The 44,396-nt window shown below is 71.9% G+C and carries 37 protein-coding genes; 17 read left to right on the top strand and 20 right to left on the bottom strand.

What is annotated here, in order from left to right; translation table 11 throughout:
* The 6 genes from ACWEK3_RS35510 to ACWEK3_RS35485 all read right to left on the bottom strand — a co-directional run.
* A partial coding sequence (locus tag ACWEK3_RS35510; RefSeq protein WP_453251577.1) for a GvpL/GvpF family gas vesicle protein occupies nucleotides 1-516 on the bottom strand: 516 nt, incomplete at its 3' end.
* Entirely contained in the window at nucleotides 513-944 is a 432-nt protein-coding gene (locus tag ACWEK3_RS35505) for a gas vesicle structural protein GvpA (protein WP_453251576.1), read from the bottom strand. The genes ACWEK3_RS35510 and ACWEK3_RS35505, both read right to left, overlap by 4 nt.
* A 77-nt stretch (nucleotides 945-1,021) precedes the next feature.
* On the bottom strand, nucleotides 1,022-1,348 hold the full coding sequence (locus ACWEK3_RS35500; RefSeq protein WP_450539769.1) for a gas vesicle protein GvpO: 327 nt from the start codon (nucleotides 1,346-1,348) through the stop codon (nucleotides 1,022-1,024).
* Between the two features lie 125 nt (nucleotides 1,349-1,473).
* Complete coding sequence (locus ACWEK3_RS35495) at nucleotides 1,474-3,321, bottom strand: transketolase (RefSeq protein WP_450539768.1); 1,848 nt, start codon at nucleotides 3,319-3,321, stop codon at nucleotides 1,474-1,476.
* Complete coding sequence (locus ACWEK3_RS35490) at nucleotides 3,318-4,751, bottom strand: NAD(P)/FAD-dependent oxidoreductase (protein WP_453251575.1); 1,434 nt, start codon at nucleotides 4,749-4,751, stop codon at nucleotides 3,318-3,320. Before ACWEK3_RS35490 ends, ACWEK3_RS35495 begins: the two co-directional genes overlap by 4 nt.
* 228 nt (nucleotides 4,752-4,979) lie before the next feature.
* The gene (locus ACWEK3_RS35485; protein ID WP_453251574.1) at nucleotides 4,980-5,507 is read right to left on the bottom strand and encodes a phage holin family protein; all 528 of its coding nucleotides are present in this window, start codon (nucleotides 5,505-5,507) and stop codon (nucleotides 4,980-4,982) included.
* Nucleotides 5,508-5,643: 136 nt separating this feature from the next.
* Between ACWEK3_RS35485 and ACWEK3_RS35480 the strand changes: the two genes are divergently transcribed.
* Both ACWEK3_RS35480 and ACWEK3_RS35475 read left to right on the top strand, forming a co-directional pair.
* Nucleotides 5,644-5,991, top strand: a complete 348-nt coding sequence (locus tag ACWEK3_RS35480; protein WP_450539764.1) for a VOC family protein — start codon at nucleotides 5,644-5,646, stop codon at nucleotides 5,989-5,991.
* A 103-nt stretch (nucleotides 5,992-6,094) separates the two neighbouring features.
* A complete protein-coding gene (locus ACWEK3_RS35475) occupies nucleotides 6,095-6,442 on the top strand; it encodes a DUF6204 family protein (protein WP_453251573.1) in 348 nt (115 codons plus the stop codon).
* On the opposite strand, the gene ACWEK3_RS35470 is transcribed toward ACWEK3_RS35475, so the two are convergent.
* The 11 genes from ACWEK3_RS35470 to ACWEK3_RS35420 form a co-directional block, all read right to left on the bottom strand.
* Nucleotides 6,420-6,965 carry a GNAT family N-acetyltransferase gene (locus tag ACWEK3_RS35470; protein ID WP_365419172.1) on the bottom strand — a complete coding sequence of 182 codons (546 nt, stop codon included), beginning with the start codon at nucleotides 6,963-6,965 and terminating at the stop codon, nucleotides 6,420-6,422. The two genes, ACWEK3_RS35475 and ACWEK3_RS35470, sit on opposite strands and share 23 nt — an antisense overlap.
* 41 nt (nucleotides 6,966-7,006) lie before the next feature.
* Nucleotides 7,007-7,930 carry a S66 peptidase family protein gene (locus tag ACWEK3_RS35465; RefSeq protein WP_453251572.1) on the bottom strand — a complete coding sequence of 308 codons (924 nt, stop codon included), beginning with the start codon at nucleotides 7,928-7,930 and terminating at the stop codon, nucleotides 7,007-7,009.
* On the bottom strand, nucleotides 7,927-9,891 hold the full coding sequence (locus ACWEK3_RS35460; RefSeq protein WP_450539761.1) for an LpqB family beta-propeller domain-containing protein: 1,965 nt from the start codon (nucleotides 9,889-9,891) through the stop codon (nucleotides 7,927-7,929). Before ACWEK3_RS35460 ends, ACWEK3_RS35465 begins: the two co-directional genes overlap by 4 nt.
* Before the next feature lie 4 nt (nucleotides 9,892-9,895).
* Complete coding sequence (locus ACWEK3_RS35455; RefSeq protein ID WP_453251571.1) at nucleotides 9,896-11,200, bottom strand: M20/M25/M40 family metallo-hydrolase; 1,305 nt, start codon at nucleotides 11,198-11,200, stop codon at nucleotides 9,896-9,898.
* Complete coding sequence (locus ACWEK3_RS35450; protein ID WP_390724690.1) at nucleotides 11,193-12,026, bottom strand: M55 family metallopeptidase; 834 nt, start codon at nucleotides 12,024-12,026, stop codon at nucleotides 11,193-11,195. The genes ACWEK3_RS35455 and ACWEK3_RS35450 overlap by 8 nt, the downstream gene beginning before the upstream one ends.
* A gap of 151 nt (nucleotides 12,027-12,177) precedes the next feature.
* Nucleotides 12,178-13,311 (bottom strand): glycosyltransferase, encoded by a 1,134-nt coding sequence (locus ACWEK3_RS35445; protein WP_453251570.1) that lies wholly within the window; start codon nucleotides 13,309-13,311, stop codon nucleotides 12,178-12,180.
* A complete protein-coding gene (locus tag ACWEK3_RS35440) occupies nucleotides 13,308-16,184 on the bottom strand; it encodes a bifunctional glycosyltransferase/CDP-glycerol:glycerophosphate glycerophosphotransferase (protein ID WP_453251569.1) in 2,877 nt (958 codons plus the stop codon). Before ACWEK3_RS35440 ends, ACWEK3_RS35445 begins: the two co-directional genes overlap by 4 nt.
* Before the next feature lie 155 nt (nucleotides 16,185-16,339).
* Nucleotides 16,340-17,065, bottom strand: a complete 726-nt coding sequence (locus ACWEK3_RS35435; RefSeq protein WP_450539755.1) for a class I SAM-dependent methyltransferase — start codon at nucleotides 17,063-17,065, stop codon at nucleotides 16,340-16,342.
* Between the two features lie 145 nt (nucleotides 17,066-17,210).
* The gene (locus tag ACWEK3_RS35430) at nucleotides 17,211-19,709 is read right to left on the bottom strand and encodes an ATP-binding SpoIIE family protein phosphatase (protein WP_453251568.1); all 2,499 of its coding nucleotides are present in this window, start codon (nucleotides 19,707-19,709) and stop codon (nucleotides 17,211-17,213) included.
* 148 nt (nucleotides 19,710-19,857) lie between these two features.
* Nucleotides 19,858-22,248 (bottom strand): MFS transporter, encoded by a 2,391-nt coding sequence (locus ACWEK3_RS35425; protein WP_453251567.1) that lies wholly within the window; start codon nucleotides 22,246-22,248, stop codon nucleotides 19,858-19,860.
* Between the two features lie 158 nt (nucleotides 22,249-22,406).
* Nucleotides 22,407-22,850: an SRPBCC family protein gene (locus ACWEK3_RS35420; RefSeq protein ID WP_450539750.1), complete on the bottom strand. Its 444-nt coding sequence runs from the start codon at nucleotides 22,848-22,850 to the stop codon at nucleotides 22,407-22,409.
* A 191-nt stretch (nucleotides 22,851-23,041) separates the two neighbouring features.
* On the opposite strand from ACWEK3_RS35420, the gene ACWEK3_RS35415 reads away from it, so the two are divergent.
* The 3 genes from ACWEK3_RS35415 to ACWEK3_RS35405 all read left to right on the top strand — a co-directional run bounded on the left by ACWEK3_RS35415 (nucleotide 23,042) and on the right by ACWEK3_RS35405 (nucleotide 26,327).
* Nucleotides 23,042-24,097: an Rv2578c family radical SAM protein gene (locus tag ACWEK3_RS35415; RefSeq protein WP_453251566.1), complete on the top strand. Its 1,056-nt coding sequence runs from the start codon at nucleotides 23,042-23,044 to the stop codon at nucleotides 24,095-24,097.
* A gap of 134 nt (nucleotides 24,098-24,231) precedes the next feature.
* Nucleotides 24,232-25,827, top strand: a complete 1,596-nt coding sequence (locus ACWEK3_RS35410; protein WP_453251565.1) for an alpha/beta hydrolase — start codon at nucleotides 24,232-24,234, stop codon at nucleotides 25,825-25,827.
* A gap of 101 nt (nucleotides 25,828-25,928) precedes the next feature.
* Complete coding sequence (locus tag ACWEK3_RS35405) at nucleotides 25,929-26,327, top strand: RidA family protein (RefSeq protein ID WP_361421371.1); 399 nt, start codon at nucleotides 25,929-25,931, stop codon at nucleotides 26,325-26,327.
* Between the two features lie 57 nt (nucleotides 26,328-26,384).
* Here ACWEK3_RS35405 and ACWEK3_RS35400 read toward each other — a convergent pair whose 3' ends face one another.
* Nucleotides 26,385-26,960 carry an adenylosuccinate lyase gene (locus ACWEK3_RS35400; RefSeq protein WP_450539745.1) on the bottom strand — a complete coding sequence of 192 codons (576 nt, stop codon included), beginning with the start codon at nucleotides 26,958-26,960 and terminating at the stop codon, nucleotides 26,385-26,387.
* A gap of 373 nt (nucleotides 26,961-27,333) precedes the next feature.
* Between ACWEK3_RS35400 and ACWEK3_RS35395 the strand changes: the two genes are divergently transcribed.
* The 9 genes from ACWEK3_RS35395 to pssA all read left to right on the top strand — a co-directional run bounded on the left by ACWEK3_RS35395 (nucleotide 27,334) and on the right by pssA (nucleotide 38,446).
* Complete coding sequence (locus tag ACWEK3_RS35395) at nucleotides 27,334-29,139, top strand: 3-hydroxyacyl-CoA dehydrogenase family protein (protein ID WP_450539743.1); 1,806 nt, start codon at nucleotides 27,334-27,336, stop codon at nucleotides 29,137-29,139.
* Between the two features lie 136 nt (nucleotides 29,140-29,275).
* The gene (locus ACWEK3_RS35390; RefSeq protein WP_376407345.1) at nucleotides 29,276-30,094 is read left to right on the top strand and encodes a TetR family transcriptional regulator; all 819 of its coding nucleotides are present in this window, start codon (nucleotides 29,276-29,278) and stop codon (nucleotides 30,092-30,094) included.
* 482 nt (nucleotides 30,095-30,576) lie between these two features.
* Nucleotides 30,577-31,914, top strand: a complete 1,338-nt coding sequence (gene ccrA, locus ACWEK3_RS35385; RefSeq protein ID WP_453251579.1) for a crotonyl-CoA carboxylase/reductase — start codon at nucleotides 30,577-30,579, stop codon at nucleotides 31,912-31,914.
* Between the two features lie 9 nt (nucleotides 31,915-31,923).
* Complete coding sequence (locus ACWEK3_RS35380) at nucleotides 31,924-33,972, top strand: protein meaA (RefSeq protein WP_453251564.1); 2,049 nt, start codon at nucleotides 31,924-31,926, stop codon at nucleotides 33,970-33,972.
* Nucleotides 33,969-34,994, top strand: coding sequence for an HpcH/HpaI aldolase/citrate lyase family protein (locus ACWEK3_RS35375; RefSeq protein WP_453251563.1), 1,026 nt, complete (start codon nucleotides 33,969-33,971; stop codon nucleotides 34,992-34,994). The genes ACWEK3_RS35380 and ACWEK3_RS35375 overlap by 4 nt, the downstream gene beginning before the upstream one ends.
* A gap of 5 nt (nucleotides 34,995-34,999) precedes the next feature.
* Nucleotides 35,000-35,569 carry a MaoC family dehydratase gene (locus ACWEK3_RS35370; protein ID WP_450539740.1) on the top strand — a complete coding sequence of 190 codons (570 nt, stop codon included), beginning with the start codon at nucleotides 35,000-35,002 and terminating at the stop codon, nucleotides 35,567-35,569.
* A 3-nt stretch (nucleotides 35,570-35,572) separates the two neighbouring features.
* Nucleotides 35,573-36,778, top strand: a complete 1,206-nt coding sequence (locus ACWEK3_RS35365; protein WP_453251562.1) for an acyl-CoA dehydrogenase family protein — start codon at nucleotides 35,573-35,575, stop codon at nucleotides 36,776-36,778.
* A gap of 170 nt (nucleotides 36,779-36,948) precedes the next feature.
* A complete protein-coding gene (locus ACWEK3_RS35360; RefSeq protein ID WP_281156604.1) occupies nucleotides 36,949-37,605 on the top strand; it encodes a phosphatidylserine decarboxylase in 657 nt (218 codons plus the stop codon).
* A 22-nt stretch (nucleotides 37,606-37,627) separates the two neighbouring features.
* Nucleotides 37,628-38,446, top strand: coding sequence for a CDP-diacylglycerol--serine O-phosphatidyltransferase (gene pssA, locus ACWEK3_RS35355; protein ID WP_450539777.1), 819 nt, complete (start codon nucleotides 37,628-37,630; stop codon nucleotides 38,444-38,446).
* A 700-nt stretch (nucleotides 38,447-39,146) separates the two neighbouring features.
* Here the strand turns inward: pssA and ACWEK3_RS35350 are convergent.
* Nucleotides 39,147-40,289: a glycerate kinase gene (locus tag ACWEK3_RS35350; RefSeq protein ID WP_453251578.1), complete on the bottom strand. Its 1,143-nt coding sequence runs from the start codon at nucleotides 40,287-40,289 to the stop codon at nucleotides 39,147-39,149.
* A 203-nt stretch (nucleotides 40,290-40,492) separates the two neighbouring features.
* Between ACWEK3_RS35350 and ACWEK3_RS35345 the strand changes: the two genes are divergently transcribed.
* The 3 genes from ACWEK3_RS35345 (at nucleotide 40,493) to ACWEK3_RS35335 (ending at nucleotide 42,922) form a co-directional block, all read left to right on the top strand.
* The gene (locus tag ACWEK3_RS35345; protein ID WP_453251561.1) at nucleotides 40,493-41,575 is read left to right on the top strand and encodes an ADP-ribosylglycohydrolase family protein; all 1,083 of its coding nucleotides are present in this window, start codon (nucleotides 40,493-40,495) and stop codon (nucleotides 41,573-41,575) included.
* 221 nt (nucleotides 41,576-41,796) lie between these two features.
* On the top strand, nucleotides 41,797-42,339 hold the full coding sequence (locus tag ACWEK3_RS35340; RefSeq protein WP_450539734.1) for a DUF3558 family protein: 543 nt from the start codon (nucleotides 41,797-41,799) through the stop codon (nucleotides 42,337-42,339).
* 91 nt (nucleotides 42,340-42,430) lie between these two features.
* On the top strand, nucleotides 42,431-42,922 hold the full coding sequence (locus tag ACWEK3_RS35335; protein WP_390724674.1) for an NUDIX domain-containing protein: 492 nt from the start codon (nucleotides 42,431-42,433) through the stop codon (nucleotides 42,920-42,922).
* A gap of 439 nt (nucleotides 42,923-43,361) precedes the next feature.
* Here ACWEK3_RS35335 and ACWEK3_RS35330 read toward each other — a convergent pair whose 3' ends face one another.
* Nucleotides 43,362-44,039 carry a GAP family protein gene (locus tag ACWEK3_RS35330; protein WP_450539733.1) on the bottom strand — a complete coding sequence of 226 codons (678 nt, stop codon included), beginning with the start codon at nucleotides 44,037-44,039 and terminating at the stop codon, nucleotides 43,362-43,364.
* Nucleotides 44,040-44,396 lie beyond the last annotated feature (357 nt).

The following is a 44,396-nucleotide window of genomic DNA, read 5'->3' as shown; positions in this document are numbered from 1 at the left end:
CTCGCGGGCGTCGTCGGCCTCGCGGGCCTGCACGGCGGCCGCGACCAGCTCGCCGAGCCGGAGCTTGTCCTGGTAACCCCCGCCGCCGGAGCGCCGGTTGGCCTCGGCCAGGGAGCGGATCTCGGGGTTCTCGGCCATCACGCGGTGCAGGACCGCGTCCTCGACGTGGCTGGCCTTGACGTTGTACTCGACCCTGCCCTCCAGGGCGCGCAGCCGTTCACGGTAGTGGCCGGCGCGTTCGGTCAGGACGCCGGTGACGGTGTCGTCGTCGGGGGCGACGCTGCCGAACCGCATCGGCAGCACACAGCCGGCCGCACCGGCCTCGCTGAGCACGGCCTGATGGGCGAGCAGGTCCCTACGTTTGGGACGCAGCCCCTCGGGTGCGTCGCTGACGACCGCGGCCAGCCCACCCGCCTCCAGCACGCGCACCGGCCGGGCCGGCTCCCCCACACCGCCCATGCCCCGTGGCAGGGCCGGGTGGGAGGCGGTGGTGATGGCGTAGACGTACGTGCTCACTCCTGTTCCTCCTTCCGGCGGGCCGGCGGGGCCTTACGGGCCCGCGGCCGCTCCCCGCTCTCGTCCGCGTGCTCCTGGCGGGCCTGCTGGAAGGCGTCGGAGACGGTCTGCGCGGCGCCGGACAGCGCGCCCTTGGCTTTGCCGCGCGCGCCGGACTCGGTGACCTCGCCGACCAGGTCGGGCAGGCCGGGGGTGCGGTGCGGGCCGGCCTCCAGGTCGAGCCGGTTGCAGGCCTCGGCGAAGCGCAGGTAGGTGTCGACGCTGGCGACGACGACCCGCACGTCGATCTTCAGGATCTCGATGCCGACCAGGGAGACCCGCACGAACGCGTCGATCACCAGTCCCCGGTCGAGGACGAGTTCCAGTACGTCGTACAGGCCGCTGCTGCCGCCTCCGCCGCCGGACGTCTGTGCCGGGACAACGGTCATGCCAACCGCGCCTCCTGTCTGTGTCTGCTGCATGTTTATGGGGTCTTCTTCGGGCGTAGTCGCGGGCCAGGGCCGGTCTAGCGGCCGCCGGAGCGGTGGGCGTCGGCGCGGCCGCGTTCGTAGCGGTGCAGGCGCCGGTAGCCGGTGAGCCGGCCCCGCGGATCGAGTTCCACCTGGTAGCTCGCCATCAGGCTCATGGTGTCGGGCACCCGGGCCAACTCCAGGACCTCGACCTCCAGCGACCAGCCGTCCTCCGTCTGCTCGAAGGTCGTCACGGACTCGGCGGTCAGACCGGTCAGCTCGGCGAACTGGGCCCGCGCCTCGCGCAGCACCTCCATCGGCCCCGGCCGGGACACCGACTCTCCTGAACCCTGCGACTCCGCGGTGTTTTCTCTCTTCACCATGGCCACCTCTTCTTCTTCGGGTGGCCGCACGCTCCACGGCCAAACCTGTACGAACGCGGGCTTCCCGCACGTATAGTTGCGAAATCCCCGAGGAAAGCCAGTGCGTACCGTAGGCGCCCCGTCACTCACCGCACGACCGCTTCCTCCACCAGCAGCCGCGCGGCGGCCGCGATCGACTCGGCGTCGATGCCCGCGGCGTGCAGCTGCTCGGCGGGGGAGGCCGAGCCCGGCATCTCCCGGACGGCGAGCCGCACCAGGCGCGGCACCGGGCGTCCGTCGGTGAAGGCGTCGAGCACGGCGTCGCCGATGCCGCCCTCGGCGTGGTGGTCCTCCACGGTGAGCAGGCAGCCGGTGTCCTCGGCGGCCTCCCGGAGCGTGTCGCGGTCGACCGGTTTGACCGAGTACAGGTCGATCACCCGGACCGCGATGCCGTCCTGGCCGAGGACGTCGGCGGCGGCGAGCGCCTCGTGCAGGGTGACGCCCGCGGCGACGACGGTCAGCCGGTCCCGTGCGGAGGAGCGCAGCACCTTGCTGCCGCCGACGGGGAAGTCCTCCTCGGGCCCGTAGAGCACCGGGCTCGCCCCGCGCGAGGTACGCAGATAGCGGACGCCGTCCAGGTCGGCCATCCGTGCGACGAGCTCGGCGGCCTGGTTGGCGTCGCACGGGTAGAGCACGGTCGAGCCGTGGACGGCGCGCATCATCGCCAGGTCCTCCAGGCCCATCTGGCTGGGTCCGTCCTGGCCGATCGCCGTGCCCGCGTGGGAGCCGTTGAGATTGATGCCGGAGCCGCTGACGGAGGCCATCCGTACGAAGTCGTGCGCGCGGGTCAGGAAGGCCGCGAACGTCGAGGCGTACGGCACCCAGCCTCGCCGGGCCATCCCGACGGCGGCGGCGACCATCTGCTGCTCGGCGATGTAGCACTCGAAGTAGCGCTCGGGGTGCTCCTTGGCGAAGAACTCCGAGCGGGTGGAGTCGCCGACCTCGCCGTCGAGGGCCACGACGTCGCCGCGCGCGGTGCCGAGCGCGGCGAGCGCCTGGCCGTAGGCGTCGCGGGTGGCGACCTTCTCGCCCTTCTCCCAGCGGGGCAGTTCGAGGTTGCCGTCGCCCACGGCGTGCAGCGAACGGGCCGAGCGCGGCTCGTGCACGCGGACGCGGATGTCCCGGACGCCGCCCAGCTCCTCGACCGCCTCGTCGGGGTCCTTCAGCGGCTTGCCGTGCAGGCCCTCACGGTCCTCGGCGTCCTTGACGCCCCTGCCCTTGAAGGTGCGGGCGATGATCGCGGTGGGCTGCCCCCGCGTGGAGATCGCCTCGCCGAAGGCGCGGTCGACGGCGTCCACGTCGTGGCCCTCGATCTCGATCGTGTGCCAGTCGAAGGCGCGGAAGCGGCGGGCGTAGGCGTCCAGGTCGTGGCCGTGCCGGGTGGGGCCGCGCTGGCCGAGCCGGTTGACGTCGAGGATCACGGTCAGGTTGTCCAGGTGCTCGTACCCGGCGTGCTCGGCGGCCTCCCAGATCGAGCCCTCGGCCAGCTCGCTGTCCCCGCACAGCACCCACACGCGGTAGTCGGCGTGGTCCAGCCGCTTGCCGGTGAGCGCGATCCCGACGCCGATGGGCAGGCCCTGCCCGAGGGATCCGGTGGCGGTCTCCACCCACGGCAGCCGTCGCGGGGTGGGGTGCCCTTCCAGGCGGCTGCCCAGCTTGCGGAAGGTGAGCAGTTCCTCGTCGTCGATGGCGCCCGCCGCCTTGTAGGCGGAGTACAGCAGCGGGGAGGCGTGTCCCTTGGACAGGACGAAGCGGTCGTTGCCGGGGTGCTCGGGCCGGTCGAAGTCGTAGCGGAGATGGTTCGCCAGCAGGACCGCCATGATGTCGGCGGCGGACATGGAGGACGTGGGGTGCCCGGAGCCCGCCGCGGCGGCGGCGCGCACGCTGTCGACGCGCAGTTGCTGGCCGAGTTCGACGAGTTCGTCGGTGTTCATGAGTCTCCTTCCGCGGGTATGTCGTCTCGCTTGACCGGGCCGGGGGCGGGGTGCGCCCCGCCGGGCGCGGCGTCGGCCGGCTCTCCCGGTTCGGAGCCGGTCGTCGTCCTCGCCTGCCGCTCGGGCCCGCCCGGTACGCGGGCCAGCTCCGGGGAGGCCGTGTCCAGGGGCACGGACCAGGACCGTACGAGGCCCAACTGGACGAACTGGCGCGGCAGTACGGCGTCCAGCAGCCAGTCCGCGGCCACCCGGACGCGGTTGCCGGGCATCGCCGCGAGGTGGTAGGCGCGGGTGACCGCGCCGGCCACCGGCCCGGACAGCGGGACGCCGAGCGGGTCGGCGGCGGCCTGCGCGCCGCCCAGGTCCACGACGAAGCCCAGGTCGCGGTGACGGTAGGGGCGGGCCTCGCCGACGCCGAGCGAGGCGGCGACGTTGACCGCGGCGGTCCTGCCCTGCCGCCAGGCGTGCTGGGCGGTCATCGGGGTGTACCGGCCAGGGTTGTCCAGGTCGGGCACGGCGGCCGCGTCCCCGCACGCGAACACCTCCGGCCGCCCCGGCACCTGGAGGAAGGGGTCGACGACGAGCCGTCCCCGCTCCAGCGGGTGCCCGGTGCTCTCCACGAGCGGATCGGGCCGTACACCGACGCACCACACGAGCGTGCGGCTGCGGACGAACTCGCCGTCCGTCAGCAGCACCCCTTCGTGCGTGGCCTCCTTCACGGAGGTGCCCATGCGCACCTCGACGCCCCGCCTCCGCAGCACGCGGTCGGCGGTGGCCGAGAGCCGCTCGTCCAGCTCGGGCAGCACGCGGGGCGCGATGTCCAGCAGCAGCCAGCGCGACCGGATGCCCTGCCGGGGCGGGTACCTGCGCATCAGCGAGTCGGTGAACATCTTCCCGTGCGCGGCGACCTCGGTGCCGGTGTAGCCGGCGCCCACGACGACGAACGTGCAGCGGGCCGAGCAGGTCTCGGGGTCGTCCTCGCTGCTCGCCAGTTCGATCTGGCGGGTCATGTGGTCCCGCAGGTACAGGGCCTCGGGCAGGCCGCGGAACCCGTGCGCGTGCTCGGCGACGCCGGGGATCGGCAGCAGCTTGTTGACGCTGCCGACGGCGAGCACCAGCCGGTCGTAGGCCAGCGTGCCCTCGCCGCCCTCGGGGCCGGTGTAGTGCACGGTGCGCGCGTCCATGTCGATGGCGTCGGCCTCGCCGAGCACCAGCCGTACGTGGCGCAGCGTGCCGGCGAGGGAGACGGCGGTCCGGCGCGGCTCCAGGAGGCCCACGGCGACCTGGGGCAGCAGGGGCAGGTAAAGGAAGTAGTCGGTCGGGTTCAGCAGGGTGATGTCGGCCTTGCCCCGGGACATCCTGGACAGGGTCCGGGCCGTGCGGTAGCCGGCGAAGCCGGCGCCGACGATCACGATGCGGGGTCGACTCACGGTTCGCCTCCGGCGCGGTCGCGTACCTGGTGCGGAACCTTCCGCGTCCCCCTGGCCGGGGCACCCAAACGTCTCCCGGCACCGGGCCGGCCGCCCGCGGCTGCCGCGGTGCGGACACGGACGGGCGCCCGCGGGCCGGGGGCGAGCGGGTGCCCGGTGTCATGTCACGCTCCAACAGGTCGCAGTTCGGAACACGACGGAAAACGCGACAGGGAACGCGACGCGGTGTCAGGCCCGGTGGTCCGTTCCCGGGTCGGTCTCGCCGGGGCGTTCCGGCCGGGTCGCTCCGGACGGAGGCGCGGGCGGCATCGGCGGTACGGGCGGGTGCGCCGCACCCGCCGTCCTGCCGGCCGCGCCCGCCGCGCCGGCCGTGCCCGCCACCGCTCCGGTGCCGCCCGCGGGCGGGACGCCCGGGTCGTGTCCGACCGCGAGGTCCGCGGCGCGGTCCGGGGCGGGCCGCGGCGCCGACGGCCGGGCGGCCTCGCGCAGCGCGTAGGCCGCCGCGCCCAGGATCGCCGCGGTGATCAGTGCGGCGGCCCAGCCGGGCAGCCCGATCGCGAGGGCCAGCCCCACGGCGAGCGCGAGAGCCGCGCCCGCGTACAGGGCGACGGCGCCGGACGCGGCGTAGAGCGTGGCGGTGCGACGCCGCCTGCGGGTCTGGTCGCGCAGTTCGTCGCGCACCGTCTCACGCGCCACCTGCGCCAGTTCGTCGACCAGTTGCTTGTCCAAGTGCTCCAGGTGATCCAAGCCCTTCATGAACCGCGAGTACCCGCACAGGCGTACGCATAACGCCGTCCGGGGATGTCCGGGGATGTGGCGGAGGGGGTGGGGGTCGCCGGGCGATCCGGTGAAACGATCACCTCCCCGGACGCCCCCAACTACGCTCGTGCGCATGGAGATTCTGGGAACCACCCTGCGCGTCTGCGTCAACGATCTGGACACCGCCGTCCCGTTCTACGAAGGTCTCGCGGGCGCCAGAGCTCTCCGCTTCGAACAGGGCGGCGTCCAGGTGGCCGCGGTCGGCTGCTTCCTGCTGATGAGCGGCCCCGAGACGCAGCTGGAGGTGCTGCGCAAGGTGACGGCGACGATAGCCGTGGAGGACGTCGACGAGGCTCACCGGGTGCTGACCGGGCTCGGCGCGCACATCGTCGCCGGGCCGGTCCCGACACCGGTGGGCCGCAACCTGATCGCCCTGCACCCGGACGGGACGGTGTACGAGTACATGGACCGCCGGGGCTGAGCGGGCGCGGCGATATTCCGTGGCCGGCGCGTCGTGGGCGCCGTAGAGTCGGCCGGTCGACCCCTGTGGCCGATGGCCGAGCATGGAGAAGTACGGAGATCCGATGAGCGAGCAGCACACCTACCGGGTGATCGTCCGGGGCACCTGGGACGCACTGACCGACGAGGCACGGGAACGGCTGCGCGCGGAGGCGGACGAGCACGGCATGCTCAGCATGCGGTTCACCGAGGAGGGCTCGCTGTCGTACGAGCCGTCCCCGCTGAAGCACTTCTCGATGCGCTACGTCGTGGTGTGCGACGCGGAGGACGACGAGGAGATGGCGGCCGCGATCGCGGAGGACCGCGCGGAGACCGCCCTGCGCGGCCTCGGATACGGCTTTCGTGACCTGCGGTCGACCGTGACGGACCTGGACACCATGAAGGTCAACTTCAAGCGCGCATCCCGGCGGTGAGCGCCCACCGCTCGTGGTCGCGCCAGGCCCCGTCGATGAAGAGCATGTCCGGCGAGAAGCCCTCCAGGCGGAAGCCGCAGGCGCGGGCCAGCGCGATCGAGGCGGTGTTCAGCGGCTGGACGTTGATCTCCAGCCGGTGCAGCCGCATCGGGCCGAAGGCGTACCCGATGACGAGGTCGAGGCCCTCGCGCATCAGGCCGCGCCCGGCGGCGTGCGCGAAGGCTCCGTAGCCGAGCGCTCCGGACCGGAAGGCGCCGTGCACGATGTTGTTGATGTTGACGAACCCGGCGAGTGCGCCCGCGTCCTTCTCGCAGACCAGGAAGCCCGCCTTCGCCGGGTCCTCGATCAGCCGCCGGGCGTAGGCGGCGTACGCCTCGGCGGTGGCCGGCGGGAAGAGCCACGGGTGGTGCAGGTCCTCGCTCTCCCGGACCCGTGCGGTGAACTCGGCGCCGTCCTCCCGGGTGAAGGGGCGGATGCCCACGCGGGGCCCCTCGGCGAGGAAGCGGGCTGCGGTGTGCGGCATGCCGTCACCCTACGCGCGGCGCGCGCCCGGCCGCCGCACGGTCAGCGAAGGGCGGGCTCGTCGAGCGCCAACGTGCCCTCGTCCGCGTCGAGTTCGGCCGCGACACCGAAGGGAACCGTCAACGCCCCCTCGCAGTGCCCGAAGCCGAACTCCTCGGCGACGGGCACCCCGAGTCCGCCGAGCCGGTCGGCGAGCAGGGCCCGCACCCGGTCGGGGGTCTCGCAGTCCTTCCACGAGCCGAGCAGCACCCCGCGCACCCCGTCGAGCCAGCCGGCCCGCAGCAGTTGGGTGAGGTAGCGGTCCAGGCGGTAGGCCTCCTCGCCCACGTCCTCCAGGCACAGCAGACCGCCGGCCGCGCCGTGCCGCGCGTGCGGTGTGCCGAGGTCGGCGGCGAGCAGGGCCAGACAGCCGCCGAGGGTGACGCCCCGGGCCCGCCCGGGAACCAGGGCCGGGCCGCCGGAGGCGATCGTGCGGACCGTCTCGGGCGCGAACAGGGTCGCTCGCAGATGCCGCTGCGCCCGGTCGTTCTTGACGAAGTCGACACCGGCGGCCATCGGTCCGTGCAGCGTGACCAGGCCCAGGCGGGTGGCGAACGCCTCGTGCAGCGCGGTGATGTCGCTGAACCCGACGAACACCTTCGGGCCCGCCGCCCCCATGGCCTCCCAGTCGAGCAGGTCCACCATGCGCTGCGCCCCGTAGCCGCCGCGGGCGCACAGCACCGCGTCCACGGACGGATCGCACCAGGCGCCCTGAAGGTCGGCGGCGCGGTCGCGGTCCGTACCCGCCAGGTAGTCGAACGTGCCGTGCCGGGCCGTCACGTGCGGCGCCACCACCGGATCCAGGTCCCAGCCGCGCAGCACGTCCAGGCCCGCCTGCAACCGCTCCTCGGGCACGGGCCCGCTGGGCGCGACGACGGCCACGCGGGCACCAGGGGCGAGCCGGGTGGGGCGGACGAGTTCCTTCACGTGCCGAGCTCCAGGGTGGGGATGCCGGCCGGGTCCAGGCCGAAGACCTGAGCGTACAGCGACAGCTCCGCCTCCAGCGCCCGCACCATGGTGTCGGCCCGGCGGAAGCCGTGCCCCTCGCCCTCGAACGCGAGGTAGGCGTGCGGCACCCGCCGGCCGGTCAGCCGGGCGAGGAACCGCTCGCACTGGGTCGGCGGGCAGATCACGTCGTCCAGGCCCTGGAGCAGCAGGAAGGGCGCCGTGATCCGGTGGGCGTGCTCGGCGGGCGAGCGCTCCGCGTACCGGCCGGGCACCTCGGCGATCGGCCCGACCAGGGTCTCCAGGTACTGCGACTCGAAGTCGTGGGTCTCCCCGCTGCCCCAGCCGGTCAGGTCGAGAATCGGGTAGCTGATCGTGCCGCAGGCGTACACGTCGGTCGTGGTCAGGGAGGCCGCCGTGGTCCAGCCGCCCGCGCTGCCGCCCCGGATCGCCAGCCGGGCGCGGTCGGCGGTGCCCTCCTCGGCGAGGGCGAGCGCGACGGCCGCGCAGTCCTCGACGTCGACGACGCCCCACTGCTCGCGCAGCCGGTTGCGGTACTCGCGGCCGTGCCCGGTGGATCCGCCGTAGTTGACCTCGGCGACCCCGATGCCGCGCGAGGTGAAGTAGGCGATCTCCAGGTCGAGCACGAGGGGCGCCCGGCTGGTGGGCCCGCCGTGCGCCCACACGACGTACGGCGGCAGCTCGCCGGCGGGCGGCACGCAATCGGGGTGGTGCGGCGGGTAGATGTGGGCGTGGACCTCCCGGCCGTCCGGCCCGGTGAAGGTGCGGATCCGCGGCTCGGGGTAGTAGGCGGGGTCGACCGGGTCGTCGTGGGCGGCCCCGATCACCCGTGCCCGGCCTGTGCGGGTGTCCAGCTCGACGACCTCGTACGCGCTGCGGGGGCCGGCGGCCACCGCGACGACCCGGTCGCCGTGCGCCGCCGGCGCCGCGTCGAACTCGGTCCAGGGGCCCGCCGTGTCGACGACCTCGCCCGTCTCCGGGTCGAGCACGCCGAGGGCGGTGGCGCCGCGACCGTGCACGACCGCGATCAGACCACAGTCCAGCGGCGCGAACCAGCGCTGGCCCAGCTTCCACAGCGGGCCGCCGAACTCCTCCTCGCGCACGCACAGGGGCTCACCGTCGCGGTAGAGGTTCCACCAGCCGCTGCGGTCGCTCGCGTACAGCAGTGAGCCGTCGACGGCCCAGTCCGCCTGGGCGATGGACTCCTCGGGGCCGCCGGCCACCGTCCGGGGCGCGCCGAACGAGCCGTCGGCGCGCACCTGGGCCACCAGCAGCTCCGTGCCGTCCCACGGCATCCGCGGGTGGTCCCAGGCCAGCCAGGCCGCGCGCCGTCCGTCGGGGGAGAGCCGGGGGCCGGTCACGAACCGGTGCCGGTCGTCGGTGAGTTCGCGCACCGCGGCCCGGTCCCCGGCCGCCGAGCCGTCGAGCGGTACGGCGGCCAGGACGCGCCGTATGTCGGTGGGCGCCTCCCCGGTGAACTCCTCCAGCACGCACCACACTTCGCCGTGTTCCAGGCGCAACTGCGGTTCGGCCCAGCGCAGTCCGCCGCCCACCGCCGAGAGCGGGGTGAGCGGGCGGGGCTCGCCGCCGGGCTCGTACCGGTACAGGCGCTGGTCGGCGAAGTGCACGAACACCAGCAGCGGCGTGCCGTCCACGACGGCTCCCGCCCAGGGCCGGCCCCCGTACTCGATGACGCGGCTGCGCACGTTCCACGGCTCGGGCAGCACCGTGGACTGCGAGCCGTCGGCGTGCCGCCGTACCAGCGCCCGGCGTCCGCCCTCGGCGGGCCGCGGCTCGGTCCACCACACCTCGTCGCCGACGAATCCGGGGAACTCCGGCTTGCCGTCGTGCGCGGCCGCGAGGGCCGCGTCGATGGGCGAGGGCCAGGATCCGCAGGGCAGGGTGCGCACGTTTTCCCCCATCGTCTCAGGCGGTCCGCAGGAAGCGGTCCAGGACGCGGACGCCGAAGTGCAGCGCCTCGACGGGGACACGCTCGTCGACTCCGTGGAACAGGGCGTTGTAGTCGAAGCCCTCGGGCAGCTTCAGCGGCGAGAACCCGTACCCGGTGATGCCCAGCCGGGAGAACTGCTTGGCGTCGGTGCCGCCGGGCATGCAGAACGGCACGACGTGGCCCTCCGGCGCGAACTCCTCGACGGCGGCCCGCATCGCCGCGAAGGCCGGCGAGTCGACCGGCGACTGGAGCGCCACCTCGCGGTGCTGGAACTCCCAGTCCACGTCCGGTCCGGTCAGTTCGTCGAGGGTGGCGCGGAACTCCTCCTCGCTGCCGGGCAGATACCGCCCGTCGACGTGGGCGACCGCCTCCCCCGGGATCACGTTGATCTTGTAACCCGCCTCGAGCATGGTGGGGTTGGCGCTGTTGCGCAGCGTCGCCTCGACCAGCCGGGCCGCCGGGCCCAGCTTGTCCACCAGCGCGTCCACGTCCCGCAGGTCCGCCTCGATGCCGTACAGGACGGCGAGTTCGGTGAGGGCCGCGCGCACCGTCGGGGTGAGCCGTACGGGCCATTCGTGGGCGCCGATCCGGGCGATCGCCGCGGCGAGCCGGGTCACCGCGTTCTCCCGGTTGACCCGGGAGCCGTGGCCCGCCCGCCCGTGCGCGGAGAGCCGCAGCCAGGCGGTGCCGCGCTCACCGGCGGCGATCGGGTAGATCTGCCGTCCGGCGCCGTCGTGGTAGGTGTACGCCCCCGACTCGCTGATGCCCTCGGTGCAGCCCTCGAACAGCCCCGCGTGCTGCTCGGCGAGGAAGCCGGAGCCGTCCTCGGCGCTCGCCTCCTCGTCGGCGGTGAAGGCGATCACCACGTCCCGCCGCGGCCGCAGCCCCTGCCGGGCCCAGGAGCGGACCACGGCGAGGACCATCGCGTCCATGTTCTTCATGTCGACCGCGCCCCGGCCCCACACGACCCCGTCGCGGACCTCACCGGAGAACGGGTGCACGCTCCAGTCCTCGGCGCGCGCAGGCACCACGTCCAGATGACCGTGCACCAGCAGCGCGTCCGCCGCCGGGTCGGTGCCCTCGATCCTGGCCACGACGTTGGTCCGGCCCGGGGTGCGCTCCAGGAGCACCGGTTCCAGTCCCGCCCCGGCGAGTTGCTCGGCGGCGTACTCGGCCGCCGGGCGCTCCCGGCAGTCGCCGCCGCCCCGGTTGGTGGTGTCGATGCGGATCAGGTCGGACGTGAAGCCGACGACCTCGTCCAGCGCCTGCGCGTCAGCCATACTGCTCCTCGATCGCGGACGAGGCGATCGTGGTGACCGCCTTGAAGGTGCGGATCGCCTCGTACATGGTCGCGCTGGTGTAGGCGACCTTGCGCTCCCCGGCCCGGCCCACTCCCGGCACGACGGTGCAGGCCATGGCGAGGTGCTCGGCGTCGAACTCGACGGCGACGGTGAACGGGCCGCCCTCCACCGGTTCGTGACGGACCGCCAGTTCGGCCGCCTGCTTGGCCGCTGCGCGGATGTCGGCAGCGGTGCGGGCCGGGGTGCGGCACACGGCCGCGTACCGCGACACGTGGTCCTTCACGGCGACCTTGAGCGCCCCGGGCGCGTACCCGAGGGCGTCCTCGCAGGCCACGTCGTCCCCGGTGACCAGCACCACCGGCACCCCGTACTCGGCGACCACATGGGCGTTGAGCAGCCCCTCGCTGGCCCGTACGTCGTTCAGCCACACCCCGGTGATGGAGTTGGCGAGATAGGTGTGGGCGAGGACGCCCTCCATGCCGGCGCCGGCGTGGTAGCCGACGAAGGCGATGCCGTCGACGTCGTCGTGCTGCACGCCCTCCACCATGGACAGCGACTTGTGCCGTCCGGTGAGCATCTGCGCCCGCTCGTCCAGCCGCTCCAGCAGCAGGTTGCGCATGGTCCAGTGCGCCTCGTTGACGAGGACCTCGTCGGCGCCCCCGTCGAAGAAGCCGCGTACGGCCGCGTCGACGTCCGAGGTGAACATCGCCCGGCACCGCTCCCACTGCGGCGTCCCCGGCAACACGTCGGCAGGCCAGGTGACACCGGTGGCGCCCTCCATGTCGGCGCTGATGAGGATCTTCATGGAGCGTCACGTTACGCGCCGATCAGCGAACCGGCTACGGAGAGGCGGTGAAAGTCGGCGGGTGGGCGAACGGCGGGGACACACCCCTCTCACCTCCGGCGCCCCGGGCACCGGGGGGTGCCGGGGGCGCGGGCGGCGGGCGGTGCGGTCCTCAGCGTTCCAGGAAGTCGAAGAGGTCTTCCCAGCGCTGGGTGATGACGTCCGGGTCGAAGCGGTGGGCGCTGCGCAGGGCCTCGTCGCCCATCGTGTCGCGCAGTCGCTCGTCGGCCATCAGGCGCACAAGATGACGGGCGAGTTCGGAGGTGTTGCCGGGTCGGGCGAGCAGGCCGTTCTCCTCGTGGGCGACGATCTCGCGGACGCCGGGCGCGCAGTCGAAGGCCACGCACGGCACGCCGGTCGCCATGGCCTCCAGCAGGACCAGCGGGAAGCCCTCGCCGCGGGAGGACTGGACGAAGACGGAGGAGCCGCGCAGCGCGCCGGGCACGTCGTCGGTCTGCCCGGCGAAGTCGACGGAGTCCTCCAGGCCGAGTTCCGCGCGCTGCCGCTTGAGCTGCGCCTCGGCCTCTCCCCTGCCGTAGATGCGCAGGGTCCAGCCGGGCTGCTTCGGCGCGGCCTCGGCCCAGGCGTCCAGGAGCATGTCGACGCCCTTCTCGTGGGAGAGCCGGCCGACGTTCACGACGACCTTCTCGGTGCGCGGCGAGGGGGTGTCGGGCACGATGGACAGCGGGTTGGGCATGAAACCGACGTTGTTCATGCCCTCGACCCCCCAGTGGTCGGCGTCCTCCCGGGTGAGTGCCAGCAGCCGGTCGACGTCCTTGAAGTACCTCTTCACGCGCGCGAAGCGGGACGACTTGCGGGACGTCTCGAAGGACTCGTGGGTCATGCCGATGACGCGATGTCCGGCGGTGTCCGCGAGGGCCACCCACTCCATCGCCCACACCTGGGCGACGATGATCATCGCGCCGGGCCGGGCGTCCTGGAACAGCGACGAGAGTCGGCTCGCGGCGGTCCGCATGTGGGTCTCGTGGCGGCGCACGGCCGGGTCGAAGCGGCCGAGCAGGCGGCGTGGCCTGGGCCGGCCCGGCGGGCGGCGGGCGTACAGCGTCACGGTCCGGAACGGCGGCTGGTCGCCGAGGGCCATCGGATGGTTGGGCGGGGTGACGCCGACGACGGTGACCCGGTGCCCGCGCTCGGCCAGCGACTCGGCCATCTGGATCTGCCAGCGGCCCACACCGCCGAGTTCGTTGACCTCGTTGGCCACGAAGAAGATGTCGCGCTGGGTCATCGGGTCTCTCCTGCGGGGCCGAAGAATCGGTCCACGATCTGCGCCGCGGCGTCCCCGCGGTCGTACTCGCCGTACTTGTCCACGAACTCCTTCAGCCGGGCCTCGTACTTCGACTGCACGGTGCTCAGGTCGCCGATCACGGTGAACAGTTCGTCCTCGGTGCGCGGGACGGGTCCCGGCGCCTCGGCCAGCAGGTCGAAGTAGGTGCCGCGGGTGTCCTGGGCGTACTGCTCCCAGTCGTGGGCGTAGAACACGATGGGACGCCGGAGCAGCGCGTAGTCGAACATCACCGACGAATAGTCGGTGATCAGGGAGTCGGCGAGCAGGAGCAGCGGGGTGATGTCCGGTTCGGCGCTGACGTTGATCACGCGCCCCGCGACCGACGGCGGCAGGGTGAGCCGGTTCAGGTAGTGCGCGCGGACGAGGAGGGTGTGGTCGTCGCCGAAGCGCGCGGCGAATTCCTCGATGTCGAAGGGGAACTCGAAGTCCCGTACGCGGCCGTCGGGATGGGCGCGGAACGTCGGCGCGTACAGCAGCACGCGCCGGTCCGGGGCGAGGCCCAGCCGCTCGGCCAGCCGCTGTGCGTCGGCGGGCAGCGGTGCCCCCTCGCGGACCCGCACCAGGGCGTCGTTGCGCGGGTAGCCGGTGCGCAGCAGCTTCTCCTCGGGGATGCGGTAGGCGCGGGCGAGGGTGCGCACGTCGTGCTCGCCGCGGACCACGAAGTGGTCGAAGCGGTCCAGCGCCTGCTGGTAGGAGCGCTGCTCCGGTTCGGGCAGCATCCGGTAGGTGGGCTCGTCGAAGCCCATCCGCTTCAGGGCCGAGCCGTGCCAGGTCTGGATGTACGTCGTCTCCGGGCGTTTGGCGAGCCGCAGCGGGTAGCCCTGGTTGTCGATCCAGAACTCCGCCTGGGCGAGCGCCTTGAGGTAGCGCCAGGACCAGCGGCGCACCAGCTGCGCGTCCTTCGGGAAGCCCGTGGGGCGCTCGCCGGCGTACGACCAGATCGGGGTGATCGGCGCCTTGCGGCGGCGCAGTTCCTCGAAGATGGCGCGCGGGCTGTCGCTGTACTGCTTGCCGAGGTGGCTCTCGAAGACGACGGTGCCCTTGCGGACGGGCAGCCTGCGCAGCATGCGGTCGTAGACCTGGAGCTTGCGGGTGCCGGAGTTCAGGTCGCGGCGCACGGCCCGCAGCGTGCGGTAGGCGCGCTTGGCGGCCCGCGCGGGGCGCCCGTGCAGATTGCGCTCGACGGCGGCGCGGCCGGTGCGGGCGAGCCGGCCCTGCTGGATGAGCCGGAAGGCCAGGTGGCCCTTGGCGGACACCTGCGCCTCGAGCCGGTCGGCCATGAGCCGGGTCAGGCGGGGCCGGACGGGCAGGGACGCGGCGTTCTCCAGGTCGACGGCGCCGACGGTGAGCCGGCTGGTGGTGCGCTTGCCGCCGGCGGTCAGGTGCAGCCGGACGTCCCACACGTCGTCGATGATGCCGAGTGGTCTGAGCCGCCGGGCCAGCGGCACCTGGGCACGCCAGGCGATCGCGTCGCCCTCGTGGCGCGGGGCGGGCACCGGGAAGCGGAAGGTCTGGAGGCTGCGGCGGCGGGCCCGGAACTCCAGCTCGGCGCTGAGCTCGGCGCCGGGGTCGATGGCGTGCAGCGGGTTGACGATCTCGCCGGCGAGCACCACGTCGCCGCCGTGGACCGCGTACTCGGTGAGCCGGTTGCGCAGGGCCATCCGGTTCAGCGGCCGGGCGTGGTAGCCGAGGGTGGTGACGTCCAGGACGGCGCGCATCTCGGGGTCGTCGAGGTAGCGGTCGGTCCAGTAGACCCGGCCGCCCCGCTCGGCCAGCGGGGCGGAGATCTTGTGCCGGTTGATGAGGGTGTCGATGGCCGGCATCAGGTCGGTCCAGTCCTCGCGCAGCAGCAGCTGGGCGCAGATGGCGTGGACGCGGTCGAGCTCGGCGTAGGCCGCGTCGGGGAAGTCCTGGACGTAGCCGCGGGCCAGTTCGGCGAAGCGGTGGCGGTAGTCGTCGTCGAGGAAGGGCAGATCCCGCAGGTACAGCACCAGGTCGTGCTTGAGGAACTTGATGTCCTTGCGCAGCTTCAGCTCGTCCTGGCCCTGGCGGTCCAGGATGGCGTCGATACGGCGGTGGATCTCGACCCGGTCGGCGAAGTTGCTGATCTCACCGCGCCGGTTGCTGATCGACTTGACGGCGGTCTTCTGGACCACGTTCCAGTGGTAGACCGTGTTGGGGATGAGGGTGATCCGCTGCGCGGCCAGATAGGCCTGCGCGGAGAAGAGCAGGTCCTCGTAGTGGATGCCCCGGGGGAAGACGAGGTCGTTGTCGATCAGGAACCGGCGCCGGTAGCACTTGTTGGTCGACAGGGTGTCGAAGACGAACAGGTCCGGCAGCTCGGCGACGGAGTCCAGTGTGCGGGTGCTCCGGTACAGCCAGGGGTACCAGAGCACGCGCTTGTCGTGCCGGCTGTCGGTGTGAACCCGGACACACAGGCCGGAGACGAGATCGGCGTCGGTGCGGTCGGCGGCCTCGATCATGTTGCGGCAGGCGTTCCGCTCCAGGGTGTCGTCGCTGTCCAGGAACATCACGTACCGGCCGCGGGCCACCTTGACGCCCTGGTTGCGGGGCTCTCCGCAGCCGCCGCTGTTCTCCGGGAGCCGGATCGCCCGCACCCGGTCGGGGTGGGCCGCGGCGAGCGCCTGCGCGACCTCGTGGGAGCCGTCCGTCGAGCAGTCGTCGGCGATGATCACCTCGACATTGCGAAGTGTTTGCTCGAGGACGGAACCTACGGCTGTCGGAAGTCGCTCTTCGTCGTTGTAGACGATGACGACGACACTGACGTCCGGCTCCGGCGCGACGATCGACACGGCCACCTCTCGTCTCTGTTCCGTTCGGTCTGCGGGGGGGGGTGGGCGTAACCCTACAGCGTGTAGGGGTCGGTTCGGGCCCCCACTCCCTTCAAACTACGCCAATGCGACAATACGCCGTCCCACTGACACGCAGAGCACGACCGCCGGGCCGGTCAGTGGGCGCGGCCTGCCACGAACCACTGCGACGGCAGCTCGATACGGGTGCCGTCGGAGGTGAACTCCGCGGTGACCAGGGGCATTTCACCGCCCGCCAGGACAGTGAGGCCGGCCGAGCCGAGATACTGCGGCACGGCGGCGTCGGCGACTTCGCCGGGCGCGATGCCGTGCCGGAGGACCGGGGCGAGCTTGGGCGGCGGACCGGCGGGGTCCCGCGCGAGTCCGCCCAGGACCAGGCGGGCGGACTCGGACGGTTCAACGAGGAAGACCCGGCCGCGCTCGCCGACGAGGGTGGCGATCCCGTCGGCGAGCGCCTGCCGGTCGTCCGGATCGCACTGGTGCAGCACGCCCCGCATGTAGACGTTCACGTCGCCCAGCTCGGCGTGCAGCGTCTCCACCTCGCTCTTGTCGGCGGCGTCCAGCACCCGGTACGCGGCCCGGCCCGCGCGGTCGCCGCGCCGGGCGTGCCGGACGGCCGCCGCGGCGATGTCGACGCCGACGACGCGCCCGAAGCGCCCGGCGAGGAACCGGGTCTGTGTGCCGTTGCCGCACCCCAGGTCGACCAGGGTCAGCACCAGGTCGGCCAAGTGTGGTCGGAGCAGCGGCAGATGGAGACCGGCGGTCACCTCGGGCCCGGCGTCCCAGAACACCGACCCCGGCTCCTCGGGAGCCTCACTCCAGAACCCCTCCCACGCCTGCCGGTACCGGCTCGTCGCACTCATGCCCAACTCCCCTGCAAAGCAGCCTTGTTCCGTCACAGCCGACGGTCCTTCCGGTCTACCGGCCGGGGCCCGGCCCCACAACCACCGGGTGCCGGAGCGGGAACGGAGGGACCGGACCCTCGAACGGTGGTGTGCCGGGGGCGGGTCAGCGGCGGGGCAGGGCGAGTTCGAACCAGACCGTCTTGCCGGTGTTCGTACGGCTTGTGCCCCACTCGCGGGCGAGGGTGCTGACCACCCGCAGGCCCCGGCCGGACTCGTCGGCCGGGCCGGCGCTCAGCAGGGTGGGCAGGTCGTGGTCGTCGTCCTCCACCTCGCACAGCAGGGTGTCGCCGCGGACGAGGCGCAGTTCGACGGGTCTGCCGTGGGAGTGCCGTACGGCGTTGGTGACCAGCTCGCTGACCATCAGCTCGGTGGGGTCGGTGAGCCGGGCCAGGCCCCACTCGTGCAGTTGCTCACGGACCACGGCGCGGGCCCGGCCCACCTCGGCGCGATCGCGGGCCAGACGCAACTGGGCGACGTCGTCCGGCTCGATGCCGTTCAGGCGGGCCATCAGCAGCGCCACGTCGTCCTTGCGGCCACCACGCGTGTTCAGGGCGCGAATGATCGTGTCGCAGGCGTCGTCCATGGACGCGGCCGGGTGGGCGGCGGACTCGCACAGTGTGGCGAGACCCACACCGATGTCCTCGCCGCGCACCTCGACCAGCCCGTCGGTGCACATCACCAGCCGGTCGCCGGGCCGCACGGGGACCCGTACCGCCTCGAAGGGCACCCCGCCGACGCCGATGGGCGCCCCCGTGGGCAGGTCCAGCAACTCGCTGCGGCCGTCGTCCGCGCGCACCAGGACCGGCGGTATGTGGCCGGCGTTGGCGAGGTGCACCTCGCTCGCGATCGGGTCGTACACGGCGTACAGGCACGTCGCCAGGTAGGTGTCGCCGAGCCGCTGCGCGAGGTCGTCCAGGCTGCGCAGCAGCTGGGCGGGCGGCAGGTCCAGCGCGGCCATGGTCTGCACGGCCGTACGCAACTGCCCCATCATCGCGGCCGAGTTCAGGCCGTGTCCCATGACGTCGCCGACGACCAGTGCGGTGCGGGCCCCGGGCAGCTTGACCGAGTCGAACCAGTCGCCGCCGACCCGGCCGAGCAGCGTGCCGGGCAGATAGCGGGTGGCGACGTCGCAGCGCGCCATCCGCGCCGGGATGCTCGGCAGCATGCTGTCCTGGAGGGTCTCGGCGACGCTCTCCTGGTACGTGTACATGCGCGCGTTGTCGAGCACGAGGCCCGCGCGGGCGGCGAGTTCGGCACCGGTGACCCGGTCCATGTCGTTGAACTCGGCGCGCTCGGGGTGACGCAGCAGGGCCATGAAGCCGAGGACGACGTTGCGCGCCTTCAGCGGTACGACCAGCATGGAGCGGTTGGTGATCATCGGCCGGAGGTCACGCTTTTCGAACTGGCAGGCGATGGCATGGCCCATCTCCTCGCTGATCCGCGGTATGAGCACCGGCTCGCCGGAGGTCATGCACTGGAAGAACGGCGTGTCCGCCGGGAACGGCATGGCCTCGCCGACCGGTACGACGTCGTCCCAGCGGCCGGGTTCGTCGGTGTGCTCCAGGGCCACCCGGTGCCACATGGTGGTCGTGTCGGGCACGCCCTCGGGGAACCCCTCGCCGGCGACGACCTGTTCGCGCAGGTAGGTGCAGGCCACGTCGGTGAAGCGCGGTACGACGGCCCGGCTGACCTCGACGATGGTCCGCGCGAGGTCGAGCGAGGTGCCGATCCTTCCGCTGACCTCGTTGAGGAACTCCAGGCGCTCGCGCACGGCGGCGTACTCGAGGTCCTCGACCCCGTCGTCGGCCTGTTCCTCCGGTAAGGGCAGTCCCTGGGCCGCCGCCCGCGCGGCCCGCTCGCGGCGCGCCCTGCGCTCGACCCGCCGCGGCACACCCCAGTCGGGGGTGACGGGCACCCGGTCGTTCTGGCTGAACTCCAGTACCGGGTAGCCGAGTTCGAGCACCTGCGCGACGATGCGGGCGCTCTCTCCGACACTCATGCTGGGCAGGATCTCGGGCAGCCGACGCGCGAGTTCGTCGGCGCCGGGGAAGTCGGTGTGCAGGGCGAAGGCCGGCGCGATGCGCTCGAACGCGCCCGCGTCCACGACCTGGTCCGCGTCCTCGTCCCCGTCAACGTGTCCGTCGCTGTGGCGCAGCCCGTCCGCGTCGGCGGCGAGCACGAGCAGCCGCTCCCGCCCCGGGCCGACCAGCGGGTACGCCCACCACAGGACGTCCACCCGGTCCCGTTCCGGCACGGCGAGCCGGGCCCGGCCGGCGGCCGGGTAGGACAGCCGCCCGTCCAGCGAGGACTCCAGACCGGGGCCTGGCCCGTCATAGCCGCCGTGGGACCGGTAGGGGGCACCGTCCGCCTCATCGGGCAGGGCGCCGGAGACGGGCAGCAGGTCGGCCGCCGGGCTGCCGATCGCCTCTTCCTTGGCTCTGCCGAGCAGCCGCCGCGCGCCCCTGCTCCAGTGCGACACCAGGCCGTCGTCGTCGACCACGACCACGGCCAGCGGGACCCGTCCGGCCGGGACGTCCGCCGCCACCGCGCGGCCCCCGGCTCCGCGGCCCGGAGGTACGCCCCATTCGGTGCCACGGTCCATGACCCAGGCCCCTCTCCCCACGGCTGCGCAAGATCTGTCCCCCGGGCACCACGGTACGGCGACGGCCCGTCACGATGTGCGGCAATACGCGAATTGGTCTCAGGGGGAGCGCACCGGCGCGCGGTGGTGCGCTCGCCCGACGCGCTGTTCAGTCCTCGTGCCCGAGCTGGAGATCCCGTTCCGTACGTCCACCGCCCGCCACCTGCAGCACCGTGGCGACGGGCGGGTAGCCGGCCGCGATCACGGTGTACTCGCCGGAGGACAGGTCGACGAACCGGAACGTCCCATCGGGTCCGGTGGTGAGCGTGTCGACGACGTTGCCCGCGGCGTCGAGGAGGGTGACGCGCGCGTCCTCGACGGGCCGCCCGCCACTGGCCCGGACGGTCCCGCGCAGCACGGCCCCGCCCGCGAGCTCGACGTCCTGGCGGGTCTCCCGCGCGGCCTGCACGCTGACCGGCAGCGCGGCCGGGCGGAAGGCGGGCGCGCTGCCGGCGAGGGTGTACTCCCCGGCGACGAGTTCGGTGATGGCATAGCCGCCCTCGCGCCCGCTGCGGGTGCTGGCGACGACCTCGCCGTGCACATTGGTCAAGGTGACGGTGGCGTCGCGCACGGGGCTGCCGTCGGCGGTGCGCACGGTGCCCGTGAGGCGTCCGGCGCCGCCGAGGACGACGTCGAGTTCGACGGGCCGCTCGCCGACGGTCACGGAAACGGCCTGCGGCTGGTGCCCGCCGGCCGCGGCGATCAGGACGTACGAGCCGGTGCCCGGCGTGGACAGCGCGTACCGCCCGTCGTCGCCGCTCGCGCCCCGGCCGATCTGCTGTCCCGCGACGTCGATCAGGGTGAGCGCCGCGCGGGGCACGACGGTGCCGTCCGGATGCTGCACGGTGCCGCAGACGGGCACGCCGGCGGCGAAGGGTGAACGGGCCTGCGGCACGGTGGGGTTCAGCGGCGCGGTCTCCGGGTCGGTCACATGGGCGTTGTGGGACACCAGCGGTTTCTCCTTGAGGAAGAAGGCGATGAGCAGGCCGAGGACGAGCACCGGCACCAGGTAGAGGAAGATCCGCGGCATGGCGTCCGCGTACGCCCCCACGTAGGCGTCGCGCAGGGCCGGCGGCAGTGCCCGCACGGCCTGCGGGGTGATCGACTCGGGGTCGGGGAGGGCGGCACCCGCGCGCGGGGGAACGCGGTCGCGCAGGGCGTCGGTGAGCCGGCCGGCGAACAGGGTGCCGAAGACGGCGGCGCCCACGCTGCCGCCGATCTGTCGGAAGTAGTTGTTGGCGCTGGTCGCCGTGCCGAGGTCGGCGGGGCGCACCGAGTTCTGCACGGCGAGCACCAGCACCGGCATCACCAGGCCGATCCCGGCGCCGAGTACGGCCATCCAGACGCTGTACTGGAGCCGGGACGTGTCGACTTCGAGCCGGGACAGCAGCCACATGCCGAGGGCGGACAGGGCGCTGCCGAGGACGGGGTAGATCCGGTAGCGGCCGGTGTGGCTGATGAGCTGCCCGGAGACGATGGACGCCCCCACGATGCCGCCCATCATGGGCAGCATCAGCAGTCCGGACTCGGTGGCCGAGGCGCCGTCGACCATCTGGAGGAAGGTGGGCAGGTAGCTGGCCGCCCCGAACAGCGCGACGCCGACGACGAGTCCGACCAGGCCGCTGACGTTGAAGACGGAGTCGCGGAACAGCCTGAGCGGGATGAGGGGTTCGACGGCGAAGCGCTCGGCGACGAGGAAGAGCGCGGTGGCCGCGACGGCGCCCGCGCCCAGCCCCAGGATGACCCGTGAGCCCCAGGCGTACTCGGTGCCGCCCCAACTGGTCAGCAGCACCAGGCAGGTGGAGGCGGCGGCCAGCAGCAGGGCGCCCAGCACGTCGAAGCCGGCCCTGACCCGTGGCCTGGGCAGCTTCAGCACGACGGTGATCACGGCCAGGGTGACCAGGCCGAACGGCACGTTGATGTAGAAGCACCACCGCCAGGACAGGTGGTCGGTGAAGTAGCCGCCGAGCAGCGGCCCGGCGACGGAGGCGAGTCCGAAGGCCGCGCCGATGAGTCCCATGAACCGGCCGCGCTGCCGGGGCGGCACGATGTCCGCGATGATGGCCTGCACGCCGATCATCAGTCCGCCCGCGCCGATGCCCTGCACCGCGCGGAAGGCGATGAGCTGGTCCATGGTCTGCGCCCGTCCGGCGAGCGCGGAGCCGGCGACGAAGACGGCGATGGCGAACTGGAAGACGCCCTTGCGGCCGATCAGGTCGCCGAGCTTGCCGTAGATGGGCAGGCCGACGGTGGAGGTGAGCAGATAGGCGGTGATCGCCCAGGACATCCGGTCCAGGCCGTGCAGCTCGCCGACGATCTTCGGCAGCGCGGTGGCGACGATCATCTGGTCGAGCGCTGCCAGCAGCAGCGCGAGCATCAGCCCGACGAAGACCAGCCGCACCCCGCGGGGGCCCAGCCGCGGGGCGGGGGCCGACGGCGGAGCGGGGACCCTGGGGGGCGCCGCGACCGGCTCGTCCTGCACCAGAGTGATCCCGCCCACGTACCGCTCCCTCGTCGCACCTGCCGCACGATTGCCGCGCAATGCGACAACTGTGGACAAGGCGACGAGTTACGGCGGGCCTCCGGTCCGGGGGGAGATCCACTCGAACCGGTGAGCTGCCAACGACGCTCGCCGGCAGAGGAGTTGCTCCAGAAAGGCTACTTCTCGACCTCGGTGGCGAGCTTGGCGAGCATCGCGTCGTAGATCCGGGCGAGGCCCTTGGGGGCGAACGTCCTCTCGAAGAAGCCACCGATACCCCCGGCCCCCTTCCAGGTGGTGGTGACCACGACGCGGGACTTGCCCTCGCCGGCCGGGGTCACACGCCAGACGGTGACCATGGAGGAGTTGCGGTCCCTCTCGACCAGCTCGCCGTCGGAGGGCTCGGTCACCTCCATCAGGCAGTCGCGGACCCGCTTGCTGGTGGCCTGGAGCTTCCAGTGGACGAGGGTGCCCTCGCCGTCGCCGCCCTCGCGCACCTCGTACTCGCTGAAGTGCTCGGGCAGCACCTTCGGGCGGGTGCCGCTGTAGTCGGCGACCGCGTCGAACACAGTCTCCGCGTCGGCGGCGACGACCCGCTCCGTAGTGGCCTCGACCTGCGCCATGGCTTCCTCCAGGACATCCGTTCTCAGGCTTGGGGCAAGCCAATCACCCCGCCGCCCGAGGCCCCAAATCGGGGCCCGGCAAGTGATCGAACACGGCACAGCGGGCGATCGGGAACGGCGTCCGTACGGTCACCCGCACGATCAAGGGAACATGTGTTCTATTCTGTGGAGAGCACTATCCAGGAGGCGCCATGCGCTGGGACAACCTCACCGTGGACCCGGGGAACTCCGGGGACTCCGGTCACGGCCGGGCCGACGCCGCGCTCTTCGGGGCGGACGCGGTCGTCACACGTACGTTCGACACTCCCGAGTTCCGCGGGATCACCTTCCACGAGATCCGGGCCCGTTCGATCATCAACCGGGTTCCGGGCGCCTCGCGCATGCCCTTCGAGTGGACGGTCAACCCGTACCGCGGCTGTACGCACGCGTGCGTGTACTGCTTCGCGCGCAAGACGCACAGCTATCTGGACCTCGACACGGGCATCGGCTTCGACACGCAGATCGTGGTCAAGGTGAACGCGCCGGAGCTGCTGCGCCGCCAGCTGGCCTCGCGCCGCTGGCACGGCGAGCACATCGCCATGGGCACGAACGTGGACTGCTACCAGCGGGCCGAGGGACGCTACCGGCTGATGCCGGGCATCCTGAGCGCGCTGCGCGACCACGCGAACCCCTTCTCCATCCTGACCAAGGGCACGCTGATCCTGCGCGATCTGGACCTGCTCACCCAGGCGGCCGAGGTCACCGAGGTGGGCGTCTGCGTCTCGGTGGGCTTCACCGACACCGAGTTGTGGCGCACCGTCGAGCCGGGCACTCCCGCGCCCGAGCGGCGCCTGGACGTCGTGCGCACCCTCGGGGAGCACGGCATCGGCTGCGGGGTGCTGATGGCGCCGGTGATCCCGTTCCTGAGCGACCGACCGGCCCAACTGCGGGACACCGTAAGGGAGATAGCGGCAGCCGGGGCCACCTCCGTCACCCCGCTGGTGCTGCATCTGCGGCCCGGCGCCCGCGAGTGGTTCATGGCCTGGCTCGAACAGCACCACCCGCACCTCGTGCGCCACTACGAGCGGCTCTACTCCGAGGGCGCCTACGCCCCCAAGTGGTACCAGCGCCGGATCACCCGTCAGGTCCACGAGCTGGCACGGGAGTACGGGATCGGCCCGGCGCGCGCGGGAGCGGCTCGCCGCATCCAGCCGGCCGAGCCGACGCCGCCCCCGATGTCCGAACCGACTCAACTCACGCTCATTTGAGATCGTTCGAGCGCATCACCCGGCCCAATTGGGTCAAGAATTGCCAGAACGCGTTCTTCCGCTAGATCTTTCCGGGACTATGCGGCGAGGACCGCGAGACCGCGGTCCGCAGCCTCTCCGTCCTGGGAGGACCTATGAGAAAAAGCGCTGCCGTGCTGTGCGGTGCCGCCGTCGTCATGGCCGGATCCCTCACGGCCGTCCCCGCCGACGCGAGCACGCCGCATCCCGCAGCCGCCGTATCCGCCGCCAAGGTCACATGGAAGAAGTGCGGCACCACCAGGTATCCGACCCTCCAGTGCGGATCCGTGAAGGTGCCGCTCGACTACAGGCATCCGTCCGGGAAGAAGATCACGCTGGCGCTGTCCCGCGTCCCGCACACCGCCAAGACCTACCAGGGCCCCCTGCTGGTCAACCCCGGCGGCCCCGGCGGCAGCGGCCTTTCACTCGCCGGTTTCGTCGCCTCCTCCCTGCCCAAGCAGGTCGCCGCCCAGTACGACGTCATCGGCTTCGACCCGCGCGGCGTGGGCAAGAGTTCCCCGGCGCTCGACTGCAAGCCGGGCTCCTTCAAACCGGTGCGCCCGGATTCGGTGCCGAACACTCCCGCGATCGAGAACGCCAACCTCGCGCGCGCGACGTCCTTCGCCGCCGCCTGCGGAAAGAAGCACGCGAGCGTGCTGCCGCACATCAACACGGTCAACGCGGCGACCGACATGGACGCGATCCGCCGGGCCCTCGGCGCGAAGAAGATCAATTACTTCGGTTACTCCTACGGCACCTATCTCGGCGCGGTGTACGCCAAGCTCTTCCCCGAGCGGGTGCGCCGGCTGGTCCTCGACTCGATCGTGGACCCGACGGGCGTCTGGTACGAGGACAACATCCGGCAGGACTACGCCTTCGAGGGCCGCCAGCAAGCCTTCGTCGCGTGGATCGCGCAGCACGACTCGACCTACAAGCTGGGCACGGACCCGGCGAAGATCGAGGCCAAGTGGTACGCGATGCGGGCGGCACTCGCCAGGAAGCCCGCGGGCGGCAAGGTCGGCGCCTCCGAACTGGAGGACACCTTCATCCCGGGCGGCTACTACGACGGCTACTGGCCCTACCTCGCCCAGGCGTTCGCGGCGTACGCGAACGACAAGAAGACCGGGCCGCTGGTCGAGGCGTACGACAACTTCGCCGCCGTGGACGCCTCCGGCGACAACGGCTACAGCGTCTACACCTCCGTGCAGTGCCGGGACGCCTCGTGGCCGCGCGACTGGCGGCAGTGGCGCAAGGACAACTGGGCCGTGTACGCCAAGGCACCGTTCATGACCTGGAACAACGCCTGGTACAACGCGCCCTGTGCCTTCTGGCCGGTCTCGTCCAAGCGCTCGGTGAATGTCGCCAACGGCAAGCTGCCGCCGGTGCTGCTGTTCCAGGCGACCGACGACGCGGCCACTCCCTACGAGGGCGGTGCCACGGTGCACCGGCTGCTGCGGAACTCCAGCCTGGTGGTCGAGCAGGGCGGCGGCAACCACGGCATCACGCTGAGCGGGAACGCCTGCCTGGACAAGCACCTGGCGACGTATCTGACCAACGGCAAGGTGCCGCGCGGGCACGGTGTCGCGGACGCGGTGTGCCAACGGCTGCCCGAACCGAAGCCGCTGGGCGCGGCTGCGTCCGCCGCGGCCGCCTCCCCGTCCGGTGCCGCGCGCGGGGCGGCGCTGCACGACCTCGTCCGCTTCCGCGGCTGAGCGGCCGAACCGGCTCCGCCGGGCCGCCGCAAGCGGTCTGACGGTCCGTCGGGGGTGGTGACCGGATCGTGGTTGCCGGACGCATGGTCCACCATGGACGCATGAGCGAGCCAACCAGGATTCCCGCCCCCGACGGGGTCGCCCCCGCCGCGCACTACTCCCATGTCGTCATGGGCACCGGCCGTTTCGTCGCGATCTCCGGCCAGGTCGCCCTGGACGAGAACGGCGAACTCGTGGGTGAGGGCGACCCGGACGCGCAGGCCCGGCAGATCTTCGAGAACCTCCGTCGCTGCCTGGCCGCCGCCGGCGCGACCTTCGACAACGTCGTCAAGTTCACCTACTTCCTCACGGACACGGCCCACCTCCCGGCGATCCGCGCCGCCCGCACGGCCCACCTGGCCGACGACCGCCTGCCCGCCTCCTCGGCCGTCCAGGTCGCGGCCCTGGTCCGTCCCGATTTCCTGATGGAGGTCGAGGCGTTCGCCGTACTGCCCGAGTGAGGTGTTCGCTCGCCCGGCCGCCGGACCCGTCCGCGTGCTCCCGCGGGTCCCGGCCGCTCACCCTGACTTCGGGATGCGGGCCAGGGCGTCGACCGCCGCCTCCGCCAGGGCCGGGTGGGCGAGGGCCTCGGTGAGGACGGGGCGGGCCCGGCCGTCGCCCAGCGCGCCCAGGCCCTCCACACAGGCCAGTGCCACCCGGCGGTAGGGGTCGTGCGGGCGGAGCCTGCGCTCCAGCGTGGTGATCAGGGCGGGCACGGACTCGGGGGCCCGCAGCTCCACCAGCAGCCGTACCGGATGCAGCGCGTAGGCGACACGCAACTCGTTGGTGGCCAGGGCCGCCGCGGCGCGGGCGGTGCGGGGATCGCCGAGCCGGGCCAGCGCGTACGCGGCACCGACGCAGCGCTGCGGGTCGCGGTGGTTCAGCAGCAGCACCAGGGACTCGAAGGCCCGCCGGTCCCCCGCGAGGCCGAGGCGGAACGCGGCCAACTCCCGGGCCCACAGCGGCTGCCCGGGCGCCGTGAGCACCTCCGCCAGCTCGCCCGGGTCCCGGGTGGCCGCCAGATGCTCGTACGCCGCCGATCCGCCCGCCTCCTGCCGTATGCGCTCCGTGAGCGATCGCAACTCTTCGTCCACGAAAACAGCCTAGGCTCGCGATCCGTCGCGCGGGACGTACATCACAAACTCAGGGGGGTGGCGCGCTCGTTACCCACCGGTTAAGCTCAGACGAGCGAGACACCCTCTCGCACCCTCTCGCAGTGGCCTGGTGACGCAGCCACCGTGAGTGTTGTCGGTTCGGTACCCCGAGTACCGCAGTACGACCCGGCTTCGGGACAGAGCCGGTCGGCTTCGCCGGCTGCCGGGCGCGCAGGCGCCCGCGGCGACCGGCACCGGGCATGTGCGCTCACGGCCCGGCGACACCCGCAACCTCTTCCTTCCGCACCCGGTGCTCCCGTCGGCGCACCGGGGACGCGTTCCCAGTCGTCACCCTCATTCCTGGAGTCCCGCGATGGCCACTCCCCTCTCCGACATCTCCCTGTCCCCGCTGAAGACGATCGCCGTCGTCGGCCTCGGCACCATGGGCACCGGCATCACCGAGGTCCTGGCCCGCGCGGGCCGCGAGGTCGTCGGCATCGACATCAGCGAGGCGGCGGCCGCCAGGTGCGTCGCCGCCCTGGAGAACTCCACCGCCCGCGCCGTGGAACGCGGGCGCCTGACCCAACGGGAGCGCACGGACGTGCTCGCCCGCGTGCGCACATCCACCGACCTGGCCGCGGCGGCCGACGCCGACCTGGTCGTCGAGGTGGCGCCGGAGTCGTACGAGACCAAGCAGCAGATCCTCCGGGAGCTGGACGGCATCGTGCGGCCGGGGGCGATCCTGGCCACCGGCACCAACGCCCTGTCGGTGACCCGTCTGGCAGCCGACTCGGCCCACCCGGAGCGGGTGCTCGGCCTGCACTTCTTCAACCCCGCGCAGGCCATGAGGCTGGTCGAGATCGTCGCCTCGGTGCTGACCGCCCCGCAGGCCGTCGAGGCGGTCACCGACCTCGCCCTCGAACTGGGCAAGGAGCCCGTCGCGGTCGGCGACCGGCCCGGATTCGTCGCCGACGGGCTGCTGTTCGGCTACCTCAACCAGGCCGCGGCGATGTACGAGGGGAGGTACGCCTCCCGCGAGGACATCGACGCCGCGATGCGGCTCGGCTGCGGACTGCCGATGGGCCCGCTGGCGCTGCTCGACCTGATCGGCGTCGACACCGCGCGCACGGTCCTGGAGGCCATGTACGCCGAGTCGCGCGACCGGCTGCACGCCCCCGCGCCGATCCTGAAGCAGCTCAGCGAGGCCGGCCTGACGGGGCGCAAGGCGGGCCGCGGCTTCTACACCTACGAGGCCCCGGGCAGCGGCACCGTCGTGCGGGACGCGCTGACCCCGCCGGCCGGTGACGTGCTCGCCCCCGGCCGCCCCGTGCGCTCCGTCGGCGTCGCCGGCTCGGGCACCATGGCCTCCGGCATCGCCGAGGTGTTCGCGAAGGCCGGATACGAGGTCGTGCTGGCCGCCCGCAGCGCGGAGAAGGCACAGGCCGCCAAGGCCCGTATCGGCAAGTCGCTTTCGCGCTCTGTCGACAAGGGCCGGCTGACCGCCGAGGCCGCCGCGCAGACCCTGGACCGGATCACGGCGACCGGCAGCCTCGACGACTTCGCCGAGGTGGACCTCGCCGTGGAGGCCGTCGCCGAGGACCTGGCGGTCAAGCAGCAGTTGTTCGCGGCGCTGGACAAGGTCTGCAAGCCGGGCGCGATCCTGGCCACCACCACCTCCTCGCTTCCCGTGGTCGCCTGCGCCCGCGCCACCTCGCGCCCGCACGAGGTGATCGGCATGCACTTCTTCAACCCGGCGCCCGCGATGAAACTGGTCGAGGTCGTCCGCACGGTGCTGACGGAGGACGACGTCCACGCGACGGTCCGCGAGGTCTGCGTCCGGATCAGGAAGCACGCCGTCGACTGCGGGGACCGCGCGGGCTTCATCGTGAACGCCCTGCTGTTCCCGTACCTCAACAACGCGGTCAAGATGGTGCAGGAGCACTACGCGTCCCTGGACGACATCGACGCGGCGATGAAGCTCGGCGGCGGCTACCCCATGGGCCCGTTCGAACTGCTCGACGTCGTCGGCCTGGACGTCTCACTGGCCATCGAGAAGGTCCTGCACCGCGAGTTCCGCGACCCGGGCCTGGCCCCGGCACCGCTCCTGGAGCATCTGGTGGCCGCGGGCTGCCTCGGCCGCAAGACCGGCCGCGGCTTCCGCGAATATGCCCGGCGCTGACCGGTCCGGCGACCGGTTCGCGGACGGACGGGAGTGGGGCGGCCTGCTGGAGCCGGCGGCCGCTCCCCCGTCCACCGAGGACGGAGGAACCCGGGGACGTGCGCACCGGGCTGCACGGATGCAGTACGTTCGGGTCATGCCCCAGCCCGCCAAGTCCACACGTACACCCGCCACGCCCGACGCGCCGGAGAGCGCCGCCGGCTCCCGCGCGGCCGCCCAACGGCTCAAGATGCGCCGGGAACTGGCGGCCGCCGCGATGGAGCTGTTCGCGACCAAGGGGTACGAGGCGACCACGGTCGACGAGATCGCCGCGGCGGCCGGGGTCGCCCGCCGCACCTTCTTCCGGCACTTCCGCTCCAAGGAAGAGGCCATCTTCCCCGACCACGACGACACCCTGATCCGCGCCGAGGCCGTTCTCAACGCGGCCCCCGCGCACGAGCACCCGCTCGACACGGTGTGCCGGGGCATCAAGGAAGTCATGAAGATGTACGCGGCGCAGCCGGAGATCTCGGTCGCCCGCTACAAGCTGACCCGCGAGGTGCCCACGCTGCGCGAGGCGGAGATCGCCTCCGTGGCCCGCTACGAGCGCCTGTTCACGCGTTATCTGCTGGGCCACTTCGACGAGCGCGTGCACGCCGACGACGCCAACGACGACCCGCTGCTCGCGGAGGTCGCCGCCTCGGCCGTGGTCACCGCGCACAACCACGTGCTGCGGCGCTGGCTGCGGGCCGACGGCCGGGGAGACGTCGAGGCGCAGCTCGACCACGCCTTCGCGATCGTGCGCAAGACGTTCGGCACCGGGATCGGGGCCGGCCGCGCCGCGGCGCCCGCGTCCGGCGCCGGGCCGTCGGCGGCGGTGTCGCAGCAGGGCGAGGTGCTGGTGGCCGTCGCCCGCACCGACGCCCCGTTGGAAGAGGTCATGCGGACCATCGAGGAGGCGCTGAAAGAGCGCTGAAGAGCCTCGCGACGAGCGAGAGCCGCGTACCGCCTCGCGACCACGAGAGCCGCGTAGCCGACGGCCACCCCCACGGGGTGGCCGTTTTTGCATGTCGGAGCCCCTTTTCGCCCGTCTCGGCGGCCCAGTTCGATCGATCATCGCTCATTTGTTGCGTAAAGTTTTCGTCTGAGCGAAAATTCTGGCACTCAGTGCCTTGCCGGATGACACGCGGTGTCATACGTTGAAGGTGTCCGGGCGGCCGGCGTGCGGCAGAACCGCACGCACGCCGACTGTCCCAGCGAGCCGATGGCGACTCGCACGCCCGGACGCCTGCGTCACAGGCAACCTCCCGCGCCACAAAGCGCTGCCGAAGCCCCACCCGCCGAACCGACGGCACCCGGCCGGTACCGCCGGCCCTCCTCATCACCCCTCAGCAGCACCGACGTAACCCTCAGCGCCCCTCCCTCAGGGCGCTCGACGCCGGAGGCAACACCGTGACCGTGAAGGACATCCTGGGGGCGATCCAGTCGCCGGACGCCACGTCCGCCGACTTCGCCGCCCTGCCACTGCCCGAGTCGTACCGCGCGATCACCGTGCACAAGGACGAGACGGAGATGTTCGACGGGCTCGCCACCCGCGACAAGGACCCGCGCAAGTCCCTGCACCTGGACGAGGTGCCGCTGCCCGAGCTGGGCCCGGGCGAGGCCCTGGTGGCCGTCATGGCCTCCTCGGTCAACTACAACTCGGTGTGGACCTCGATCTTCGAACCGCTGTCGACGTTCGGCTTCCTGGAGCGCTACGGCCGGCTCAGCGAACTCACCAGGCGCCACGACCTGCCGTACCACGTCATCGGCTCCGACCTGGCCGGAGTCGTCCTGCGCACCGGCCCCGGCGTCAACGCCTGGCAGCCCGGTGACGAGGTCGTCGCGCACTGCCTCTCCGTCGAGCTGGAGTCGAGCGACGGCCACAACGACACGATGCTCGACCCGGAGCAGCGCATCTGGGGCTTCGAGACAAACTTCGGCGGCCTCGCCGAGATCGCGCTCGTCAAGTCCAACCAGCTGATGCCCAAGCCCGGCCATCTGAGCTGGGAGGAGGCCGCCGCCCCCGGCCTGGTCAACTCCACCGCCTACCGCCAGCTGGTCTCCCGCAACGGCGCCGGCATGAAGCAGGGCGACAACGTGCTCATCTGGGGCGCGAGCGGCGGACTCGGCAGCTACGCCACGCAGTTCGCCCTCGCCGGCGGCGCGACCCCCGTCTGCGTCGTCTCCAGCGAGCAGAAGGCGGACCTCTGCCGCGCCATGGGCGCCGAGGCGATCATCGACCGCACCGCCGAGGGGTACCGGTTCTGGAAGGACGAGCACACCCAGGACCCCAAGGAGTGGAAGCGCTTCGGCCAGCGCATCCGCGAACTCACCGGCGGCGAGGACGTCGACATCGTCTTCGAGCACCCCGGCCGCGAGACCTTCGGCGCGAGCGTGTACGTCACCCGCAAGGGCGGCACCATCGTCACCTGCGCCTCCACCTCGGGCTACACCCACGAGTACGACAACCGCTACCTGTGGATGTCCCTGAAGCGCATCATCGGCTCCCACTTCGCCAACTACCGCGAGGCCTGGGAGGCCAACCGCCTGATCGCCAAGGGCAAGATCCACCCGACGCTGTCCCGGGTCTACTCCCTGGAGGACACCGGGCAGGCGGCGTACGACGTGCACCGCAACCTGCACCAGGGCAAGGTCGGCGTGCTGTGCCTGGCGCCCGAGGAGGGCATGGGCGTGCGCGACGAGGAGATGCGCGCCCGGCACATCGACGCCATCAACCGCTTCCGGAACATCTGAGAGGCGCACATGAGTGAGCGTCAGACACCGCGGGCGCACGCGGACAGAGACCGGCCGTGGCTCATGCGCACCTACGCCGGCCACTCCACGGCCGAGGCCTCCAACGAGCTGTACCGGCGCAACCTCGCCAAGGGCCAGACCGGTCTGTCGGTGGCGTTCGACCTGCCGACGCAGACCGGCTACGACCCCGACCACGTCCTCGCCCGCGGCGAGGTCGGCCGGGTCGGCGTGCCGGTCGCGCACCTCGGCGACATGCGCCGGCTGTTCCAGGACATCCCCCTGGAGCAGACGAACACCTCGATGACGATCAACGCCACGGCCATGTGGCTGCTGGCGCTCTACCAGGTCGTCGCCGAAGAGCAGGGCGCGGACATCACCAAGCTCCAGGGCACGACCCAGAACGACATCGTCAAGGAGTACCTGTCCCGCGGCACCCATGTCTTCCCGCCCGGCCCGAGCCTGCGGCTGACCACGGACATGATCGCGTACACGGTCTCCCACATGCCCAAGTGGAACCCGATCAACATCTGCAGCTACCACCTCCAGGAGGCCGGCGCCACGCCGGTGCAGGAGATCGCGTACGCGATGTCCACCGCGATCGCCGTCCTGGACGCGGTGCGCGACAGCGGCCAGGTGCCGCAGGAGCGCATGGGCGATGTCGTCGGCCGCATCTCCTTCTTCGTGAACGCGGGTGTCCGCTTCGTCGAGGAGATGTGCAAGATGCGGGCGTTCGGCCGCGTCTGGGACCGGATCACCCGCGAGCGGTACGGCATCGAGGACCCCAGGCACCGCCGCTTCCGCTACGGCGTCCAGGTCAACTCCCTCGGCCTGACCGAGGCGCAGCCGGAGAACAACGTCCAGCGGATCGTCCTGGAGATGCTGGCCGTCACCCTCTCCAAGGACGCACGCGCGCGTGCCGTGCAGCTGCCGGCCTGGAACGAGGCCCTCGGCCTGCCGCGGCCCTGGGACCAGCAGTGGTCGCTGCGCATCCAGCAGGTCCTGGCGTACGAGTCCGACCTGCTGGAGTACGAGGACATCTTCGAGGGCTCGAAGGTGGTCGAGTCGAAGGTGGCGGAGCTGGTCGAGGCGGTCCTCGCCGAGATCGAGCACATCCAGGAGCTGGGCGGCGCGATGACCGCCGTGGAGTCCGGTTACCTGAAGTCGCAGCTGGTCGCCTCGCACGCCGAGCGCCGGGCCCGGATCGAGTCGGGCCGGGAGAAGATCGTCGGCGTCAACATATTCGAGGGCACCGAGCCGAACCCGCTCACCGCCGATCTGGACACCGCGATCCAGACGGTCGACCCGGCCGTCGAGGCCCGCGTGACCACCTCGCTCCGGCACTGGCGCGACACCCGCTATCAGCCGCCGTTCAACCACCCGCGCCCCTGCAAGGCGCTGGAGCGGCTGAAGGAGGCGGCCAAGGGCTCCGGCAACCTCATGGAGGCCACGCTGGAGTGCGCCCGCTCGGGTGTCACGACCGGCGAGTGGGCCGGGGCCCTGCGCGAGGTGTTCGGCGAGTTCCGGGCGCCGACCGGGGTGTCCTCCGCTCCGGTGGCCGTGACCGCCGAGGAGGGCTCGGCCCTGTCCGAGGTGCGGCGCAAGGTGGACGCCACCGCTCGGGACCTGGGCGTGGGCAAGCTGCGCTTCCTGGTCGGCAAGCCGGGCCTGGACGGGCACTCCAACGGCGCCGAGCAGATCGCCGTACGAGCCCGCGACGCCGGGTTCGAGGTGGTCTACCAGGGCATCCGGCTCACCCCCGAGCAGATCGTGGACGCGGCCCTCGCCGAGGACGTGCACGCGGTCGGCCTGTCCATCCTGTCCGGCTCGCACGCCCAGCTGGTGCCCGACGTGCTGGAGCGGCTGCGCCAGGCCGGCGCGGCCGACATCCCGGTGATCGCCGGCGGGATCATTCCGAACGGTGACGCCGAGCAGCTCAGGGCCGCGGGAGTGGCCGCGGTCTTCACCCCGAAGGACTTCGACATCACCGGGATCATCGGCCGTATCGTCGACGAGATCCGGAAAGCGAACAAGCTCGAACCCCTGGAGGTCCCCGCATGACCGCCCGCCCGTCGCCCGCCACCACCCCTTCAGCGAGCGGCTCCGCCGCGCCCCTTCCTGATCCCCAGGTCGACCGCCTGCGTCCGCGGCGCTCCTGCCTGGCCGTACCGGGCTCGAACCCCCGTTTCCTGGAGAAGGCTCAGGGCCTGCCCGCCGACCAGGTGTTCCTCGACCTGGAGGACGCCTGCGCACCGCTCGCCAAGCCGGAGGCGCGGCACACCATCGTCAAGTTCCTCAACGAGGGCGACTGGACGGGCAAGACCAGGGTGGTCCGGGTCAACGACTGGACGACCGAGTGGACGTACCGGGACGTCGTGACGGTGGTCGAGGGCGCGGGCCAGAACCTGGACTGCATCATGCTGCCGAAGGTGCAGGACGCCCAGCAGGTCGTCGCGCTCGACCTGCTGCTGACGCAGATCGAGAAGACCATGGGCTTCGCGGTGGGCCGCATCGGCATCGAGGCGCAGATCGAGAACGCGCGGGGCCTGAACAACGTCAACGAGATCGCGCAGGCCTCCGAGCGCATCGAGACGATCATCTTCGGCCCGGCCGACTTCATGGCGTCGATCAACATGAAGTCGCTCGTCGTCGGCGAGCAGCCGCCCGGCTACCCGGCGGACGCCTACCACTACATCCTGATGAAGATCCTGATGGCCGCGCGCGCCAACGACCTCCAGGCGATCGACGGCCCCTACCTTCAGATCCGCAACGTCGACGGCTTCCGCGAGGTGGCGGGGCGGGCCGCCGCCCTCGGCTTCGACGGCAAGTGGGTGCTGCACCCCGGCCAGGTGGAGGCCGCCAACGAGGTCTTCTCACCGTCCCAGGAGGACTACGACCACGCGGAACTGATCCTGGACGCGTACGAGTACTGCACGTCCGAGGCGGGCGGCAAGAAGGGCTCGGCGATGCTCGGCGACGAGATGATCGACGAGGCCAGCCGCAAGATGGCGCTGGTCATCGCGGGCAAGGGCCGCGCGGCGGGCATGCGGCGCACCAGCACGTTCGAGATCCCGGAGGGCTGAGCGACATGCAGTTCGGACGGACCTTCGAGGAGTTCGAGGTCGGGGCGGTCTACAAGCACTGGCCGGGCAAGACGGTCACGGAGTACGACGACCACCTGTTCTGCCTCCTGACCATGAACCACCACCCGCTCCACATGGACGCCAACTACGCCGAGAAGACGACCGACTTCGGCAAGAACGTCGTCGTGGGCAACTACATCTACTCCCTCCTGCTGGGCATGTCCGTCCCGGACGTCTCCGGCAAGGCCATCGCCAACCTGGAGATCGAGTCGCTCAAGCACGTGGCGCCCACCTTCCACGGCGACACGGTCTACGGCGAGACGACCGTGCTCGACAAGTGGCCGTCGAAGTCGAAGAGCGACCGCGGCATCGTCCATGTCGAGACCAGGGGCTACAAGCAGGACGGCACGCTGGTGTGCACCTTCCGGCGCAAGGTGATGGTGCCGACCGAGACGTACACCAAGGAGCGCGGCGGCGAACAGCCGGGCCGCCCGCCCGTCTCCCACCACCACCCTCAAACGACGCCCCTGCGGGGCGGCACACCCAATTCGGAACCCAGGGAGCAGGGGAAGTAGGCCATGGCCCGACTCGCCCAGACCGCCGGTCTGACGGACGTGCAGCAGGAGATCGTCTCCACCGTCCGGGACTTTGTCGACAAGGAGATCATCCCGGTCGCGACCGAGCTGGAGCACCGCGACGAGTACCCGCAAGCGATCGTGGACGGCCTGAGGGAACTGGGCCTGTTCGGTCTGATGATCCCCGAGGAGTACGGGGGCCTGGGCGAGTCGCTGCTGACGTACGCACTGTGCGTGGAGGAGATCGCCCGCGGCTGGATGTCGGTGTCCGGCATCATCAACACGCACTTCATCGTCGCGTACATGCTCAAGCAGCACGGCACGCAGGAGCAGAAGGACCACTTCCTGCCCCGAATGGCGGCCGGCGACGTCCGCGGCGCCTTCTCGATGTCGGAGCCCGGCCTGGGCTCCGATGTGTCGGCGATCACGTCGAAGGCGGTGAAGGACGGCGACGAGTACGTCCTGACCGGCCAGAAGATGTGGCTGACGAACGGCGGTACGTCGTCACTCGTGGCGGTCCTGGTCAGAAGTGACGAGGGCCACCCCGAGGGCACCGCGCCCCACAAGTCCATGACGACCTTCCTGGTGGAGAAGGAGCCCGGCTTCGGCGAGGTCCGCCCCGGACTGACCATCCCCGGCAAGATCGACAAGATGGGCTACAAGGGCGTCGACACCACCGAGCTGATCATGGACGGGCTGCGCGTCCCGGCCGACCGGGTCCTCGGCGGCACCACCGGCCGCGGCTTCTACCAGATGATGGACGGCGTCGAGGTCGGCCGGGTGAACGTGGCGGCCCGGGGCTGCGGCGTGGCCCAGCGCGCCTTCGAGCTGGGCGTGGCCTACGCCCAGCAGCGCCACACCTTCGGCAAGCCGATCGCCCAGCACCAGGCCATCCAGTTCAAGCTGGCGGAGATGGCCACCAAGGTCGAGGCCGCCCACGCCATGATGGTGAACGCGGCCCGCAAGAAGGACTCGGGCGAGCGCAACGACCTCGAGGCCGGCATGGCGAAGTACCTGGCCTCCGAGTACTGCAAGGAGGTCGTGGAGGACGCCTTCCGCATCCACGGCGGCTACGGCTTCTCCAAGGAGTACGAGATCGAGCGCCTGTACCGTGAGGCACCCATGCTGCTCATCGGTGAAGGCACCGCCGAGATCCAGAAAATGATCATCGGTCGCAGGCTGCTCGAAGAGTATCGGTTCCAGGGCTGAATGTCCGACTACGGGGTGTTTTCTTCGAGAAGAAGATCACACCCCGTCAACGGTGTTCGGCTGCCGACTCGGCAGCTCGGCTTACCCAGTTGTGGCCCTTAACCGCTACGATCGCGGAAAGCCGCCGTCCCCCGTCGAAAGCGCGGCATCATCCGCTACGAAGGTCATCCATGCCCCACAGCCAAACCTCTGCACATCGTGACAGCCTGGCCGGCGTACGCCTTGCGCGCGGAGCATCGCCGTGGCTTCTTCCGACCGTCGCCACCGCAGCCGTCAGCCTTCTGCGCGCCCGCCGCTCGGGTGCAGCCAAGGCCGTAGCCGTTCCCGCCACCGCGCTGGCGGCGGGGATGCTGTGGTTCTTCCGCGACCCCGAGCGCGAGATCGCCCAGGGCCGGGTCATCTCGCCCGCCGACGGTGTGGTGCAGAGCATCATGCCGTGGAAGGACGGCCGCACCCGCGTCGCGATCTTCATGAGCCCGCTGAACGTCCATGTCAACCGCGCCCCGCTCTCCGGCACGGTCACCTCGGTCGAGCACGTCCCCGGCGGGTTCGTTCCGGCCTTCAACAAGGAGAGCGAGAACAACGAGCGGGTCGTCTGGCACTTCGACACCGAGCTCGGCGACATCGAGATGGTCCAGATCGCCGGCGCGGTGGCCCGCCGCATCGTCCCCTACATCCCGTCCGGCACCAAGGTCGAGCAGGGCGAGCGGATCGGTCTGATCCGTTTCGGTTCGCGCGTCGACCTGTACCTGCCCGAGGGTGTGGACGTCGCGGTCGAGGTCGGCCAGAAGACCGTGGCTGGGGTGACTCGCATTGACCGTCATTGATCCCGAGACCCAGGCCGGCTGGGTGCCGGAGGGGGACGAGGTGGACGAAGAGGAGGAGATGCCCCTCTCGTTGCGCCTGTCGATAGCGGACACCCTCACCCTGGGCAACGCGACCTGCGGCTTCATGGCGGTGTACTTCACCACCACCGGCATCCTGATCCCGCACCTGACCGGCAACGACGAGTCGGCCGGCATGGCCCGACACAGCGCTGCCACGGCGGTCATCCTGATGCTGTGCGCGGCGGTCTTCGACCTGTTCGACGGCCTGGTCGCGAGGAAGCTGCGCTCCTCCCCCATGGGCGCGGAACTGGACAACCTCTCCGACCTGATCAGCTTCGGCCTGGCCCCGGCGTACTTCGTCCTCGTGTACGGCATGGTCGCGGACGACGCCCACCAGAGGGTGGCGGCCCTCGGCGCGATCGTGGTCCTGCTGGCGGTGGTCCTCCGGCTCGCGAGATTCTCCTGCGTCACGCTGAAGGACGGCATGTTCCAGGGCATGCCCTCCCCCTTCGGCGCATTGACGGTGGTCTCGATCGTCCTCCTCGAGCTCCCCTTCGTGGCGACGCTGCTGGCGATCGTCGGCACGGCATGGCTGATGGTGAGCCGAGTGGAGTACCCGAAGCCGAGGGGCCGCCTGGCGGTGGCCATGCTGTCCTGGATCGTCCTGTCCATGGGCCTCCTGGCAGCCTGGGCCTTCGACGCCCCGAGCGGCCAGCTCCTCCTCCAGACCGGCTGCGCCCTGCAACTCGTCATGGGCGCGGTGATCCCCCTGTTCGCCACGGCCCGCCGAGTGAACAACTTCCGCGACAACCGCCGCGAGGCACGGGCGGCCCAGCCGTAGCGCTCCGCTGCGGCCGCCGAATGGGAAGGGCCCCGAACCGTGAGGTTCGGGGCCCTTCCCGTGTTGCGGGCCACCGCCGGGCCCCCTGGGGTGCGAGGGCGCGGGGAGACGTTGAGGACCCCGGTGGGGTGCAGGTGCAAGGGGAATTCCAGCCGGGGCCGCGAGGGCACGTCGCGGCGGGGGCCGCAGGGGCGCTGGGGCAGGTGGGGCGAAAGGGGCGATGCCCAGCCGAGGCGCAGGAGCGGGGTGCAGGGGCGAAGCCCCGCGGGGGTCTGGGGCGGAGCCCCAGGAACGGTCACCTGAGCCCCAGCGGGTCGGGTGGGCGGGTGGGCCAAGCATCCGGGGCGGAGCCCCGGCGGGGTGCAGGGGCGAAGCCCCGGCGGGGTGCAGGGGCGAAGCCCCGGCGGGGTGCAGGGGCGAAGCCCCGGCGGGGTCTGGGGCCAAGCCCCGGCGGGGTCTGGGGCCAAGCCCCGGCGGGGTCTGGGGCCAAGCCCCAGGGACGGTCACCTGAGCCCCACCGAGTCGGGCGGGCGGGTGGGAGAAGCACCCGGGGCGCACACGGCAGGGGCCGGGGCAGAGCCCAGGGAACGACACCCTCACACCCACCCAGCCAGGCGGGCCGGCAGGGGCTGGGGCAGAACCCCAGGGAACGGCACCCCAACACCCACCCAGCCGGCCAGGCCCCCGCAAAGACGGCCCGTCACCCCAGCCGGTCGCGCCCGATCCGCTCAGCCACCTGCTCAAGGATCCGCCCCGCATCCGCAATGCACGTGGCCACGTCCGGCTCGACCTCGGTCAGGGCATACGCCCGCCGGATCCCGGCACGCTCCAGAACCTCCGGCTCCAGCGCCAGCCGCCCGCACACCGCGACCACCTCCTTGCCCGCCGCCCGCGCCGCCGCCGCGACCCCGGCCGGAGCCTTCCCGTGCAGCGTCTGCTCGTCCAGGGAGCCCTCACCGGTGATCACCAGCGAGGCCCGCTCCAGCGCGGGGGCGAACCCCAGCACGTCGAGCATGACCTCGATCCCCGCCCGGAAGCGTGCCCCGAGCAGCATCGCCCCGAACCCGATACCACCCGCCGCACCCGCCCCAGGCGACGCCGCGTACTCGGCGGCCCGGTTCCCGATCCCGCCCACACCCTCCAGCACCTTCGCAAAGTGCGCGAGCGCAGCGTCCAGCGTCGACACGTCCTCCGCCGAGGCCCCCTTCTGCGGCCCGTAGACCGCCGGAGCACCCTTCGGACCGGTCAGCGGATTGTCGACGTCGCTGGCGAGCACCAGCTCCACCGCGGCGAGCCGCGGGTCGAGCCCGGTCAGGTCCGCCCGGACGAGTTCCGCCAGTCCCCCGCCGCCGGGCGGGATCGGCTCCCCGTCCGCGTCCAGGAACCGCGCCCCGAGCGCGGCCAGCATCCCCGCGCCCCCGTCCGTCGTCGCGCTCCCGCCGACGCCGAACACGATCGTGCGCGCCCCCGCGTCCAGCGCGGCCCGCAGCAGCTCCCCGGACCCGTACGTGGACGCCGTGAGCGGCGCGAACACACCGGCCGGCAGCCGCTGCAACCCGCTGGCCTCGGCCATCTCCACGACCGCCGTGTCGCCGCGCAGCGCGAACGCGGCCGTCACCTCGTCCCCGAGGGGACCCGTGACCCGTACCTCCCGGCGCTCGAACCCGGCCGCGACCGCCGCGTCCACGGTCCCGTCGCCGCCGTCGGCGACGGGCAGCGCCTCCACCTCCACGTCCGGCACGACCCGGCGCAGCCCGGCCGTCACGCGCTCGGCGACCTGCACGGCCGTCAGCGAGCCCTTGAACTTGTCCGCGGCAACCAGCACCCTCCGGGTGCCTCGCACTGCAGCGTCCGCCACCTTGACATCCCCTTGCTCTCCGGGCCCCGCACGTCAGGGCCAGTCGCGCCGCTGCGACCTTAACCGCCGACCACCCCCTCCGTCATGCCCCGCCCGGACCCTGAGAAGCCCCTGACGTGCCCGTGGACCCCGAGAACGTACCGATGAACCCCGAGCGGCCGCCCCCGGAATCCGGTAGACCGGTTCCCATGACCGCTGTGGACGCCGCCGTGGGCACCGGACCAGCGCTCGCCGACCGTATCCTCGGCGGCTGGCTGGGCCGGATCGCCGGCAACATGCTCGGCAAGCCGGTGGAGCAGGGCGACGTGTGGACGCGCGACCGCATCGACCGCTACCTGCGCGCGGCCGACGCACTGCCGCTCACCGACTACCTGCCCGAGCCGGCCGGCGACGACGGCCCGCCGCTGCGCCCCGAGTGGCGCAGCTGCGTCCGCGGCCGCATCCACGGCAGCTGCCGCGACGACGACGTCGACTACGCGATCCTGGGCCTGGACCTCCTGGAGACGCACGGCTTCGACTTCACCACCGAGCAGGTCGGCGAGCTGTGGCTGCGGCGCCTGCCGTACCTTCAGACGTTCACCGCGGAGCGGGTCGCGTACCGCAATCTCGCGAACGGGCTCAAGCCGCCGCTGACGGCCACGTACGACAACCCGTACCAGGAGTGGATCGGCGCCCTGATCCGCGCCGACATCCACGGCTGGACCAGCCCCGGCGACCCGAGCCGCGCCACCTCGCTGGCCCGCCGCGACGCGGTCCTGTCGCACACCGGCAACGGCGTCTACGGGGCCATGTGGGCGGCGGCACTGATCGCGGCCGCCTTCACCGCGCCGACCGTCCGCGCCGCCGTCGACACCGCGCTGACGGTGATCCCGGCCGGCAGCCGTCTGGCCCGCACGGTGCGCCGGGCCCTCGCCCTGCACGAGGCCGGCCTGCCCTGGGAGGACGCGCTCGACACGCTCGCGGAGGAGACCGCCGGTCTCGGCTGGATCCACACGGTGCCGAACGCCGCCGTCATCACGGCCGGCCTGCTCTACGGCGGGGGCGACTTCACTCGCACCATCGCGCTGACCGTCCGCGCCGGCCTGGACACCGACTCGAACGGCGCGACGGCCGGCTCGGTGGCCGGCGTCATGACGGGCGCTGCGGCCGTCCCCGCCCAGTGGAAGGACCCCCTCGAGGACACGGTCCGCAGCGCGGTCTTCGGCTTCGACGGCGTCCACGTCAGCGAGCTGGCGGAACGCACCCTGCGTCTGGCCCTCCTCGACGCCTGACAGGACAGCACCCACAGCGCCTGGTTCCCGCCGGCGCCCGCTACGGCATGGTGCGTTCCGTCCGCCCTTCTCGCACTTCTCCACAACATGAACACACTGCGGTCACCAATCCGCACCACACCCGGACTCTCGCCACGCGAGCCGGGATCCTGGTCCGGCAACGGCCCCACCAGCCCTGCCGGTCGACAGAAACGCAGAAACCCAGAAACCAGGAGGACGCCATGACTCTCATCCGTGTGCGCCAAGGTTCGGCCCTGCTGTCCACGACCCTGCTCGCGGTCCTCGGCCTGGCCGGCTGCGGCGGCTCCGGCGAGAAGGCGCCCACCGCCGGCTCCGCGCCTTCCGCGACCGCTTCACAGGGGGGAGCCGATCCCTCCGCTCCGCCGAAGAAGGCCCCGGCGAACCCGTGCGCGCTCATCTCCCTTCAGGAGGCCCAGGAGCTGGGAGGCACGTCCGTCGAGGGGAAGAAGAGCGAGGACACCCCGGGCGGCTGCAGATACACCCACGAGGGGGTGCCGATCGCGTCCACCATCCAGGGGGACGAGGCCAAGCAGTTCATGGACGACATGCTCCGGGCAGCCGACCGCAAGCCGCTCTCCGGCATCGGCGACGAGGCGACCGCCTACGACGACAAGGACCACGGGACGTTCGGGCTCCTGTTCCGCACGTCGGGCACCTGGGTCGCGATGACCGTGGTGGCGGACCGGGCCGACAACGACCGGCGCCTGGAGGAGCTGGCCCGCAAGGTCGCCGCCCGGATGTGACCACGCCGGACGCCGGTCCCGGTGCCTCGGGTGCGGGACCGGCGACGCGGTGCGTCGCACCGGTTGTCACGAGGCTCGTTACCCTTTTTGGATGACCACCGCGGACTACGCCACGTACATCGCCGGCCTTCCCCGGGTCCTCGCCGCTGCCGCCTGCGTCTTCCGTGACGCGGACGGCCAGGTGCTTCTCGTCGAGCCGAACTACCGGGACGGGTGGACGCTGCCCGGCGGCACCGTCGAGTCCGACGACGGGGAGACCCCGCGCCAGGGCGCGCGCCGCGAGACGCTGGAGGAGATCGGGCTCGACCGCGAGCCGGGGCGGCTGCTCGTCGTGGACTGGGTGCCCGGCACCGCACGGCCTCCGCTGGTGGCGTACCTCTACGACGGCGGGGTCCTCACGGACGACGACCTCAAGGCGATCCGCCTCCAGGAGGAGGAGCTACTGTCCTGGCGCCTGGTCGCCCGCGACGCACTCGCCGCCCACCTGCCGGGCGCCCTGGGCCGCCGCGTCCTGACCGCCCTCGACGTCCTGACCGACGGCACGGGCACGGCGGAACTGGAGAACGGCCACCGCCCCGGATGACCACCGGATGACCCCGGCCCGGCACAGGCGAACATCCGTTCGCCCACCCCGCCCCTCCGCCCTGACCTCGGTCCCATGACCAAACCCCCGAAGACGGCAGCACACTGATCGCGTGCGCCGGCGTGCGGCAGACACACGACGACTGTCTGACGGGCCATCGCTTCCGCTTTGCACCAGCAGCCGTCAACGGACGCTCAGGACCATCAGCTTGGGAAGCTGGGGTCCTGAGGAGGCGCTAGCCCCACTGACCTGCGGAGGAGACACTACGGGCCCTGCCAGGCCAGCGGCTTTGTCCCCGCCATTCCCCGTGGTTCCCCGCACGATCCGGCACGTCTCTGGCACAACCTCTTCATCCCGAACTATCGGCTGGGCAGCCATTGCGTGTACTCCGCTGCTGTACAGCAACCGCCGACAGAGGCCCGTGGACTCTTCGGCTGCATCAGGAGGTGAGGATGGAGATGCTGTCCCCGAGCAGCTTCAGTCCGAGGACGAAGAACAGGACGGCCATCACGGCGGCATTGTGCTGAGCTGCCCACTCCTTCCAGTCGCCGAGCGTGGTCTTGGCTCGCTCTCCCCCGAGGAGGAAGACCCCCAACGGAGCCAGCAGGCCGAGGGTCGCGATCAGGACGAAGATTGCCAGCGATGCGATCTGCTGCCCGACCGGCAGTCCAGCTGAGCCGATCGCGGCGCCCGCGGCGATGGTCAGCGGGGCGTTCTTGGCGTTGAGCGCGGCCAAGGCCAGTCCGAGTGCGAACACCTTGACCGGCGTGAGACGGTCGATCGCGCCCATCCACTTCGGCAGTCGGGCTTGCGAGGGATCCTTCGGGCGCCGGTGCCATTGCCGAGCGCCGAGGAGAACGAGGAACACGCCCAGAGCGAGCTTGAGGACTCCCACCCAGGTGGCCGGCTGACCGTGGGCGGAGGCGCCTGCGGGAGAAGCGATCGCCAGCATCACCGCGCCCAGAGCCGAGAGTCCCAGGATCCAGCCGACGGCCAAGAGAACTCCGTTGAGACGTCCCCGAGGCGTGGCGAGTATGAGGATGATTGCGATGATCGGGAGCGGGCTGACCGCGACGGCGGCCGCGAAACCCAGCACGTCACCGAGAACGTGGCCCATGGTTGCCTCCGGGTGGCGATCCGGTGGAGCAGGGGGCGGCGGAAGCATGTGACCCGACCGCCTGGGCGGCGCAACGGGTTGGTGTGCGATGGGCTGCGACACTGTTTTCACGGCCGCACGGAAGTGGCTGCCCGACAACGGTGATGACGACGTGCTCGGCACGTCGCACCACATTCCATCTTCCTGCGCCTGGCCGGATCTGTCCTCGGGAGCTTCTCGGGACGCGAGGACCCCGGCGTCGGCCTGCCGCACCGGGGCAGGAGTTTTCCTCGCGGACGTTTTCTCGGTTCGCGGACATGACGCTCGACCGAGGGGCTACGGTATGCACCCACAAGGTGACATGCAGCAACGCCGGGA

This window comes from Streptomyces sp. NPDC004721 (genome assembly GCF_053601495.1).
Note: the sequence above shows the minus strand (reverse complement) of the source record. Positions and strands in the feature narration are given on the sequence as shown.

Excerpts from the sequence above, each read along its gene's own strand:
- ACWEK3_RS35505 (WP_453251576.1), bottom strand. The coding sequence starts at position 944 with ATGACCGTTGTCCCGGCACAGACGTCCGGCGGCGGAGGCGGCAGCAGC.
- ACWEK3_RS35500 (WP_450539769.1), bottom strand. The coding sequence starts at position 1,348 with ATGGTGAAGAGAGAAAACACCGCGGAGTCGCAGGGTTCAGGAGAGTCG.
- ACWEK3_RS35495 (WP_450539768.1), bottom strand. The coding sequence starts at position 3,321 with ATGAACACCGACGAACTCGTCGAACTCGGCCAGCAACTGCGCGTCGAC.
- ACWEK3_RS35485 (WP_453251574.1), bottom strand. The coding sequence starts at position 5,507 with ATGAAGGGCTTGGATCACCTGGAGCACTTGGACAAGCAACTGGTCGAC.
- ACWEK3_RS35480 (WP_450539764.1), top strand. The coding sequence starts at position 5,644 with ATGGAGATTCTGGGAACCACCCTGCGCGTCTGCGTCAACGATCTGGAC.
- ACWEK3_RS35475 (WP_453251573.1), top strand. The coding sequence starts at position 6,095 with ATGAGCGAGCAGCACACCTACCGGGTGATCGTCCGGGGCACCTGGGAC.
- ACWEK3_RS35470 (WP_365419172.1), bottom strand. The coding sequence starts at position 6,965 with ATGCCGCACACCGCAGCCCGCTTCCTCGCCGAGGGGCCCCGCGTGGGC.
- ACWEK3_RS35460 (WP_450539761.1), bottom strand. The coding sequence starts at position 9,891 with ATGGGGGAAAACGTGCGCACCCTGCCCTGCGGATCCTGGCCCTCGCCC.
- ACWEK3_RS35455 (WP_453251571.1), bottom strand. The coding sequence starts at position 11,200 with ATGGCTGACGCGCAGGCGCTGGACGAGGTCGTCGGCTTCACGTCCGAC.
- ACWEK3_RS35450 (WP_390724690.1), bottom strand. The coding sequence starts at position 12,026 with ATGAAGATCCTCATCAGCGCCGACATGGAGGGCGCCACCGGTGTCACC.
- ACWEK3_RS35445 (WP_453251570.1), bottom strand. The coding sequence starts at position 13,311 with ATGACCCAGCGCGACATCTTCTTCGTGGCCAACGAGGTCAACGAACTC.
- ACWEK3_RS35435 (WP_450539755.1), bottom strand. The coding sequence starts at position 17,065 with ATGAGTGCGACGAGCCGGTACCGGCAGGCGTGGGAGGGGTTCTGGAGT.
- ACWEK3_RS35430 (WP_453251568.1), bottom strand. The coding sequence starts at position 19,709 with ATGGACCGTGGCACCGAATGGGGCGTACCTCCGGGCCGCGGAGCCGGG.
- ACWEK3_RS35420 (WP_450539750.1), bottom strand. The coding sequence starts at position 22,850 with ATGGCGCAGGTCGAGGCCACTACGGAGCGGGTCGTCGCCGCCGACGCG.
- ACWEK3_RS35415 (WP_453251566.1), top strand. The coding sequence starts at position 23,042 with ATGCGCTGGGACAACCTCACCGTGGACCCGGGGAACTCCGGGGACTCC.
- ACWEK3_RS35410 (WP_453251565.1), top strand. The coding sequence starts at position 24,232 with ATGAGAAAAAGCGCTGCCGTGCTGTGCGGTGCCGCCGTCGTCATGGCC.
- ACWEK3_RS35405 (WP_361421371.1), top strand. The coding sequence starts at position 25,929 with ATGAGCGAGCCAACCAGGATTCCCGCCCCCGACGGGGTCGCCCCCGCC.
- ACWEK3_RS35395 (WP_450539743.1), top strand. The coding sequence starts at position 27,334 with ATGGCCACTCCCCTCTCCGACATCTCCCTGTCCCCGCTGAAGACGATC.
- ACWEK3_RS35390 (WP_376407345.1), top strand. The coding sequence starts at position 29,276 with ATGCCCCAGCCCGCCAAGTCCACACGTACACCCGCCACGCCCGACGCG.
- ACWEK3_RS35380 (WP_453251564.1), top strand. The coding sequence starts at position 31,924 with ATGAGTGAGCGTCAGACACCGCGGGCGCACGCGGACAGAGACCGGCCG.
- ACWEK3_RS35375 (WP_453251563.1), top strand. The coding sequence starts at position 33,969 with ATGACCGCCCGCCCGTCGCCCGCCACCACCCCTTCAGCGAGCGGCTCC.
- ACWEK3_RS35370 (WP_450539740.1), top strand. The coding sequence starts at position 35,000 with ATGCAGTTCGGACGGACCTTCGAGGAGTTCGAGGTCGGGGCGGTCTAC.
- ACWEK3_RS35365 (WP_453251562.1), top strand. The coding sequence starts at position 35,573 with ATGGCCCGACTCGCCCAGACCGCCGGTCTGACGGACGTGCAGCAGGAG.
- ACWEK3_RS35360 (WP_281156604.1), top strand. The coding sequence starts at position 36,949 with ATGCCCCACAGCCAAACCTCTGCACATCGTGACAGCCTGGCCGGCGTA.
- ACWEK3_RS35345 (WP_453251561.1), top strand. The coding sequence starts at position 40,493 with ATGACCGCTGTGGACGCCGCCGTGGGCACCGGACCAGCGCTCGCCGAC.
- ACWEK3_RS35340 (WP_450539734.1), top strand. The coding sequence starts at position 41,797 with ATGACTCTCATCCGTGTGCGCCAAGGTTCGGCCCTGCTGTCCACGACC.
- ACWEK3_RS35335 (WP_390724674.1), top strand. The coding sequence starts at position 42,431 with ATGACCACCGCGGACTACGCCACGTACATCGCCGGCCTTCCCCGGGTC.
- ACWEK3_RS35330 (WP_450539733.1), bottom strand. The coding sequence starts at position 44,039 with ATGGGCCACGTTCTCGGTGACGTGCTGGGTTTCGCGGCCGCCGTCGCG.